This is a genomic window from Pseudoalteromonas sp. Of7M-16, assembly GCF_022347805.1.
GTDB lineage: Bacteria > Pseudomonadota > Gammaproteobacteria > Enterobacterales > Alteromonadaceae > Pseudoalteromonas > Pseudoalteromonas luteoviolacea_F.
The window spans coordinates 57,672-115,342 of record NZ_JAKRFY010000002.1; the positions used below are offsets into that span (position 1 = coordinate 57,672).

The 57,671-nt window shown below is 42.8% G+C and carries 46 protein-coding genes (2 of these 46 cut by a window edge); 20 read left to right on the forward strand and 26 right to left on the reverse strand.

The annotated features are described in order from the left end of the window. From rsmF to map, 3 genes are all read left to right on the forward strand, one after another. Positions 1–1,129 carry the 3' portion of a 16S rRNA (cytosine(1407)-C(5))-methyltransferase RsmF gene (gene rsmF / locus MHN81_RS02265; RefSeq protein ID WP_239424932.1) on the forward strand. It extends 323 nt beyond the left edge of the window, so 1,129 of the gene's 1,452 nt are visible here — the last part of the coding sequence; its start codon lies off the left edge, out of view; it ends in the stop codon at positions 1,127–1,129. Positions 1,130–1,505: 376 nt separating this feature from the next. After that, positions 1,506–1,712 (forward strand): ParD-like family protein, encoded by a 207-nt coding sequence (locus MHN81_RS02270; RefSeq protein ID WP_023400445.1) that lies wholly within the window; start codon positions 1,506–1,508, stop codon positions 1,710–1,712. Further along, the gene (map, locus tag MHN81_RS02275) at positions 1,693–2,475 is read left to right on the forward strand and encodes a type I methionyl aminopeptidase (RefSeq protein ID WP_023400444.1); all 783 of its coding nucleotides are present in this window, start codon (positions 1,693–1,695) and stop codon (positions 2,473–2,475) included. The genes MHN81_RS02270 and map overlap by 20 nt, the downstream gene beginning before the upstream one ends. Before the next feature lie 16 nt (positions 2,476–2,491). On the opposite strand, the gene MHN81_RS02280 is transcribed toward map, so the two are convergent. The 4 genes from MHN81_RS02280 to MHN81_RS02295 all read right to left on the reverse strand — a co-directional run bounded on the left by MHN81_RS02280 (position 2,492) and on the right by MHN81_RS02295 (position 5,437). Further along, positions 2,492–3,175, reverse strand: a complete 684-nt coding sequence (locus MHN81_RS02280; RefSeq protein WP_239424933.1) for a hypothetical protein — start codon at positions 3,173–3,175, stop codon at positions 2,492–2,494. 228 nt (positions 3,176–3,403) lie between these two features. Continuing rightward, entirely contained in the window at positions 3,404–3,781 is a 378-nt protein-coding gene (locus MHN81_RS02285) for a hypothetical protein (RefSeq protein WP_023400442.1), read from the reverse strand. Between the two features lie 99 nt (positions 3,782–3,880). Continuing rightward, positions 3,881–4,750 carry an AraC family transcriptional regulator gene (locus MHN81_RS02290; protein WP_239424934.1) on the reverse strand — a complete coding sequence of 290 codons (870 nt, stop codon included), beginning with the start codon at positions 4,748–4,750 and terminating at the stop codon, positions 3,881–3,883. Positions 4,751–4,990: 240 nt separating this feature from the next. Beyond that, positions 4,991–5,437 (reverse strand): hypothetical protein, encoded by a 447-nt coding sequence (locus tag MHN81_RS02295; protein ID WP_023400440.1) that lies wholly within the window; start codon positions 5,435–5,437, stop codon positions 4,991–4,993. A gap of 150 nt (positions 5,438–5,587) precedes the next feature. Between MHN81_RS02295 and tsaA the strand changes: the two genes are divergently transcribed. The 3 genes from tsaA to MHN81_RS02310 all read left to right on the forward strand — a co-directional run bounded on the left by tsaA (position 5,588) and on the right by MHN81_RS02310 (position 9,084). After that, entirely contained in the window at positions 5,588–6,304 is a 717-nt protein-coding gene (gene tsaA / locus MHN81_RS02300; RefSeq protein WP_239424935.1) for a tRNA (N6-threonylcarbamoyladenosine(37)-N6)-methyltransferase TrmO, read from the forward strand. A gap of 109 nt (positions 6,305–6,413) precedes the next feature. Beyond that, positions 6,414–8,135, forward strand: a complete 1,722-nt coding sequence (locus MHN81_RS02305; protein WP_239424936.1) for a proline--tRNA ligase — start codon at positions 6,414–6,416, stop codon at positions 8,133–8,135. A 148-nt stretch (positions 8,136–8,283) separates the two neighbouring features. Next, positions 8,284–9,084: a UDP-2,3-diacylglucosamine diphosphatase gene (locus MHN81_RS02310; RefSeq protein WP_023400437.1), complete on the forward strand. Its 801-nt coding sequence runs from the start codon at positions 8,284–8,286 to the stop codon at positions 9,082–9,084. A gap of 3 nt (positions 9,085–9,087) precedes the next feature. On the opposite strand, the gene MHN81_RS02315 is transcribed toward MHN81_RS02310, so the two are convergent. The 3 genes from MHN81_RS02315 to MHN81_RS02325 are packed head-to-tail and all read right to left on the reverse strand — an operon-like array spanning position 9,088 to position 11,888. Beyond that, complete coding sequence (locus tag MHN81_RS02315) at positions 9,088–10,299, reverse strand: ABC transporter permease (RefSeq protein WP_239424937.1); 1,212 nt, start codon at positions 10,297–10,299, stop codon at positions 9,088–9,090. Further along, entirely contained in the window at positions 10,292–11,080 is a 789-nt protein-coding gene (locus MHN81_RS02320; protein WP_239424938.1) for an ATP-binding cassette domain-containing protein, read from the reverse strand. Before MHN81_RS02320 ends, MHN81_RS02315 begins: the two co-directional genes overlap by 8 nt. Next, complete coding sequence (locus tag MHN81_RS02325; RefSeq protein ID WP_239424939.1) at positions 11,046–11,888, reverse strand: DUF3025 domain-containing protein; 843 nt, start codon at positions 11,886–11,888, stop codon at positions 11,046–11,048. Before MHN81_RS02325 ends, MHN81_RS02320 begins: the two co-directional genes overlap by 35 nt. Before the next feature lie 195 nt (positions 11,889–12,083). Between MHN81_RS02325 and MHN81_RS02330 the strand changes: the two genes are divergently transcribed. Together MHN81_RS02330 and MHN81_RS02335 are read left to right on the forward strand one after the other, a co-directional pair. Beyond that, entirely contained in the window at positions 12,084–13,712 is a 1,629-nt protein-coding gene (locus tag MHN81_RS02330; RefSeq protein WP_023400432.1) for a M28 family metallopeptidase, read from the forward strand. Positions 13,713–13,784: 72 nt separating this feature from the next. Further along, positions 13,785–14,951, forward strand: coding sequence for a putative manganese transporter (locus tag MHN81_RS02335; RefSeq protein WP_023400431.1), 1,167 nt, complete (start codon positions 13,785–13,787; stop codon positions 14,949–14,951). Between the two features lie 88 nt (positions 14,952–15,039). Here MHN81_RS02335 and MHN81_RS02340 read toward each other — a convergent pair whose 3' ends face one another. Both MHN81_RS02340 and MHN81_RS02345 read right to left on the reverse strand, forming a co-directional pair. Continuing rightward, positions 15,040–15,684, reverse strand: a complete 645-nt coding sequence (locus tag MHN81_RS02340; protein WP_023400430.1) for a DUF2987 domain-containing protein — start codon at positions 15,682–15,684, stop codon at positions 15,040–15,042. Further along, a complete protein-coding gene (locus MHN81_RS02345) occupies positions 15,674–16,498 on the reverse strand; it encodes a glucosaminidase domain-containing protein (protein WP_023400429.1) in 825 nt (274 codons plus the stop codon). Before MHN81_RS02345 ends, MHN81_RS02340 begins: the two co-directional genes overlap by 11 nt. A 258-nt stretch (positions 16,499–16,756) precedes the next feature. Here MHN81_RS02345 and MHN81_RS02350 point away from each other — a divergent pair, with 258 nt between their 5' ends. Both MHN81_RS02350 and MHN81_RS02355 read left to right on the forward strand, forming a co-directional pair. Next, a complete protein-coding gene (locus MHN81_RS02350) occupies positions 16,757–18,061 on the forward strand; it encodes an anti-phage deoxyguanosine triphosphatase (protein WP_239424940.1) in 1,305 nt (434 codons plus the stop codon). A gap of 341 nt (positions 18,062–18,402) precedes the next feature. Continuing rightward, positions 18,403–18,540, forward strand: a complete 138-nt coding sequence (locus MHN81_RS02355) for a hypothetical protein (protein WP_023400427.1) — start codon at positions 18,403–18,405, stop codon at positions 18,538–18,540. A gap of 342 nt (positions 18,541–18,882) precedes the next feature. Here the strand turns inward: MHN81_RS02355 and MHN81_RS02360 are convergent, their stop codons facing one another. The 5 genes from MHN81_RS02360 to MHN81_RS02380 all read right to left on the reverse strand — a co-directional run bounded on the left by MHN81_RS02360 (position 18,883) and on the right by MHN81_RS02380 (position 29,166). Next, complete coding sequence (locus MHN81_RS02360; RefSeq protein ID WP_239424941.1) at positions 18,883–21,273, reverse strand: glycoside hydrolase family 15 protein; 2,391 nt, start codon at positions 21,271–21,273, stop codon at positions 18,883–18,885. A 22-nt stretch (positions 21,274–21,295) separates the two neighbouring features. Next, positions 21,296–22,786: an MFS transporter gene (locus tag MHN81_RS02365; RefSeq protein ID WP_023400425.1), complete on the reverse strand. Its 1,491-nt coding sequence runs from the start codon at positions 22,784–22,786 to the stop codon at positions 21,296–21,298. Between the two features lie 2 nt (positions 22,787–22,788). After that, positions 22,789–24,627, reverse strand: coding sequence for an alpha-amylase family glycosyl hydrolase (locus tag MHN81_RS02370; protein WP_239424942.1), 1,839 nt, complete (start codon positions 24,625–24,627; stop codon positions 22,789–22,791). 166 nt (positions 24,628–24,793) lie between these two features. After that, complete coding sequence (locus tag MHN81_RS02375) at positions 24,794–26,290, reverse strand: tryptophan halogenase family protein (protein WP_023400423.1); 1,497 nt, start codon at positions 26,288–26,290, stop codon at positions 24,794–24,796. 74 nt (positions 26,291–26,364) lie between these two features. After that, positions 26,365–29,166 (reverse strand): TonB-dependent receptor, encoded by a 2,802-nt coding sequence (locus MHN81_RS02380; protein ID WP_023400422.1) that lies wholly within the window; start codon positions 29,164–29,166, stop codon positions 26,365–26,367. A gap of 655 nt (positions 29,167–29,821) precedes the next feature. On the opposite strand from MHN81_RS02380, the gene MHN81_RS02385 reads away from it, so the two are divergent. Further along, positions 29,822–31,444 carry an alpha-glucosidase family protein gene (locus MHN81_RS02385; protein WP_023400421.1) on the forward strand — a complete coding sequence of 541 codons (1,623 nt, stop codon included), beginning with the start codon at positions 29,822–29,824 and terminating at the stop codon, positions 31,442–31,444. Positions 31,445–31,484: 40 nt separating this feature from the next. Here MHN81_RS02385 and MHN81_RS02390 read toward each other — a convergent pair whose 3' ends face one another. From MHN81_RS02390 to MHN81_RS02420, 7 genes are all read right to left on the reverse strand, one after another. Beyond that, positions 31,485–33,083, reverse strand: coding sequence for an EAL domain-containing protein (locus MHN81_RS02390; protein ID WP_275446913.1), 1,599 nt, complete (start codon positions 33,081–33,083; stop codon positions 31,485–31,487). A gap of 140 nt (positions 33,084–33,223) precedes the next feature. Then, entirely contained in the window at positions 33,224–33,523 is a 300-nt protein-coding gene (gene ihfA, locus MHN81_RS02395; protein ID WP_023400419.1) for an integration host factor subunit alpha, read from the reverse strand. A 2-nt stretch (positions 33,524–33,525) separates the two neighbouring features. Then, positions 33,526–35,913: a phenylalanine--tRNA ligase subunit beta gene (pheT, locus tag MHN81_RS02400; RefSeq protein WP_239424944.1), complete on the reverse strand. Its 2,388-nt coding sequence runs from the start codon at positions 35,911–35,913 to the stop codon at positions 33,526–33,528. Positions 35,914–35,926: 13 nt separating this feature from the next. Continuing rightward, complete coding sequence (gene pheS, locus MHN81_RS02405) at positions 35,927–36,907, reverse strand: phenylalanine--tRNA ligase subunit alpha (RefSeq protein ID WP_023400417.1); 981 nt, start codon at positions 36,905–36,907, stop codon at positions 35,927–35,929. 84 nt (positions 36,908–36,991) lie between these two features. Then, a complete protein-coding gene (gene hda, locus MHN81_RS02410; RefSeq protein ID WP_023400416.1) occupies positions 36,992–37,696 on the reverse strand; it encodes a DnaA regulatory inactivator Hda in 705 nt (234 codons plus the stop codon). Continuing rightward, positions 37,696–38,754 (reverse strand): DUF2066 domain-containing protein, encoded by a 1,059-nt coding sequence (locus tag MHN81_RS02415; protein WP_023400415.1) that lies wholly within the window; start codon positions 38,752–38,754, stop codon positions 37,696–37,698. Before MHN81_RS02415 ends, hda begins: the two co-directional genes overlap by 1 nt. Before the next feature lie 74 nt (positions 38,755–38,828). Next, positions 38,829–40,016 carry a GGDEF domain-containing protein gene (locus MHN81_RS02420; RefSeq protein WP_239424945.1) on the reverse strand — a complete coding sequence of 396 codons (1,188 nt, stop codon included), beginning with the start codon at positions 40,014–40,016 and terminating at the stop codon, positions 38,829–38,831. A 160-nt stretch (positions 40,017–40,176) separates the two neighbouring features. Between MHN81_RS02420 and MHN81_RS02425 the strand changes: the two genes are divergently transcribed. The 4 genes from MHN81_RS02425 to gloA all read left to right on the forward strand — a co-directional run bounded on the left by MHN81_RS02425 (position 40,177) and on the right by gloA (position 44,820). Then, positions 40,177–41,676 (forward strand): ethylbenzene dehydrogenase-related protein, encoded by a 1,500-nt coding sequence (locus tag MHN81_RS02425; RefSeq protein ID WP_239424946.1) that lies wholly within the window; start codon positions 40,177–40,179, stop codon positions 41,674–41,676. Further along, entirely contained in the window at positions 41,673–42,350 is a 678-nt protein-coding gene (locus MHN81_RS02430; protein ID WP_023400412.1) for a DUF1566 domain-containing protein, read from the forward strand. The genes MHN81_RS02425 and MHN81_RS02430 overlap by 4 nt, the downstream gene beginning before the upstream one ends. A 5-nt stretch (positions 42,351–42,355) precedes the next feature. Continuing rightward, positions 42,356–44,305, forward strand: a complete 1,950-nt coding sequence (locus tag MHN81_RS02435; RefSeq protein ID WP_239424947.1) for a pre-peptidase C-terminal domain-containing protein — start codon at positions 42,356–42,358, stop codon at positions 44,303–44,305. Positions 44,306–44,379: 74 nt separating this feature from the next. Next, positions 44,380–44,820: a lactoylglutathione lyase gene (gene gloA, locus MHN81_RS02440; protein ID WP_239424948.1), complete on the forward strand. Its 441-nt coding sequence runs from the start codon at positions 44,380–44,382 to the stop codon at positions 44,818–44,820. A 31-nt stretch (positions 44,821–44,851) separates the two neighbouring features. Here the strand turns inward: gloA and MHN81_RS02445 are convergent, their stop codons facing one another. From MHN81_RS02445 to MHN81_RS02460, 4 genes are all read right to left on the reverse strand, one after another. Further along, positions 44,852–45,571, reverse strand: coding sequence for a transporter substrate-binding domain-containing protein (locus MHN81_RS02445; RefSeq protein WP_172642418.1), 720 nt, complete (start codon positions 45,569–45,571; stop codon positions 44,852–44,854). Between the two features lie 115 nt (positions 45,572–45,686). Then, positions 45,687–48,476 carry a collagenase gene (locus MHN81_RS02450; protein ID WP_239424949.1) on the reverse strand — a complete coding sequence of 930 codons (2,790 nt, stop codon included), beginning with the start codon at positions 48,474–48,476 and terminating at the stop codon, positions 45,687–45,689. Positions 48,477–48,738: 262 nt separating this feature from the next. Further along, entirely contained in the window at positions 48,739–49,053 is a 315-nt protein-coding gene (locus MHN81_RS02455) for a hypothetical protein (RefSeq protein ID WP_239424950.1), read from the reverse strand. 155 nt (positions 49,054–49,208) lie between these two features. Next, on the reverse strand, positions 49,209–50,684 hold the full coding sequence (locus MHN81_RS02460; protein WP_239424951.1) for a hypothetical protein: 1,476 nt from the start codon (positions 50,682–50,684) through the stop codon (positions 49,209–49,211). Positions 50,685–51,002: 318 nt separating this feature from the next. On the opposite strand from MHN81_RS02460, the gene MHN81_RS02465 reads away from it, so the two are divergent. From MHN81_RS02465 to MHN81_RS02485, 5 genes are all read left to right on the forward strand, one after another. Continuing rightward, entirely contained in the window at positions 51,003–51,725 is a 723-nt protein-coding gene (locus MHN81_RS02465) for a metal-dependent hydrolase (RefSeq protein ID WP_239424952.1), read from the forward strand. Between the two features lie 148 nt (positions 51,726–51,873). After that, entirely contained in the window at positions 51,874–53,289 is a 1,416-nt protein-coding gene (locus tag MHN81_RS02470) for a sodium:alanine symporter family protein (protein WP_239424953.1), read from the forward strand. A 215-nt stretch (positions 53,290–53,504) separates the two neighbouring features. Continuing rightward, a complete protein-coding gene (locus MHN81_RS02475) occupies positions 53,505–54,515 on the forward strand; it encodes a GTP-binding protein (RefSeq protein WP_239424954.1) in 1,011 nt (336 codons plus the stop codon). Positions 54,516–54,651: 136 nt separating this feature from the next. Then, positions 54,652–57,108 carry a M1 family metallopeptidase gene (locus tag MHN81_RS02480; RefSeq protein ID WP_239424955.1) on the forward strand — a complete coding sequence of 819 codons (2,457 nt, stop codon included), beginning with the start codon at positions 54,652–54,654 and terminating at the stop codon, positions 57,106–57,108. Next, positions 57,108–57,605 carry a DUF6702 family protein gene (locus MHN81_RS02485; protein ID WP_023400401.1) on the forward strand — a complete coding sequence of 166 codons (498 nt, stop codon included), beginning with the start codon at positions 57,108–57,110 and terminating at the stop codon, positions 57,603–57,605. Before MHN81_RS02480 ends, MHN81_RS02485 begins: the two co-directional genes overlap by 1 nt. 60 nt (positions 57,606–57,665) lie before the next feature. Here the strand turns inward: MHN81_RS02485 and MHN81_RS02490 are convergent, their stop codons facing one another. Continuing rightward, positions 57,666–57,671, reverse strand: the 3' end of a protein-coding gene (locus tag MHN81_RS02490; RefSeq protein WP_239424956.1) for a fibrinogen-like YCDxxxxGGGW domain-containing protein. 1,380 nt of this gene lie beyond the right edge of the window; 6 of the gene's 1,386 nt are visible here — the last part of the coding sequence; its start codon lies beyond the right edge, outside the window; the stop codon is at positions 57,666–57,668.

A 57,671-nucleotide genomic window follows, 5' to 3' on the forward strand; every position in this document is an offset into this window, starting at 1 on the left:
GCCGTTAGCACTGCGAGAAGAATTAATAAACATGGACACTGATCACTATGCGGTGTTGGATATGGCTGCTGCTCCGGGCTCCAAGACGTCTCAGCTGAGTGCGCTCATGAACAATCAAGGCTTGCTTGTCGCCAATGAGTTTTCATCGTCACGGTTGAAGGTATTAGCTGCAAATATGAAGCGAATGGGTATAGCTAACTGCGCCTTATCTCATTTTGATGGCCAAATATTTGGCGACTACATGTATGAGTGTTTTGATCATATTCAGTTAGATGCCCCCTGCTCTGGTGAAGGTACCGTCAGAAAGGACGCCAACGCACTTAAAAACTGGTCTATAGAATCAAACATTGACATAGCCGATGTGCAAAAAAGTCTTATTAGAAGTGCATTCCTCGCATTAAAACCTGGAGGCACACTGATTTACTCTACTTGTACATTGACACCGCTCGAAAACCAACAAGTCTGTAAATATCTGCTGGAAGAATTTAACGATGCGGTGGAAATCATACCTTTAGATGACCTATTCGAAAATGCAGACAAGGCCACAACCAGTGAGGGTTATTTGCATGTCTGGCCACAGATATTCGACAGCGAAGGGTTTTTCATTGCCAAGTTTAAAAAACGAAATTCGGTCGAACATCACAAGCAAAAAGAGAAAAAAGGTTCTTTTCCATTCGAACCCTTTTCAACAAAAGCACAGCAAGCTTTCACTAGCTATTTAAAAAAACAGTTTAAAGTTGAACAACTGCCTGGCGTGCTTATGCAAAGAGACAAAGAACTTTGGTTGTTCCCAAGTAAACTTTTAGATGTTCAAAATAAAATTAAATATGCACGTTTAGGTGTAAAAATCGGCACAATCCATAAAAATGGAGTGCGTTTGGAACATGAATTGGCGACGGCATTTGGCCACTTGGCTGTCACCAATGTCTATGCACTCAGCGATCAGCAAGCAGCTGATTATTTTCAAGGGAAAGACGTCCGATTAGAAAAACCGACTAACGAAACTGGTGAAGTCATTTTAACGCTTTGTAATGCGCCTGTAGGGTTGGGTAAATGGCAAAAGGCAAAGATTAAAAACAACCTACCGAGAGACTTAATTGCTCAAGGCCAGTTGATAACTTGGGTATAACCTGATTAGAACTTTTTGACAACTTTAAGATTATTAATTCATATAGATGTAACGCACTGTTTTATCTATGTTTTAAAAATGTCACTCTGTTTGTAACTTTTGTGGAGCGTTAACTACACTTAAAGAACTTTCTACTTCTCCCTTATGTAATAGAAGGTGTTTAAGTTAGCGCACGGCTCCATATGAGCCTTCCCCTACGCCCAGATTCACACATTACTGGGCGTTTTTTTATGCCTAAATTCTCAATAGCAGCCAAGAACCCATCACTTTGTTCGTCATTAAGCACTTCATATACACCACCTGTGTATTTTGCACTTGAATATTCAATGTTTTAACAATATTATTTATATACAAAATATAACGATACATATATGCAATGGGTATAGTAAAAATATCAGAAGAACTTCATGAAGAAATCCGCTTGGCCAGTCAAGTTATGTCTCGGTCCATCAATTCACAAGCCGAGTTTTGGATGAAAATGGGCCGACTAGCGGAGCAAAATCCCGATAAGCCATTTGCAGAACTTATACAAATTGAACTGGAACAAGTGAAAAAGAAGCAGCATGAAATCAGTCACGATTAAGGATCAAAATCAAATTGAAAAAATGAGGCGATCTGGACAGATGCTCGCTTCAGTATTTAAAGCGCTTGATGACTTTATTCGTCCAGGTATCACCACTATGGAAGTCAATGACTTTGTCGAGGCCTATATCACTCAAGAGCTTGGCGCCATTGCCTCAACTAAAGGTCAATACGGCTATCCGTATGCCATCAATACTTCCGTAAATGAGGTTGTGTGTCATGGTATGCCAAAAGCCAGTCAAAAAATAAAGTCTACTGATATCATTAATATAGATATCACACTCAAGCATGATGGCTACCTCGCTGATTCGAGTAAAATGTATCTGATGAGCGATGCACAAGGTGTTGCAAAAAAATTAGCTAAAGTCACTTATGAAGCAATGTGGCAAGGGATCAAACAAGTTAAACCTGGCGTACGGCTGGGAGATATTGGCCATGCAATTCAAATTTACGCTGAACGACACGGATATAGCATTGTTAGAGAGTTTTGCGGTCACGGTATCGGCAGCGAAATGCACGAAGGTCCAGACGTGCTCCATTTTGGTAAACAAGGTAGCGGGCTGACTTTGCAAGCAGGGATGACATTTACGATAGAGCCGATGGTCAATCAAGGGCAGCACAAAGTCAAAACACTTAAAGATGGGTGGACTGTTGTTACACGAGACCGCAAACTTTCAGCGCAGTGGGAACACACTATATTAGTTACTGAAACAGGCTACGAAGTACTTACATTGAGAGAAGAAGAGCAATTACCACAGCACTAGTAATTGCCCGTCTAAATTATTGGCTATAGCGCTTATCTGCCGCTTTAAGAACCCTGTAAAAATATGCTGATACCAGTATTGCGACAGGGTTAATACCGATAGCCCATGGTTGCTGAAATTGAAAGATACTAAACTGAAAAATGCTGCCCAACATCGGCACCACATTTAGTCCAGTTTGACTTGATACAAAGATATTTAGAAATGCGCCATTGGTCAGTTGATAGCCAATAAATGGAGACATAAACAAAGGTATTTGAATTGCCCAAAATATCAAATTGTCTTTGATCACGCCAACCGTCGACTTTTCAAATAACCTCACCGCAGCCACGATCCCCAATACATAAATCACGAAAAAAAAGGCATAAATTCCATATGTGAATAATCCAGAAATATTTGGTAGGGTGGATAACATATGGGTGATCCCTAAAAAAGCGCCCCCGATAGTCAATACCGATGTCACCCTTTTAAACCATTGGTTAAGCTCAATAACCTGATCGTTTGGTATAGAAACAAAAGATTTCTTTTGAATCGGTTTTTCATAGGTGCTATCGAGCTCTTGTTCTATCGGTTGTGGAGACTGTGCCTGTCTACGCTCCAGTTCATCACAAATTTCTTGATACTTTTCAGGGAACGCTTCCCTATCGATATCGGCACACACTTGCTGTAACTCTTGCAGTGAATACTCAGAGTAACCTCTCATCCTAAAACCTCATATACCTTAGTTTAATGCCACTGCGAAAAAACATCGTGGTGTTCAAACTTGTGAGTCTAAGGCCGGTAAATTACTAAATCAATGGAAGTGTTATAACTTCCCTCTCTAATTAAAATTGAGGTCACAGTGGGAGCTACCACTATAGTTTATTAAATTATAAAAATTCGCAATCACACGGGCTGATTTACTTTAAATCAGCCCTAAATAAAAGGTTTGTTAGGCTAACTTCCTAAAACTATGTAATGCTATTTGAGACAACACAAATAATGTCAATGTGAACATTAAACCAAATAACATTATAGGCTCATAACCCTCTGAAATTGTTGATATAACTCTAGCGGAGAAGTTAAAGAAAAAGTACAAAGATGCAGGTAATATCAACAGCCACTCTTTTTTAAATAGTCCAATTGCGGTAATAACCGCCAAACTCAGTGTAGGTGCACCAAGTGTACGCAAATTGGTAAAACCATAATTAGTCACTGCATTAAAACCACTTGGTTCGTTAATTACAGAGGGAAATAAGATAGCAGTCAATGCCGCAGAGCCCAGCACGAGAACAAAAATTGCGGATAGAAATTGTGCTAATTTGATCATAAAATATATGCCTGTATTTCGTTTAATGATTAGCAGACATATTAGTGAATTCAATTTCAGCCAACTTGCACTATTGAGTTAAAGATTTGCACTTTTCAATCAACCTGTCGATTTTCTCAATTGTGACGGTGTCAATTGAAAGTGTTGCTTAAATACCCTAGAGAAGTAGCTCAGTTCTTCAAAGCCACACTCGAGTGCAACATCAGTCACGCTTCTATCAGTTGTTTTTATTAATAACGACGCCCTTTCTAATCGCTTGGCAACGAGGTATTTGTTGGCACTCATGCCATAGACTTGTTTAAATTTTCGATTAAATGTCGATGCACTCATATGGCATAAAAAAGCCAATTCCTCTACTTTCAGTGGCGAGAATAGATGTGTCTGTACAACTTCTTGCAACATAGGCTGGTTAGGCACAAATAACTCCGCCAACAGTGCAGGAATTTCACCGCTAGTCTCTATGCAAGCAAACAGTTCTAGCAACTCCTGAATTTTCAAACCGATCAAAGAGTCGGTCATCATGCTTGAGCATTCAATGTAGTGTTTTAGTGTGGTGAAGTAACTCTTGAGCAGCGTTGATTGCGAAACCAATACCCTTGGCACAACATCAAAAGCCTCTGGCTTTGCGCCGACGAATGCGAATGTTTCAAGGGGGTTATTTTGATACAGCTTCTGAATGTGCAGCTGGGTTAACCTGACACCAACAAACTCAACGTCACCACAGTGTCCATTATCTAACCATCGATTGATAAAGTTGTCAGCCTTCATGAGTAAGGTATCACCAGCTTTAAGTGACAGTGTCTTTCCTGCACAAATTAAAGATGACTGCCCTTTAAATATATGGATTAACCTCGCTTCATTTACTAACCCATCTTGATAGGTATAAGGGGCACTAAACTGTTTGATCCCCATGACCGTTTCACCTTGGTATTGGGCACCTTGAAATACTTGCTTACCAGTCGACGTCATATATCTAATTTCAATTTTAAAGGGTACTAGTTATTTTAAATCAGTTGCTTGTGTCTGTCCTGCTTTATTAAAATAGCCAATATTAAGTAGCTTTCGCAACTCAAGCCTAAGCTTTAGGCACTAAACATCGCTGTTTTCGATTTCATAACAAGTAATTTAGCGCACAACGCTTTTCAGGAAATGAGCAATTACAATCGGGATCTCGCAGTCAGAATTACATCACTGATTTGGCGTCGTGGGCTAAATACTTTCTCTTGCTACGTCAAATAAAATAGTACTCACAGCCGCTTTTAGGTCACTAGCAGGCAATAGAGTCTCAGGTAATAGTTTTGCTGAAATGGATTGAGTATATGAGTGCAATAGTGGGTCTAACTTACAAGGGCTGATCAAACCTTCTTTAATACCGCTAAACGTATCCATAAGCGGCTGTCTGTTTCTTTGTAACTCAAGGATCACATTCGTGCGGATTGGACTATTTTGGCAAAGGTGTTTTTTGCACGCGCGCAGTACAATGCTCATGAAAGCTGATATTTCTGCATTGCTATACGCTGGTTTATTTAATTGGGTACGCTTACCTTGTTGTTTAGCTGAGTCAGTCACACTTTTTTTAAAGCCCAAAGCTCTATCTCCGATCAGCTCCATTTCGTCACTTGTCAACATTTCATTCCCAAATCGCGCAAAGTACATCGCTCTTTCCGTTCTGTTTTTTGGGATAATTATGCGAATAATTCTTATTGTGTACATTACACTTTATTACACGAACTATTGAGAATTTAAATTTGTTGCTCCATATACAACAGGATACAATGACGCTTTTAATCGTTAGAGCCCGCTACCGTGCAATTTGAAGTTGAAGCCATAGGCCATATTGAATCTCCATATAAGCAAAAGTTTGCGATCCCAAGGCAACCTAGGTTAGTCCCTGAAGCAACCGCTAAGCTCATCTTTAGTGAATCATTTAACCGAGAAGAGTTTGTCCGTGGGATTGAAGAGTTTACTCATCTTTGGCTCTTGTTTAGATTCCATGAAACCGCAGATAAAGGTTACTCCGCCTTAGTTCGCCCGCCTAGATTAGGTGGTAATGAGCGTAAAGGCGTATTTGCCACACGTGCGACTTTTAGGCCTAACGGCATTGGTATGAGCGCAGTCAAGCTGGAAGGTGTCGAGTATAAAAATGGCCAATTGGCGCTATTGCTCTCTGGCATCGATTTGCTCGATGGCACGCCAATAGTGGATATAAAGCCTTACCTCCCCTATTCAGATGCATTGCAAGATGCCTCTGCCGGATTTGCCGATACGCGTCCAGAAACCGAAATGACGGTCTCTTATAGCGAGCAAGCTCAAGATTTCATCGAAAAACAGCGCCAATATCCGGAGCTAATGAACTTTATCAGCAACGTCTTAAAGCAAGACCCAAGGCCTGCTTATAAAAAGAAAAAACAACAAACACAGAGCTATGGTATGAGTCTGTACGAATTCAACATTCGCTGGCAAGTTGAAGATGAACATAACCATGTCATTGAAGTGAGCGCTGAGAATCCACAATCAGTCTAAAAACCACAAGATTAAATATCTTCACAGCGAAAATAACTCTTTTTTAGCACCTTAGGCACTGTTAAACTACGTGCCTAATTAAAAACACATAACATTGAACGGAACAAGCATGCGTACCAGTCAATATATTTTAGCGACTCTTAAAGAGACGCCTTCTGATGCCGAGGTGGTAAGCCACCAGCTAATGCTACGTGCGGGTATGATCCGCAAACTCGCTTCAGGCTTATACACTTGGTTGCCGTCAGGTTTAAAAGTACTTCGTAACGTAGAAACTATTGTACGCGAGGAAATGGAAAAAGCTGGCGCAATCGAAATGTTGATGCCTGTCATTCAGCCTGCTGATCTGTGGGAAGAGTCTGGCCGTTGGGAACAGTTTGGCCCAGAACTATTAAGAATTACAGATCGCCACAACCGTCCGTTTGCACTTGGTCCGACGCACGAAGAAGTGATCACTGACTTTGTACGTAAAGAAGTAAGCAGTTACAAGCAATTACCTTTAACGCTTTATCAAGTACAAACCAAAGTACGTGATGAAGTACGCCCTCGTTTTGGTGTCATGCGTGCACGTGAGTTCACCATGAAAGATGCATATTCTTTCCACCTTGACGACGCATGTCTTGCAAAGACTTATCAAGTAATGCATCAAGCATACTGTAATATCTTCGAGCGTTTAGGTTTAGATTATCGTCCAGTAATCGCAGATACAGGTTCAATCGGTGGTAGTGTGTCACACGAATTCCACGTACTTGCAGAATCAGGGGAAGATGCTATCGCATTTAGCACCGAGAGCGACTACGCGGCAAATATCGAAAAAGCAGAAGCTCTAGCCCCTGCTATTGAACGTGCAGCACCAAGCAAAGAGCTCAACACATTCGACACGCCAAACGCAAAAACAATTGCTGATCTTGCTGAGCAGCATGGTGTTAAAGCGCACAAAGGGGTTAAAACTCTTATCGTATACGGTGATGCCAATGAAGAAGGCGAGCGTGGTCTTGTTGCTTTAATCGTTCGTGGCGATCACGAATTAAACGAGCTAAAAGCTGAAAAGCTGCCGCTTGTTGACTCACCTCTTGAAATGGCGAAAGAAGAAGACATCGTTGCTGCCATTGGCGCAAAACCGGGCTCATTAGGACCTGTCGGCCTTGATATGCCAATTATTGTTGATCACAGTGCTGCTGTAATGTCTGATTTTGTGGCTGGTGCAAACAAAGATGGTGTTCACTATAGTGGCATCAACTGGGACCGCGATGTTGCTGACTTTACAACAGCAGATATCCGCAACGTTGTTGAAGGCGACCCTAGCCCATGTGGTCAAGGCACGCTAAATATCAAACGTGGTATTGAAGTAGGCCATATCTTCCAACTTGGTAGCAAGTACTCTGAAGCAATGAATGCGGGTGTACTAGGCGAAAGTGGTAAAAACCAAGTAATGACTATGGGTTGTTACGGTATTGGCGTATCACGCATCGTGGCAGCAGCCATTGAGCAAAATCATGATAAGTTTGGGATCAAGTGGCCACAAGCTCTTGCACCGTTTGATATTGCCATCGTACCAATGAACATGCATAAATCTCATCGTATTCCTGACATCGCTGAAAAATTCTATGCAGACCTAAAAGCAGCTGGCCTTGACGTATTATTTGATGATCGCAAAGAGCGTCCAGGTGTGATGTTCAACGATATGGAATTAGTCGGTGTACCATTTACCTTGGTAATTGGTGAGCGTAACCTTGATAACAATCAAGTTGAGCTGAAAAACCGTCGCACTGGTGAAAAAGTCATGCTAGACATTGATTCAGCAGTCGCTGAAATCACTAAGCTAATGGCATAACCAGCTAGCCTCATTTGAAAACGCGCCTATATGGCGCGTTTTTTGTTTTTGGCTTTGATGAAAATGTCATCATAGCGTCTCAATACTGATAAAAGTTTGTCATCTCGTGCCTTTAACGTAGACATTATTACGCTTGAGAGTAAACAAGATGGATCAAACCTACTACCCCAGCATATGGATTTCAGACGTACACCTTGGATACAAAGACTGCAAAGCAGACTATCTACTGGATTTTTTAAACTGCACCCGCTGTGATACCTTGTACTTAGTTGGTGATATAGTTGACCTTTGGTCTTTAAAAAGACAGTTTTACTGGCATCCAAGTCACTATCAAGTTTTAGAGTGTATCCAAAAAAAAGCCGAGTCAGGCACTCGCGTCATCTACATCCCAGGAAACCATGACGAAACGTTCCGCAACTATGTTGATATGACTTTGTTTAACGTTGAAGTACACCATACCTATGTACACACCACCTCTGCTGGCAAGCGGTTCTTATTACTGCATGGCGATGATTTTGATTCTGCGACACGTTACAACAGACTCATTAGTATCATTGGCGATCAAGCCTATGACTTTCTGCTTTTTCTAAATCGCTGGACTAATCGAGTACGCAAACTCTATGGTGGTCACTATTGGTCTTTGGCTTCTTGGTTGAAGAACCGCGTTCATAAAGCACGGGCCGCCATTGCTGCATTTGAGCAAGCCGCGGTTCATGAAGCGAAGAAACAAGGAATGGATGGGATCATTTGCGGTCACATTCATCAACCGCGTATCAATGTCACTGACGGCATAGTGTATTGCAATGACGGAGACTGGATAGAAAACTGCACCGCATTGGTAGAAAATGAACAGGGGCGCATCGAGCTTTTACACTGGTCCGATATACAAAAAGTGTTGAACGTTGTTGAGCTAGAAGCACAAAGCATAGACGGCGTTAAAGCCGCCTAATGCTTATCTAAACAACACAGACTCTTTGCTAAACCAGCGTACACAAAACGTTAGCAATGCACCTGCAAGCAGGGCTGATGCTACAAATATCAGCCCTACAGCGTTGTGATCAACAGTGCCTTTTATGATCTCTTTGATAGCCAATGACACATTGGTAATGGGGATCCAAGCTGTTGTGGTATTAAGCGACATGTTTGGCATCACAGACACCACTATGGGCACAAATACCAACATACTCAGCGGCCCCATATAGTTTTGTGCTTCTTTAAAAGTTCGTGCATAAATTGAAATGGCTAGTACCAAAGAGGAAAGCATTACAGCCACGGGCAATAAGAGTGCAAAAATCAATAAAAAGTCTGTGATTGTCACACTTGAGAAGGCGTCAATAATGGTATCAAGTATCCCTATTCCCCCTGCGATAGCAACCCAAATAGCCATACTCGAAACGGTAACCAAAGCACAGGATATCGAACTTGCTAAAATTGTTAAAAACTTACCAAGTACTAGCTGTGTACGGGTAACTGGTGTCAAAAGCAATGTCTCAAGGGTTCCCCGCTCTTTTTCACCAGCGCCAAGATCAATAGCTGGGTAACTTGCTCCCATTAGCACTAATGGAATAAGCATATAGGGGATCAGCGCACCTAACTTTTCACCATAGTTTTCACGCTTATCCGCCGTATCGACCTTAGTAATGGTGATCGGTTTTAATATTGCTAGGTGCTCTTTTTGGGGAGCACCTAAAGCTTCCAACCTTGTACTTCGGATCTGCGATGCAAACTTATTAATGAGCTTTTCGAGACGCTTGTATACAAAATTGATGGACTGCGCATCATTAAACACCACATGCCAACTGACTTGTTGATGCTTGCCTGCTACCTGTTCGTCATAATTTTCAGGGATCTCAATACCAACATCTATTTTCCCTGCTTTAACTGCACTTTTTAACGCATCAATCGTTTCAAACTTCTCATTACCTTTATACGGTTTAAAACTTTTGTGATAAAACAGCATTTGCTCGAAATCCGGGGATAAAGAGGCGTTGGCAAGATAATAGGTGTGTACCTTTTGCTCCGCTTCAATGGTTGTTTTAGACGCCAAAAAACCAAGTAACGCAAACAGGATGGGAAAGATCACTATCGGTAATGCAATGACAAAAAATAAGGTTTTACGGTCGCGCAACAGCTCTTTAACTTCTTTTAAGAATACTTCAAACATGCATAGTTCCCTGCTTGACTATATTCATGAATGCGTCGTTTAGCTCACCACTTTGTCCCACTTCTTTAAACGCTTCGATACTACCACAAAAGCGACTTGTGCCGCGGTCAATTAAACAAACACTGTCACACAGCAAAGCCACTTCATCCAAATGATGGGTTGAAAAAACCACCGGGGTGTTGTCAGCTTTTAAGTCGCGGATGAATTCGATGATGTTTTGCTTGGTCATTATATCCAACCCCGTTGTTGGCTCATCCAACACGACGACATCTGGTTGATGTACCACCGCTCGGGCAATATTGGTTTTTTGTTTCATACCTGTCGACAAATGCTCGGCGCGCTTGTCCAGAAAATCGCCCATTGATAGCCGCGTAAACAGCTCATCACATCGTGATTTCAGAGCGCTGCCTTTTAACCCATGTAATTTGGCAAAATATTCAACATTTTCTCGTGCGGTAAGGCGGCCATAAAGTCCTGTAGTACCAGATAAAAAGCCTATTGCTTTGCGGCCTTTAAGCGGATTTTTGACAATATTGTGGCCAGATATTTCAATGCTGCCCGCATCTGGTTTAAGCGCAGTGGATAGCATCCGCAGTGTCGTGGTTTTACCTGCGCCATTGGGACCTAACAGCCCCAAAACTTCTCCACGACCACAACTAAAGGACACATTTTCAACTGAGTGAAAAAAACCTTCGCGCTGTCTTGAGTCGCCGCTACTTGTTGTATTTAACTGTTCTTTGGCAAGTTTAAAGCGCTTTTTCAGTCCGTTTACTACTATCACTTACCTTCCTTCTCTTTGGTCTAAAATAGCTTTCATCGGCATAAAATGCCTCATCCTGCACACCATAATGCCAATTTGGGATACCAAGTAAAGGAATTGGTGACATCTGTTTATTATCATCCAACACTTTATGTACAGTGATCAACTCGACTAAGCGTTCATCCAAATGCGTGTATTGTTCCACCAAAGGTAATTCATAAAAGCCATCTTCAACTTGAACACACAATAGTTTACCCGTCAGTCCTATAAACGGGTTTGTTAACATTTCATAGTTCGCATGTCCAAATACAAATGGACACACATTTTTGTGCCAATGAGCTTTTCGCTCGAAGAATGATTCGTGCCACAAGTGCGCGCGCAAATCGTCTTGCCACTGTGTTTCTCGCACTGCCAACACTAAACCGCACTCGTCAAATAAGGTTAACGCATTGCGCTTACGACTGCGCTCTTTTAACCCATGTAATTGGATCTCTTCCATATGTAAGCGATTTAATAGACTTTTCGTTTTTGGAAACAAGCACCAAATCATAGCCCCAAAGAAATCATGCCAATTGTTCTCTCGAGTAGGAACTTGACCAGTTTGCGCAATGATCTCCTCGTAGTAACGAGTCTCTCCTTCAAGCTTACTGTTTTCTGTAAAAACAATGTGTTTACCCTGCGCATTGAGTTGATTGGTTTGTTGGTTTAACCATTCAAAGCTTGGCCAGGTGTCAAATGCCTTTAAATTGAAGATTGCTTGTAAATGCGCAAATGGGGGTTGTGCCAGCAAATGACTTTGCCAGTTTTCAGGAGGAGTGAACTTTTTCATGCTAGCCGTGTGTACAAACTTCGCCAAAACTAAATCATGGCGCTTATTTTACCCTATCCCTGCTGAGGCGCAAAAATATAAATACCCTATGTGCACTTTTCCATCGCTCCGATGTGATACATCGGCTAAAGTCGAATTTACTTCGCAGTTATGGTATTAATGTGCCCGGAAGTAATCTCATAAAAAAGAAAGGTCATGAAACTAAAATTAACACTGAGTGCTTTGTCGCTTGCCATTTTAGCAGGCTGTGCAACGACTAAAAGCAACACACCTGAAGACATTGCGACTGCATACAACAGTATTAATGCAGAGCAATTAGGTGAACACATAAAAACGCTTGCCTCTGATGAATTTGAAGGCCGTGCGCCATCAAGTAAAGGAGAGGAGCTAACGCTTGCTTATTTAACCCAACACTTTAAAGCGCTTGGCTATGAACCTGGCAATGGCAATAGCTTCTTACAAGAAGTGCCGCTGGTATCAATTGAAGCCGATCCAAACATGACGCTGAAAATTGGCGAGCGCAGCTATCCATACAAAAAAGGTATGGTCATGGGCACAAGCCGTATTAGCCCTGAGCAGTCTCTAAACAATTCAGAGCTAGTATTTGTTGGTTATGGTGTCAACGCACCTGAGTATGGCTGGAATGACTACGAAGGTTTAGATGTCAAAGGTAAAACAGTTGTGATGCTGGTAAACGATCCTGGTTACGCAACTAAAGACCCTAAAGTGTTTAACGGCAACACCATGACATATTATGGTCGCTGGACGTATAAATACGAAGAAGCGAGCCGTCAAGGTGCTGCTGGTGCAATCATCATCCATGAGACTGCCCCTGCTTCTTACCCTTGGGAAGTTGTTGAAAACTCTTGGAGTGGCGAACAGTTTGGCTTTCAAAAAGAGAACAACAACATGGACCGTGTTGCAGTTGAAGGCTGGATCAGCGTAGATGTTGCAAAAGAGCTATTTGCAGATGCTGGTCTGAACTTTGACGAAGCGAAAAAGAAAGCTGCACAAGGTGCTTATCATGTAGACATGGGAGACTTAACCGCTTCTGTCGATGTAAAAAGTACCATTAAAAAGTCTGTGTCATATAACTTCATCGCAACGCTACCTGGTGCAAAAAAATCAGATGAGCACATCATCTACTCGGCACACTGGGATCACTTAGGTGTCGATCCTAATCGTAAAGGCGACAAAATCTATAACGGTGCACATGACAACGCAACAGGTACTGGCGGCATCATTGAAGTGGCTGAAGCATTTGCTAAGCTACCGCAGCGCCCTGACCGCTCAATTACTTTCTTAGCGGTTACTGCCGAAGAACAGGGTCTACTTGGCTCTAAATTCTACGCGGAAACGCCGGTGATCCCAGCAAACCAAACCGTTGCGAACATCAACTTAGATGCGCTGAACCTTCTGGGTAAAGTAAAAGACATCAGCGTTGTAGGTCTTGGCAAGTCGTCATTAGATGGCGTTTTAAAGGAAGTTGCTGACGAGCAAAGCCGTTCGATCTCAAATGAGTCAAATCCATCTGCGGGGATTTACTACCGCTCAGATCACTTTGCATTTGCAAATATGGGTATCCCAGCAATGTATGCAGGTGGTGGTCACGAGCCGTTTGATGATGCAACTGCAAAATATAGAAAACGTATGAGCCTTGTATTACGTGGCTGTTACCACCAACCGTGTGATAGATACAGAAAAGAGTGGGATCTAAGTGGCGCAGTTCAAGATCTTCAACTATTTTTCAAAGCTGGTTATCTGATTTCACAAGAAGAAGCGTGGCCGACTTGGAGCGAAACATCCGAGTTCCAAAGAAAATAAATATAAATGATATTGATTTTCATTTAATTTAACACTAAAGTGCAACTGTTATTATGTTACCGGTTGCACTATATGCTCTCATATTCTCGTTCTTATCCGTTTAAAACGGCGTCTCAATTTGCCTATCTGGCAGCTAACAAGCGGTTGATACTCCCGCTATTATTGATTGCAACTTTGTTTTATTCCCCCGTTCGCGATATTGCTTTGGGTACACTTGCAGATGCCTTTTTTCAAGTCAGTGTGTTTGTTGCAGGTACTTTGGCTATTTACTACTACTTAGTTGAGAAACTCCCACAGCTGGAACTCAGTTATTTGAATCGCAAGTCCCCAGTACTAGAAGTCACAATGGCAGCTGTGCTTGGTGCTTTACCCGGGTGTGGCGGTGCCATTATCGTAGTTACGCAATTTACTAAAGGACAAGCCAGTTTTGCCTCTGTAGTTGCAGTCCTTACCGCAACCATGGGTGACGCCGCATTTTTATTACTGGCTAAAAAGCCCCTTGAAGGCATGGCGATTATTTTGCTTGGTGTAGCGGTAGGTACACTCAGTGGCCTAGCTGTCAATCTCTTCCACAAAGCCGATTACTGCCGCCCTGAGCCAAATAACAAACAGATAGAAGATTGTGAACCCCCTACTTTTGCAGTCCGAATGAGTGAGCCAGTTTGGAAGGTACTGCTATTCCCTTGCCTTGCCATCTCTTTGTTTATGGCTTTTAACCTAGACTTAGGGCAATTTGAGCAACCCGTTGAGCTACTCGGCGCTGGCATGGCTATTTTTGCCGTCTTAATTTGGGCGCTGTCATCTAAGGGCAAGACCTATAAACAAATTACCGCCGAAGAAGAAGAAGTGAAACCTCCTTCTCGGCTCGCAAAAATTCTACAAGATACGCATTTTGTAACCGCTTGGGTGGTGGCTAGTTTTATGATTTACGAACTGTCAGTAGCCTTATTTGGACTCGATCTGGCTGCGTGGTTTACAGAGTATGCCATCTATGCACCACTGATCGCCATTATGATTGGTCTGCTGCCCGGCTGTGGACCACAGATTGTAGTCACCAGTTTGTACATTCAAGGTGTATTACCCTTTAGCGCCTTAGCTGCTAATGCAGTGGCAAACGATGGCGACGCGCTCTTTCCAGCCATCGCATTGGCACCCAAAGCCGCGCTTTTAGCCACCGCATATTCAGCCATTCCGGCATTAATTGTCGGCTATGGTATCTACTATTGGAATTTGCCCTAACCTTTTTTCAATTAAGCATATAAACAACCAGAACCAAAAAGCGACCTCATGGTCGCTTTTTTATTTTTTAAACTTTAAGTCGTCAGGCTTACTTTTCTATCCAAGGTTTTACACTAACCAACTCTGTCATGACATTGAATCGGCTACTATCGTTTTCCCAGTCGTCTTGTACTTCAAAGCGACAAAAGTTCTGTTTACAACTGATGTGCTCACCAGACAAAACAACATCGTCTGAAAACTCCAATGTCACCCCTTTTTGATCCGGCAACATAAATGAAAGTAACTTGCCAACAAATACACCAGACAGGTCACTCAATAACGTTTCAAACTCACGATGTAATTGAAACACTTGTCTTTTAGTGAGCTGTTGACTGGTAAAGTGTGCTGATTCTATCTGAATTTTTATTTCGCAATATTCAGCCGTTTTGGGTTTCACGACTACCACGGCTTTATCTTTATCAAGTTTGTCATCTATTGGCAATAACAGCTGAGCACCTTTGGTATACTGTAACGGCAATGATGTTTGCTCTGTCACAATTTTACCTTCAGCTATATCACACGGTCGCTTATTTTGACCTTCTACCAGATAAAAATTAACTCGAGCAAATTCAAACTCGCCTTTTTCAACCACCTTTAAGCGATCGTAAAATCCTTCGTAAGAAGCCACAAACTCTTCAGCTAAACAACCAAAACTGCTTGATAACAGCAGCATTGGTAGAATCTTATTCTTCATCAAAATAAGCCTTGTTATGTCTGATCATATCATTGAGTTCTTCAATGTAATCAATGCCTCGCTCTGAGTATGACATTAAACCCGGCGTTAAAGCGGTGGCTGTAATTTCTTGTTTATCGGCTCTTAGCTGCGCGCGTACGGCTCTTAGCTCACGATAAGCATCATGGGTGTTTATATTTCTAAAATACGAGGTCACCGACGCCCGAACTGATTTAAATGCAGCAACCTCATGGGCAGCTTCATCCGCTCGACGTTTTGGGACCATGCCGCAACCAGCGCGATAACACCACTGGCCAAAAAAGTTTAAGCCAATGCGTGCAAATCGCGAGGTACCCCACGCAGATTCATTTGCCGCCTGCATTAACGCCAACTCTTTAGGAATAATGTCAACTCGTTCAAGGGCTAATTTTAAACTCTCGACGGTGATCTCTTGTTGATCTACCTTATAAAGTTTGAAGATATTCTCAACTCTTTGTATTTGCACATCGCTCAGAGACTCTTCAAATTGCAGCATCATAAGTGCAATTTCAATGCTAGCTCTTTGCTGTAAAATAACTTTATTTTCCGCCTCTACATGGGGCTTAATGAAGTCGAAAAAGCGCTTTTTCTTCGTAGCGATATCTTTTATTGAGCCAAAGTCTGGCAATTGAACATCGTGTAAAGGTTGCTCTGGTAAAATGACTTCCGGGGTCTCAATAATAATTTCTGGAACTTCTACAGGCTCAGGTTGCTCTGGCGGCTCAGTTATAAATGGATACATAATTGCGAATAAACAAACAGCAATTAGTACAATCTTAATCAAATTAGAACGCATGATTCTCCTCTCACTAGTACCTACCAAACGAGCTGTCTGAATTTCCTTTGTCAGATATTGACTCGTCGTACTTAGTTCATCTCATAAAACGGCGGCTGATTATAGCAACAATCACCGTTAAACGCGAATTTATGCCAATCCATCGCTAAAACACGCTTTTTTCCCATCTAGACCAAGTAATTACATTTTTAACTTTGCATCGCTATACTAAAACGAAGATGATGAATTTAGACGATAAACAGTCCCATAGAGTACTTTATGACCCAATCCGCATGGCAACAACGTTTGCTTAATCAAGTTAAGAATCGCCCCAATGATAACCGCTCAGCTTGGCAGGTTGATCGTTCAAGGATCATCCATGCTGCAGCTTTTAGACGCCTACAATCCAAAACGCAAATAATGAGTATAGGTGTCAACGACTTCTATCGGACTCGACTGACCCATTCATTAGAAGTATCGCAGATAGGCACAGGGTTATTACGCCATCTAAAGCTGCAAAACCCTGAGTTTGAACACTTTCCATCAGCTAGCCTAATCGAAACCATCTGCCTAGCTCATGACATAGGGCACCCTCCATTTGGCCACGGTGGTGAAATCGCCCTAAATTACCTGATGCGTGATCACGGCGGGTTTGAAGGAAATGCACAAACATTGCGGATCGTCACCAAGTTGGAACCCTATTCAAATGGCTATGGCATGAACCTGACCAGACGGACTTTGCTCGGGTTTATCAAATACCCGGCTTACATCTCAAAGCTGTTAATTAAGCCTCAAGTTACCAACCCCAGTGAACGTTTCATTTACACACAAAAGTGGTTCCCCGCAAAAGGGGTTTATGATTGCGATAAAGACGTTTTTGACTGGATACTCTCGCCTTTATCGAACAAGGATATAGATCTTTTCACAACGCACAGTCCCATCGATGAGTTTAAATCTAAAACAATTTATAAATCGCTGGATGCAGCCATTATGGAATACGCAGACGATATTGCCTATGCAGTTCATGATTTAGAAGACGCGATAGCGACAGGCACTTTGTCAGAGCGAGACTGGTATAACTATGCCATTCCTGCGTTTAAAGAAATCAGTTCACCTTGGTTGGAACAAAATCTTGCGAGCCTGACCCACAGGCTATTTTCTGATGACGAGCCACTTCGAAAAGACGCAATTGGAGAGTTGGTTAATATATTTATTGTCCACTGCACCTTGGTAAAACACGACGCAGACTTTGATGATCCATTGTTAGAAAACACCGTCAAGCTTAACGTCGAGTTTGAAGCCATTCTCAAAGTTCTTAAACAATTTGTATACCAGCGTCTTATTCGCGAACCGACCATGCAACAAATAGAATTCAGTGGACAGAATATGTTAATTGACCTGTTTGACGCATTTTCCAGTGACCCAATTCGCTTGCTGCCTTATACCGCACAATCACAGTACCAGAATGCCAATGGCGATATCGCAAAAATGCGGGTACTCGCAGACTATCTGTCAGGTATGACCGATGAATATGCGAGGCGATGTCACGCTAGATTGTTTGGCAATAGCATCACGCGGCTTTAGCAATTTACTCAGCATTTCGCCGATGCCCATTATCGGGATATAAATACATTGCACTTCTTGTTATAGCTGCTTTCAAATTGCGCAGCTAAACGGGAAGTGCAAAATCGCTGGTCACTAACAGTGCGTTGATTGTTTTATCTTTTAGAAGAAGTCGTATCTTTTGTAAACTCAGTATATCTAAGACAACTGAGTTTGAAACACACAGGTTAATAAGCACAAATCATCTTGTCGATTCAAGAACAATGTAAGATTATTCAAAAATATTTGAATTTTTTATTTGTTTTAAGTTAATAACTGATGCTATGGTGATTCTGAACTAATCAAAAAAACAAAGGATTAACATGAAACTAAAATTACAGAAAGGCAATCTAAAAAACTTATCTGGTGAGAAGCAATTACTCAATCATAAAGCAACCAAGCAAATCGCTGGCGGTTGGTCTTGGGAATGCAGAACTGATTGGGCGCGCTGTGAGCCATAAGCACTGTTAGTTCTAGGGTCATAGAAGATAACTGTGGCCCTAAATGTCCTGTACTCATACTGCCAACACCCTCCGCAACAAGCTAAACCACCTCAATAAAGTATGCCCGTTTTGCAAAAGCTATAAACAATCGCGTGAGTAATAATCGAATTATACAGAACTTTGAATACTGCTTTGAAGACCAACTAAAAAATGATGGACAGATAGAAAAGCTCAGGTCGACTCTACTAAACGTCATCCAATACAAATGAACAAAGTACAGCAGGTAAGGCATTAACTCATCAAAAACTAACGTATATTGAGTGGGTGATGTCTTGTCAGTACATCACCCTAGGACGAATATTACTTCAATTTTTCACCGACAATAGGATAGTGATCCCAGACATTCTTGTCAGCCAGAGAACGTACCAGTTTGACGTATTCTGCATGAGTCCAAGCGAGTGGAGTTGCCGAGTTTGTACCTTCACCTAACTGATAGCCAAATGGGTTGACGCCTACTCCATCCCAAACTTGTTCAGGCAACATCAGGCCTTCATTAGCAAAATGCTCCATACCGCGCACATAAGTGTGTTTAATACGCTGAACTTCTGCCTTGTCTAGTCCTTTGGCAGCGACTGCCGCCGCAATTTCATAGTGCCCTTTTTCGCCAGTAAAGAAAGGCCATACTCTGCCACGCTGACCAGATGTATTTTGGCCGCCTTCAGCATAGTTGGTCCCTTTGACTTCGTCTTCGCCGTAGCCATCATTACCATAACGTCGGTAGCCTGGGTACGTGTTTGGATCGCCTGGGAATGTGAAGCTGTATTTCACACGCAAGTTTTCAGGTAAAGTCTCATCTTCATACTCGGGCAGCGTGTTTATCACACTCGGCGCATCGGCATCTCTGACGCCATAGCGCACAAGCTCCAAGAAGCCCCCATCAATGATTTGACGTTTATCTAAACCAATGCGACCGTTGTTGTCACCTAGCTTAGTTGATGAATTTGGAAATTCGTCACGTGCGATACGGAAGAAATACTCACCATCCGCATCTTTACCCTGCAAGTTGCCCTCAGTAGTAAACATCAGCTTTTCGACTGTGTCATTATATTGTTTGGCTGTATCTAGGTATCTTTGCTGACCCGCTTTATCGCCTGCTAACTTCGCGATATCACTAGCCGTAACGAGACCCGCAATAATCGCAGCAGTAGTTGAAGGTGAATAACCATCTTGCTCTTCCCAGCGCTCTTGCTGCGTAGCAGGAGGTGTAATTTGTGTGTCATTCCACAAAATTTTGGCGAGACCACCATCTACTAAAAACTCTGCCGCCGGTTTAAGCATGCGCTCGTACCAGTAAACAAGTTTTTCATCGCTCAATACGCCCGCTTGCCATAGTTTCCAAGCAAGCATGATTGGCATCGCAGTTTGGTCAAGCTGGACACCGACCCACTCAAGTTCACCATCTACGTGTGTTTTTTGCAAAAACCACCCGGTGTCACCTTGGTTACCTGGCGTACCATCCATTACTTGCACTTTCTCAAGGTATTCAAAGGAAGTTAGCGCAGTATCAGGGTCGCCCATGGCCATAAATGCCATCGCAACTTGATAAAAGTCACGTACCCAGACGGCCTTATAACCAGTATGACCTTGCTCTGCCGCGACTGTATCCCCCCACGGATTAGACAGTGAAGCAATAAGTGCCCCTGCGTGGGTTTTATCTTCTTGGGCTTTTAAGACTAATGCACTGGCATTCAACAGCTTACCGCTATCAGTCGTATAGTTTGCAAGTCGTTGCATAGGCTCAAGGCTGGCTAAATAGTCTTCCCAACCGATGTGTTCACCTTGGCCATTATAGTGGGCAAGCACCTTATCATAACCTTTGTCTAGCGCAGCTGCGCCTTGTGCAAAGCTATCCGCTTGCGATTTACCAAAGCTTAAAGCAAGATCAAAGGTAGCCGTTCCCTTGACTTCACCAAGCTCGGCAAGCCAATTTACATTCCCCTTCGTTTTGCCAGTGCTTTGGTAAGTACGCGTCAATGCATGATTTTTCTTAAGATCATTCAAGTTGTCGCTGTGACCTGTGAAACCGACAGATGCCTGGCCAAAACCCGTACTGCTTTGCAGTGTTAAAAAGTTATCAGCTTCCCAAGCAACTAGCCCTTTATCGGTCACTGTAGCTGAATCATTCAGACCGTTGTTATTCACATAGGGATTTACATTTACATACGCTTTTACGCCGCTTAGATGTGTATCAACTTTTGCTCTTACAAATAAAGTCTGACCATCGGGGTCAGTGAAAATGTGTTTCTCTAACGTAAAACGACCTTGCTTGTCTTTGCTAACCACTTTATAGGCTAATGATAGCGGACGACCTTGTTCGTCTTTGTAAAGGTAATCAATAGACACATCTAATTCATCGCGCTCAGTAACGGTAAAGTCTCTACCTGTGACGATCAATTGCATATCGCGAATTTGCGCTTGGTGAATAAGGCCAAACATAGTTTCTGTGATCATACCTTTGGCAATTGAAAACCAAACTTTAGACACTTCACCCGTTTTTGCATCGTTTACATACTGGCCATTTTTATATGCTTCATAAGACGTACCGATGCCTGTTTTATCGGAATAAGTCCAATACGGCTTATCACCCGGGGCACCGGGTGCAGTCTCAATTTGCTGTGTATTGGTTGCGCTACCACAACCGATAAGGCCAGCGGCAATCAATGCCAACGACAAACATGACAATTTTTTCATTTTTACTCCCCTGTGGCCTGCTTTATTGCGCATTTGTTTTAACACGCGCAACTGACAGCGCCGCCAAAATAAACGACACACCACCAATAACTAATGCATAAATAGGTTGATTCTCGAAAACATTTCTTAAGATAAGGCCAAGTACACTGGCTGCCATCAATTGTGGGATTACGATAAAGAAGTTAAAAATCCCCATAAACACACCCATTTTGTGTGCTGGCAGCGCATCACTCAGCATCGCGTAAGGCAGAGATAAAATTGATGCCCACGCAAAGCCGATACCTATCATTGGTATCCATAAAAGGCTTGGTTCAGAAATAAACTTAAAGCTGATTAACGCGCCTGCGCCCAGCAACAAATTAATACTGTGTGCCCACTTCAGTCCTACTCGCTTCACGACAAATGGAATGCACAGCGCAGCTAAAGCGGCAAAGCCATTGTAAGCGGCAAATAAAATTCCGACCCAGTCTGCACCATCGTTATAAGCTTTCGATGTCACATCTGTTGCACCATAGTGGAAGCTGGTTACCGCAGAAGTGGTATAAATCCACATCGCGAACAATGAAAACCAGCTAAAAAACTGAACTACTGCAAGTTGCTTCATTGTATCGGGCATAGTGAAAACGTCGTAGATCACTTCGTAAAATCCACCGTCAGTACGCTGTTTATTTTGGAAATACCCGGCAATGAGGATAATCGCCGAAAACGATAGCAGCAGTGCGCTCAGTAGGTACAGCTCTTTTTCCAACTCTAAAATTGCCACACCGGCTAAAATCAAACCACCAACTGCACCACTAATTAATGCAAACTTTGCAAAGTTGATGGTTTTCTTAGGTTCTGCAGCTGCTTGTTTTAAGTCAGGTGATTCAAACTCTGTCAGTTGCTCTGGGGTATATTCTTTGGTTTTTAGAATCGTCCACCCTACCGCTAAAAATAAGATCACGCCGCCAAAATAAAAGGCATATTTAACCGACTCAGGTATTTCGCCAGGTGCTGCGGTGTTGCTGATCCCAAACCAGTTGGTCATCATCCACGGTAAAGCTGAAGCGATAATAGCGCCAATACCGATGAAAAAGCTCTGCATTGCGTATCCAGTCGCTCGTTGCTTTTTGTTGAGATTATCTCCCACCAATGCACGAAACGGTTCCATGGTTACATTGATTGATGCATCCATTATCCAAAGCATACCAGCAGCTATCCAAAGCGTTGGTGAATTGGGCATGATAAACAATGACAAGGTCGTGAGGATAGCGCCATACAAAAAGAATGGTCGACGACGCCCAAGCCCAGTCCAAGTTCTGTCACTCCAGTAGCCGATAATAGGCTGAACGATTAGTCCTGTGAGTGGTGCAGCCACCCACAAAATAGGGATATCATCAACTGACGCACCTAATGTTTGAAATATCCGACTGACATTTCCGTTTTGCAATGCAAAGCCAAATTGAATGCCCATAAAACCAAAGCACATATTCCAAATTTGCCAGAAGCTCAGTTGTGGTTTTTGTTTTTGCATAGTTAATTCTCTAGCTCATATACAACACTGGCAAGAGGCGCCAATGTCACTGTGAGTTGATTATTTTCAATGACAAGCGCTGGATGAGACTCCAACTTGTCGACGACTTTACCTTGCCATCCCTTAGGTAGTTCAATAGTAACCTGCTGCACATTGTCAGCATCAAAGTTACTTGCCACAATCACTTTTTGAGCTGAATTATCACGAGCAAATGCCATGACTTTATTGGCTGTTTTTTTAGTCCTATCTAGTGTGTTTATTTGTACCAGCTCACCATGCTGTATCGCAGGTAATGAGCTCAAGCTCATCAACTTTTTATAGTATTGACGTAGTGCCTTTTGCTCATTGCTCAGCTGACCGCCATCAAATTTTCCATTGTTCATCCAAGCCTGATGTGCGGGAACGCCAATGTAGTCAAATATACTGGTACGACTCGGCTTGCCAAACCCGGCCATTTCCGACCCGTCTTCCCCCACTGACTGACCAAAATACAACATGGTTGGCGCTTTGCTGATCAAGTGGCTCACAACCATTGCGGGCTTGCCTTTTTCGGCGCTACCAGCAAACTCTGGGCTAGCGATGCGTTGCTCATCATGATTTTCTAAAAAGTGCAGCATATGCGGTGCAATATCTGACACACTTAAATGTGCATCCATCACACTTTGCGAGGTACCTGTGCCTTGCATAAGCAGCTTCAAGCTGTCATAAAAGCCGACCTTATCGTATAAGAAGTCCATTTTTCCTTGATGAATATACGGGCGGTAAAGGGTTGGGTTATATACTTCTGCCAATAAAAAAGCATCTGGATTTTGCATTTTGATAGATGAGTTTAAAAAACTCCAAAACTCTACAGGCACCATTTCAGCCATATCATAACGAAAACCATCTACACCTTTATCAAGCCAATACAGCGTAATATCTCTGAATTTGTACCAGCTATCAGGCAAGTTTTTACTTTGCCAAAAGGCATAATGCGCCCGATAATCTTGCTGCGCCATATCAGCTGGCAGCGTTGGGAAATCATAACTGCCATCTGGGCGCACACCGTAGTTCACTTTTACAGTTTCATACCAATCATGGATGTGAGGCTGTGCTGCACGTGCACCATTGCCAGTCCACTTCGCCGGTGATTCTGAAAACTCTCCGTCTACCAATGGATGTGATTTGCCACCCAATACTTGATAGTCCGTTGACTCCGGCACTTTGAAATCTTGCCCTGTTACATAATAAAAGTTGTTGTCACGCGCATACACCAATGAAGTGTTATCCTGTGCGCCAAAGTCTTTTGCCCCTTGCGGTGCACTCAATGATTGATAATTACGCGCAACATGATTGGGCACAATGTCAATCACCACTTTCATATCGGCATCATGAGTGCGCTGGATCAGCGCTTCAAACTCAGCAAGACGCCTCGCTGGATCTAGTGCTAAGTCAGGATTTACATTGTAATAATCTTTGATTGCATAAGGGGAGCCTGCACGTCCTTTAACGACATCAGGGTCATCAATACCAATGCCATACGCGCTGTAATCTGCAACCAATGCGTGATGTAGCACCCCGGTGTACCACACGTGGGTTACACCCATGTTTCTAACTTCAGCTAACGCCTTTGGTGTAAAATCGTCAAATTTACCCACACCATTTTGCGCCGCAGTTCCCCAAGGCACGTTGTTTGTTTCGGTATTGCCAAATAGTCGAGTAAACACTTGGTAAACGACAGGCTTTTGCTCTTGTTGTTCGGCTTGTTTACTTTGCTCACTTACGTTAGCAGACTGACATGCAGTCAATATCATGCTTCCCGAAATCAAGCTCAGTGCAAGCACCAAAGGTTTTATTGTCATTATATTGTTGTCATATTGGTATTTTAATTGAGTCTACTGACTTGTAGCCCACTGTTGAACCACTTGCATACGTATTCAAAGTGGTGATTAATTTGTTATTCATATAAAAAAACGCGAAGTATGATACATACTTCGCGCCTTAACAATATTGCTAAAATACACCGCATTATTTTGTCATTTTGTCGATAAACACTTGGTGGCTTGGCAATTTAGCCACTGTACTTCGAAGTAAGGTTCTTAGGCTATCTAGCAAACTTGTCAATTGCTCATCGCTAAACTGCTCTGCCAATGGGTGATGGCTTTTTGGTAAAAGCCCTTGCCCTACCATCACTTGCTGCCACGCAACATTTTGAAATAAGTCATCGGTTTTAGCTGTGCAGTGGCCCGTATCATTAAATAAAGCAATTTTACTTTGCAAGCTTGCTGGGATCGGCATGTTTTTACACCATTGCCAGAACCGAGTATCACCTCGTTCAGTCAGTTTATAGTGCAATATGATGAAATCTCTCACTTGCTTCATTTCATTACCAAACTCGGTATTTACGTTTGAAACTGCGTTGTCCGAGATCTCGTTGAATGGGAAGTGTCTAATCAAACGCAGAATTGATGTCTGAATTAAATGAATACTAGTTGACTCAAGCGGCTCTAAAAAACCACTCGCCAAGCCCACAGCAAAGACATTGCCCTGCCACTGTTTACGACGCATGCCGGTTTTGAATTTAATCAACTTCGGCTCAGCTAAAGCGCTACTTGGTAGGCTTTGCAGTAACGATTCTTTTGCATCTTGCTCTGAAATAAACTTACTCGAAAATACATACCCGTTCCCAACTCTGTGTTGCAATGGAATTTGCCATTGCCAACCGGCTTCTTTAGCAATAGCACGCGTATAAGGCTTAATATCGCCATCGAGCTGCTCACTGGGTAACGCCCAAGCGCTATCACAAGGAAGCCAATGTGACCAATCCTCAAACCCAACATTCAATGTCTGCTCAATTAACAGTCCTTTAAGTCCACTACAATCTAGATACATATCTGCACTATGGCGCTCATCATTTTCCATCACGACTTCTGTGACATACCCTGTTTTTGGATCTGTTAAAACTTCAATGATTTTCCCTTCGACTCGCTTAACCCCTTGATTTTGAGAGTGTCGACTTAATAGCTTGGCATATAGTCCCGCATCGAAATGATAGGCATATGTCAGACCTGGTAACTGCGTATTTGGGATCTGCTGAAGATGTGCAAACCGGTTTGCCTGTGCCGCTTGAGTATTTAAAGAGTATTCAGCCAAAGACTCCGTTAGCCCTTGTTGCTTTGCTTTGAGCCAAACTTGAAAAAAATCACAAAAAGGAAAGCTTTTTCCTAACTCACCAAAGGCATGCATGTATCGGCTATCTTGATATCCCCACCCTTCAAACTCAATTCCTAACTTATAGGTCGCTTTAGTTTGTTCGATAAAAGTGCGCTCATCTAGACCCAGTGCAGCATTAAAGTTCACCATTGGCGGAATGCTGGCTTCACCAACTCCAACTGTGCCAATGTCATCAGACTCAATCAACGTGATGTTGATTTGATCTTTTAGAATACGCTTTAGTAGCGAAGCACTTAACCAGCCAGCTGTGCCGCCGCCAACAATTAACACATTTTGAATTCGCTTAGTCATTCTCACCTCTTTGGCAAAAAAAAGCCTTATCGCTACACGACAAGGCTTTTTCTATTCTCAAGTCAAATCTCTACTTAAAACTTGTAACTTGCGCCTAGCAAGAATACTCGTCCATAGTCTTGATAATCTCTAATTTGTAGATGATTGTCACCAGATAAAGAAGTGAATGGCTCTTCAGTGATATTCTGAGCCTGTAAAGTCACAGCTAATCCTTCTAGAGACTTAAAGCCCGCCTCTCCGAAATCATACCCAATCTGTGCATCCCAAATTGTCTCACCTAGGATATCAACCTGCTCCGTCTTAAAGCCTGTTCCATACACATCGCCTTTAAAATCTGAGCGTTTACGCATGCTAGTTCTAAATTGGAAACCATTGTTTTCGTAGAAGAAGGTCAGGCTCTGAACTTTTTCTGACAAACCTGGCAACTTAAACTCTTCACCATTGTGATCTTCCACGTCTTGGTGGATTCGAGTATGACTCGCGATTAAACCAAAACCCTCTAAACTGCTGTGGATTAAAGTAAATGGGAATGTCACAGCAGCTTCGTAGCCCCACAAGTTTCCGCCGCCGCCATTGACTTTAAGCTTACGTGTTGCAGTTGGATTCTCCGGAACTAATCCCGTTTTAGGATTAACAACACCCGTTAGATCTTCTTCAGTGTTCGCATCAAAGATCCAGTTATTAAGATCTTTGTAAAAAGCACCTACTGAGAAATAACCTTCTGAGTGGTAGTAGTTTTCATAGGTTAAATCAAAACCATCAGCCTCTTTTGGCTCAAGCTTCGGGTTACCACCTGTGATCTCCCAGAAATTACCATTGTCATCCGGAACATCTCTATACGATCTGATGATAGATGAGTTCATTTCTGACATTTTCGGACGCGAAATGGTTTTTGCGTAGCCAAATCGTAGCATTTGCTCATCATCAATGGAGAGAGACAAGTTTAAGCTTGGTAACACATGGCTGTAATCATGATTTTCACGGCTGTCTTCAAGTACAACTTGACCACTACTATCAACGCCTGCTTTTGCACCCTTGGTTTCAACTTCAGTTTTGACATAACGTAGGCCTGCATTACCCTTTAACGGCATGTCAGCTACTTCCATGTCAATATTCGCTTGTACAAATGCAGCTGTCACTTCTTCGCTCACAGACCAAGTTCTTGCGGCATGGCTTGTATCCGTTAGGCTTTCAGCAAGCAATGAGAAGTAACCATCCGCGACCATTGCACGCGAGTCATAGGCTATCATGTCGCCCATACCGATGAAGTCCAGATTTGCAGTACCCAAGCGATACTGATCTGGCACTGTCAATAGACCTGTATTATCTGGATACGAGAAATCCTTTAAAGTCATAAAGTAACCTTCAGATACTTTTGACTTTTCACGATCTTTGTAAGAAACACCTGCTTCTACTGAGCTAATGTAATCGTTATCTAATGCATGTTTTGCAGCAAGCTTAAGTGCATTAATTTCGTCCTCTAATACAGGGGCATTAATGAAACCATCTTGCAAGGTATTTTGGAACGGGTGATCCTGCACATTTGTACCGTACTTTTCGTTAAGCGCTGTGCTGCTTCCCCAAGACAACGGCCCACCCACTTTGATTAAGTCGTAATCACTGTAATCCAGCTCATGAGTAAATTGTGCTCCGGTGTTGCCATCATTAAAGGTATAACCGATATTGTCAGCAGCACCACGCAAATCACCACGACCAGTGCCAGAGTAACTCTCTAAGCTCCAAATTTTGTTTTCAACGCTAGAGTGACTTAAGTCAACTTCAATCGTAGTTGCCTCTGTCAACTCATAAGTTGCATTGAAGCCAAATGCCTGCATTTCAGCGTCTTTAGACTCGTAGTCATTACGTACAACTGCTCTTTGGCCTTCCGTTATTGCACTGGTAATAAAGCCAGAAGCTTCGTCTATCGACACACTTTGCGGGTTCAGCAGACCTTGGCCCCAAGCAAAAGGAATTTCAATACCGCGTAAAATTTTATCTTCTTTAAAATCGATGTAGAGCGCGTCAAACACCATAGACAGCTGTTCATTTGGTGCAGCTTCAAAAACAAACATCACAGAGTCACGTTCAAGCGTTGTCGAGCGAACAAATGGCTTTGCCCCACCTAATATTGAGTATTTTTTGCCATTCTCTTCAAACTCAGGGTAGCCCCACGAATTCCAACGTTTTTCTTGGTTAGGTGACGAGCTCGTCGTCAATGCTAGTGCAACACCATATTTGTCATCGGCAAACTGGTCTATGTATGAAAAAGTGCCACGTACACCCGAGTCATCCGCATCTGGGTTAAGCTTGCCCAAATCAGACTTTTCATAAAGTGCATTAACTTGTAATACTCGCTCGTCCATACTCAAAGGACGCACTGTCTGCATATCAATAACACCCGCGATCCCTTCTGCTTCAAGGTTCGCACTCGGCGTTTTATAAACGGTTACACCGCTCATAATCTCTGATGGGTATAAATCAAACTCCACACCACGGTTATCATTAATTGATACTTGCTCGCGACCATTGAGTGTGGTTGCACCTTCATTCTCACTAAATCCACGTACCGTCACTTTATTTGAACGACCGTCTAGTCGTTGTGATGTAAGACCTGGTAGGCGTGCGATTGATTCTGCTATTGAAGAGTCTGGTAGTTTGCCTATGTCTTCTGCAGAAATAGACTCTACTACCTCAGATGAAAAGCGTTTTGTATTGATTGACTTTACAACACTTGCACGGAAGCCGCGTACTTCTACAACTTCCACTTTCTTTTGGTCATTTTTTACCGATTCTTCATTTTGCGCAGCAATTGCATGATTGCTTAAACCCGCAGTAACGAGTGCCAAGGTCAACATACTTGGTTTGAACGTAGACATAATGTTTTATCCCAATTAGCTTTTTATACGTCGCTTTGATGTTATTTATTCAATACAGATATTGATTCTAAAGCTGCAAAAATAAATTCATTTGACGTTAATTTTGTTGTCACCCGCCATATTAGCGCTGTGACTGAGCTGGTCACAACTTTATGCATACGTATTCAAATAAAGATGAACAGCCATGCTCCTTAAAAAAGCGACCTTTTAAAATATATAACTCCATGCTTTTGCTAACTTTATTTGAAAAACATCCAAATTTAACAATTTAAGCAATGCATTCAATTATATTTTACAAGCTTGTAACTCATGTACTGAGCGCACAGGGAATGACACAAAAAATAGCACGTAGATGTGCGTTGAATAAATGAATATTAAATTGGTATTACCAATTTAAGCATATCTAAAGCCCATTATGCCTGATATCTAACATTCGTAACTATAAATTGGTAAAGAAGGTTAAGTAAATGACCTTTTGCCTGATATTTGTCAAAAAAGAATAGATTTTCACATGCATACGTATGCAGTTTTTTTACTCAAATGCATGCATGCCGTATGCTTTTCGACAATATTAACGACCAGAACCACTTTATATAGCCGGTTTAAAACCACGCAATTAAAAGTGGCTTCACTGCACATAGCTGGAGAATCGTGCATGGCTCAAAACGAATGGTGGAAAGGTGCGGTCATTTATCAAGTGTACCCACGCAGTTTTAATGACACCAAAGGTGACGGTATTGGCGACCTAAACGGCATCATCGAACGTCTTGACTACATTAAGTCATTAAATGTCGATGCTATTTGGATATCCCCTTTCTTTAAATCACCTATGAAGGACTTTGGATACGATATTAGTGATTATCGCGATATCGATCCCATGTTTGGCTGTATTGATGATTTCGACAACCTGATTGAGCAGGCACATCAACGTGATATAAAAATCATAATCGATCAAGTGCTTAGCCACACATCAAACGAACACCCTTGGTTTGTTGAAAGCCGTCAAAATAAAAAGAATGATAAATCTGACTGGTATGTATGGGCTGATGCAAACCCTGATGGCAGCCCTCCTAATAACTGGCTGTCTATTTTCGGTGGTGTTGCATGGCAATGGGAACCTAGAAGGTGCCAATACTATTTGCACAATTTCCTAACTGAGCAACCAGACTTGAACTTCCACAACCCTGACGTGCGCCAAGCCGTGTTAGACAATGTCAAATTCTGGTTGGACAAAGGTGTTGACGGGTTCCGTTTGGATGCCATCAATTTTTGTTTTCATGATCAAGAGCTCAAAGACAACCCAGCTAAACCTGAACACCTTAGACAGGGCCGTGGTTTTAGTGAAGACAATCCATATGCATTCCAATATCACTACTACAATAATACTCAGCCTGAAAATCTAGATTTTATGGCTGAGATCAGAGCACTATTAAATGAATACCCAGGTACAGTCAGCCTTGGCGAAATCTCTTCTGAAGATTCGCTTAAAACAATGGCAGAATATACCTCTGGTGGTGATAAGTTGCATATGGGGTATAGTTTCGAGCTACTTACCAATGATTACAGCGCCAAATACATTCGCGAAACGGTCTCGCGATTAGAGTCCGTAATGACCGAAGGTTGGCCGTGTTGGGCGTTTAGCAATCACGATGTTGAACGGGTTGCTAGCCGTTGGGCTAATAATGGTAAAACAGTTGATACTCAACAGGTAAAAATGCTAACAGCCCTACTTGGCTCACTGCGTGGCAGCGTGTGCATGTACCAAGGGGAAGAGCTTGGACTTGGCGAAGCCGAAGTGGCCTTTGAAGATCTACAAGACCCTTACGGCATCACTTTCTGGCCAAACTTTAAAGGTAGAGATGGTTGTCGAACGCCAATGCCATGGTCCCACGCGCAAACCCACGCGGGCTTTACCGATGGCAAGCCTTGGCTGCCTGTTGCACAACCACATTCTCTCGCGTCCGTAGATATTCAAGAGCAAGATCCAAACTCAACACTCTCTCAATATCGCGCATTTTTAGCGTGGAGGAAAACACGTCCGGAACTGCTAACAGGCACAATCGAGTTTATTGAAACAAGTGAGCCTGTGTTAGCCTTCTATCGCACATTAGGCGACACCAAACTGCTATGTTTATTTAATTTAGCGGAACAAACGACTGAATTTGTTGTCGAACAAAGCATTAAGGACAGCATGGATGACCTTGCCCACCATACCGGTGAGCTAAAAGCAGGTAAAGTAACCCTGCCCGGTTACGGTTGCTATTTTGCATCTATTTAACACAGATGACCCCTAAAGCCCCTTTTTGGGGCTTTCTCAATTATCTATCCTCCAGTGCTAACTGATTTTTAAAGGTTTCTATTCTGAGGGCTTTAAAGTAATACCATCCTTGATGTACAGACACGCCGCGCACTTTTAGATACTTAGCTTGTAGTTCAGTCTCAACTCCTTCAGCTATGAGCTTTTTGCCTAACTTTTCAGCCATTTCTATCACCGCATTCAATACTGGAGACTGTAGGTTATCAAGCCCAATAGACGCCACAAAACTCTGATCTATCTTTAATAAATCGATTGGAAAGCTTTGTAAATATTGCAGGCCACAATACCCAGTACCAAAGTCATCTATGGCGATTTCGACTCCGAGATCAACCAGTTGGTGTAATACTGATTTAATTTTTGCTTGAGACAACATGTCCCGCTCTGTCAGCTCTACGGTAAGACGAGGAAATATTTCTTTGGCTTCACACAATTTTTTTATATAACTTGGGCAGCCCAGCAAAAAACCATTGACGTTAAATGACACTTTAAAATTTGGATTAGCCACTAAAATAGGCCTCAGATCGGCAATGGCTCGGTCAATTTGATACAGAGACATCTCTAGTATGGTTCCATCACGCTCTGCTTCAGGAACGAAATAAGCGGGACCAAGTTCACCTTCTAATGGATGCATCCACCGGATCAGCACCTCAGCGCCAACTATGTGTTGATTATGTGCATCGACCAAAGGCTGATATACATTGAATAGCTCATCACGATTTATCGCACTTAGCAGCAATACCCGACTACTTAGAAGGCGCTGATCATAGTAATTGAGCAGCAATACCAACCCAACCCACGAAATCACATACATTAAGCACAATACAACCAGCCACATTGGGCTCGGAGTGAGGATACGTCGAGTACTCTTGCTCACAATAACAGATAGTTGAGGCACATTTTTAAATGGCTGTATGTACATAAATTTGCGTGACTGATCATCAAATCCCCCTTCAAACTCACTGCTTTGAGATGATGGAAAGAGGCTGTGGCCCAGTGGCAAGCTATATCGACCTTGCAAAAATATTGGCACACCAGAGTCGCTGTCAACGATGGCAATATAATCTAATTCACTATATTTACTTAGATGCAAAAGGTCATTGATCCAATCTGTCGGCAATAACGCATTGACTTCATACCCATCATGGCGAGTTCTAGCGAGCACAAAAGCGGAGACCTGTAAAAATTCAGAAATGATGGGGCCATGATACCGCAGCCCTCTTTTTTTAGGCGGCTCTTCAATGAACATAGGTGAAGTCAACACGCCAAATGAATTACACACCAACTCACCTTTAGGTGTCACAATACCAATTTCACTGATTGCTGGGTGCTTAAAGACAAACTGCCTCATTCGTCTGATAGTGGTATCCGAACATGTTACATCAATACTGTCTGACTGGCGCAAGAATGTATCAACGCTATCTAACTGTGAGCCGAAGTCAATGAGTACTCTCTGTGCCATGGACCTGACATCCGCTTTTTCTGACTCAGTGTGTTGGATATAAATAAAAGTAGTGAGAAGACCAAAAAGAAATGAGCAAATCAGCCAAGAAACAACAATATTTTTTGTGCGGCTTGTCCAACCAGATACTCTCTGACGCAATTCACATTTCCAAGCTGATAGGGGTGACGAAAGTGTAGATTCTTATTATTACCAATATATGACAAAGGGTTTACCCTTGCGAGTAAACCCTTTGAGGGAAGCCTCAATTACCCAGCATTAAATGCCAGTAACTTAGCTTATTACAGGTTTTTGCTTGTGCCTACTTCAACACGAGTTTTTAACTTCTGTCCTGGTCGAAAAGTTACAACACGCCTTGCAGAAATAGGTATATCTTCTCCAGTTTTTGGGTTCCGACCCGGACGTTGTTTCTTATCACGTAGGTCAAAATTGCCAAAGCCAGAAAGCTTTACCTGCTCTCCATTTTCAAGCGCTGAGCGGATTTCTTCAAAAAACGCTTCAACTAAGTCTTTGGCATCCTTTTTATTTATCCCCAGTTTTTCAAATAGGTGTTCAGCTATGTCGGCTTTAGTAAGCGCCATATCTAGTCCCTCAACGATGCATTAAATTGTTTGGCCAATTCGGCCACGACTCTGTCTACAACTTCATTGATATCTTTCTCTTCGAGCGTTTTATCAACGTTTTGTAGGGTTAGGGCGATGGCTAAACTCTTATAATCGGGTTCAATACCTTTGCCCTTATACACATCGAATAAGTTTAGGTCAACTAATTGATTTCCGCCAACTTTCTCAATGCTTTCTAAAATATCGCCTATTTTTACATCATCTGCAACTAAAATAGCAATATCTCTGCGATTTGATGGAAATTTTGAGATACTAACGGCTTCTGGCAGCTTTCTTTGTGCAATTGCATCAACTTCTACCTCAAAAACATACGCTGTATCATTTAGTTCTAACGATTTTTGTAGTTGAGGGTGTATCGCGCCAATAAAACCTACTTTTACGCCATCAGCATAAATTGCCGCTGACTGACCAGGATGTAGTCCATCACTCGCTTCTGCTTTAAAGCTAAATCTAGCAGGGTCATTACAAACTGCAAGTAATGCTTCAACATCGCCTTTAATATCAAAGAAATCAACCTTGCGGCTTTCAATGCCCCAGTGCTCATTATGCGTATTGCCGTAAACGATGCCGCCAAGTACCGCACTTTGACGTACGCCATTTTCTGCACTGTCATCTTTAATGAACTTTAAGCCATGCTCAAAGAAACGAATACGCGATTGCTGACGATTTTGGTTATAAACCAATGCATTGACTAAACCAGGCATTAAGCTCACACGCATTGCAGACATTTCTACTGAAATTGGGTGAGGTAGCACAAGTGCATCACTGCTAGGGTGAAGAAGTGCCTGTTTCTTAGGGTCTACAAAACTATAAGTAATGGCTTCTTGATAACCTCTGGCAACTAATTCATTGCGAAAACGCGCTACTGGTACTGATGCTTCTTGGTGATCAGTCATTTTAAGTGCCGCTGTCGGCGCAACATTTGGAATGTTGTTGTAACCGAATACACGTGCTACTTCTTCAATTAGGTCTTCTTCAATGCTGATATCAAAGCGATAGCTTGGTACCTGTGCTTGCCATTGACCAGACTCAAATGACACATCTAAACCAAGGCGAGTCAAAATGTCCGTTACCTTAGAATCTTCGATATGATAACCAATTACGCGGTCTAAACGTTCGCGACGTAGCGCTACCGACTTAGACGCAGGTAAGTCTGCCTCAGATACAGCTTCAACCACAGGGCCTGCTTCACCGCCTACAATCTCTAGTAACAGTGCTGTAGCACGCTCCATTGCATCACGTTGCAATTGATAGTCAACACCACGCTCATAACGGTGCGACGCGTCAGTGTGTAATCCATAGCTACGCGCTTGACCAGCAATTGCTAATGGATTGAAAAATGCGCTTTCAAGCAGAATGTCTTGTGTACCTTCTTTCACACCCGATGCCTCACCACCGAAAATGCCCGCCATCGCTAGCGCTTTTTCGTGATCTGCAATCAATAATGTAGAAGTGTTTAATTTAGCCGTATTGCCATCAAGCAAGACTAGCTCTTCATTTTGCTGCGCTTTACGTACCTTGATTCCACCAGAAATCGCTGCAAGGTCAAATGCATGCATTGGATGTCCAAGCTCAAGTAGTACGTAGTTAGTCACATCAACAACTGGATCAATAGAACGAATGCCCGAACGACGTAGTTTTTCAACCATCCACAGAGGTGACTCAGCTTCAAGATTAATGCCCTTGATCACACGACCTAAGTAGCGAGGACATGCATCGCTATCTACCAGCTCAATCTCTACTTTGTCGTCAATTGTTGGTTCAACGGTGTTGATTTCAATTTCTTTAACGTCAATACCATTTAGCACACCAACTTCACGTGCTAGACCTTTTATGCCTAAACAGTCACTGCGGTTTGCCGTTAAATCAACGTCAATAGTAACGTCATCTAACTGAAAATACTCGCGAATACTTTGACCAATAGCCGCATCTGCCGGTAACTCTAGAATGCCGTCAGAGCTCTCAGCCATGCCCAGCTCTTCAAATGCACATAACATACCGTGTGATGGCTGGCCTCGTAGCTTTGCTTTTTTAATTTTGAAGCCACCAGGCAAAACAGCGCCAACTTTGGCAACCGCAACTTTTAAGCCTGCACGACAGTTTGCAGCACCACATACAATGTCTAATAACTCTTCTTCGCCGACATTCACTTTTGTTACGCGCAGTTTATCAGCGTCTGGGTGTTGACCACATTCGACAACCTCACCAATCACTACACCGTCAAAATCGCCTGCTACTGGGTCAACACCGTCTACTTCTAAACCCGCCATAGATAGCTGTTCAGATAGAGCATCCGTATCGATAGCTGGATTAACCCATTCTCTTAGCCACTTTTCACTAAATTTCATTTTTGGTTCGCTCTTATCTGAATTGGTTTAGGAATTTTAAATCGTTTTCGAAGAATGCACGTAAATCGTTCACGCCATAACGCAACATTGTTAAGCGCTCAACACCCATACCAAAGGCAAAACCAGTGTATTTTTCAGGGTCAATGCCAACCGAACGCAATACATTTGGGTGCACCATACCGCAGCCCAATACTTCTAACCATTTACCATTTTTACCTTTAACATCAACTTCTGCTGATGGCTCAGTAAACGGGAAATACGATGGACGGAAGCGAATTTCCATGTCTTCTTCAAAGAAGTTACGTAGGAAATCATGCAAGATACCTTTCAATTCAGTAAAGCTCACATTCTCATCAACCATTAGGCCTTCAACCTGATGGAACATTGGCGTGTGTGTTTGGTCGTAGTCATTACGGTAAACACGGCCAGGAGAAATAATGCGAAGTGGCGGCTGCTCTGCTTCCATAGTACGGATCTGAACACCACTTGTCTGCGTACGTAACACTAACTTTGGATTAAAGTAGAACGTATCGTGGTCAGCACGCGCTGGGTGATGCTCAGGAATATTCAAAGCATCAAAGTTATGGAAATCATCCTCAATTTCAGGACCAGATTTCACGGCAAACCCGAGCTCACCAAAAAATGATTCAATACGCTCAATCGTGCGAGTTACCGGGTGTAGTCCACCAGCTGGTGCTGCGCGGCCTGGTAAAGTCACATCGATGGTCTCTGCTGCAAGTTTTTGCTCTAGTGCGGCGTTTGCAAGTGCTTCACGCTTTTCGTTAATTGCAGTTTGTACCTGGTTTTTCGCTTGGTTAATTACTTGGCCTGCTTCTTTGCGTTCTTCAGGCGCTAGCTTGCCTAGGGTTTTTAGTAGCCCAGTAATCTCACCTTTTTTACCAAGGTAGTTAACTCTGACTTCCTCAAGTTGCGCAATCTCACTCGCACTTGAAACGGCTTCAAGCGCTTGCGCTAAAATATTCTCTAAGTTCATTCTATACCTGATCTGGTTGAGGTAATTTGCCTTTTCTGAATCAGTTATGATAACTGAAAGATAGGGCTAGATTCTAGCCCAAATTCACAGCTTTAGGGTGGCTTTTATAAAAGGAATGGTAAGTTTTCGCTGTGCAGCCATAGATGCATGGTCTAACTTGTCTAAAACATCCAACAATGCGCGCATATCTCGACTTAATCTGGTCAGTAAAAATCGAGCACATTCGTCACTTAATTCAAGCCCCCGCATGTTCGCACGCTTAACCAATGCTTCAGCTTTGTCATCATCACTCATCGAACGAATTTGGAACGTGGTCCCCCAAGTAAGGCGCGATTCTAAATCCGGCAGTGTAATATTGAGCATGTTAGGTAGTAAATCGGCGGTCATAACAAGACACTTTCCAGCCTCGTTAAAACGGTTAAAAAAATTAAATAGTGCTTTTTCCATCGCGTCATCACCAGCGACTAAATGAACATCATCTATGCAAACAACATCCAATGCATCTAACCCTTCTAGCACATCCGGGCCAAATTTAATTACTTCACGCAGCGATAACAAAATAGTTGAGAGCCCGAGCTCCTGCGCATGAATACATGTTGCGTACAACAAATGCGATTTGCCAGAGTCAGCTAAACCGCACAAATAAGTAAACTGAAAGTCTTTTTGAATATCACTGAGTGCTTTTTTTAAATGCGTTACTTCCAGTGATTTTTCACCTCCAAAATAGGAGGTAAAGGTTTCATCATCAGGCAAAGTAACAGGTAAAGCTAACTGCATAGGATCTAACATTATTGCTGCCCTACCCAGCTATACCTTAAATTCGAGGAGCTTACCACTTGGTGAAAGGCTCGTGGGTCAACATAAACCTCAAAAGATTGCTCCAATTTGAGTGACTTTTGCAAATCTGATACCGACGATAAATGTTCTACTTCAAACTGCACTTGTTGTTTGTTGCGATAAATCACATCGACGCTATTTACTGTACTAATGGTCAATAACTCTCTTTTAGCTCGTTCTATTTTGTCAAAGGTCCTTAGCCCATCCACAGTGATCACTGTGCTGTTCGTCGCATATGATTTAGTTGGGTCAATAATATATTCGCTCGCCAACGCAGCTGACATGTCGTTGACCATGGCGATAAGTAGTTGTTGTTTATCGCCAACCAGTTGCACCGATTCAAACATATCCGCGTCTGTATAACGCCAATCTAATTGCCAACTGCTTGAGTTCGGTTGTTTGAAAAGACGTCCTGTGATCACCCGCTCTGCGTTGTAACGCGCCGATGCCGCTTCAACTGGCTCTGAGAAATTTCCCCACACCTCTGCAATTCCAACTTGAGCGCGATCAGTTAGATCCATCAGTGGCACAACCACTGGGATCCCCCACTCCGCTGCTGTGTCGTATATTAGACGCTCTAACTGCGGATAACTTTCTTGCGTGACAAAGTCTCTTCGTAGGTTGTCTTCGATGACGAGCCAAATAGCAATTAGTGGGCGTCTATTTCCCCACAAGCCAAAGCCGCTTTCTCGAACTAAATTCTCAACTTTTTCAGCTTCAAATCGCACTCGGATCTTAAGTTCTTGGTTGCTGTGCTCTATGTACTCATACTTGAGCATATAGTCAGAGATCCGCCGCTTACTTTTTTTGATCAAAGGGTGATTGCTGTGTCCCGCCTTGCCCGTGAGCTTTTTAATTACTTGATCAAGGGCATCTTGACTCGCTTTCGCTCTGGTCGCACGGGTTTTATCATCCACCACAAGCGTTGCTTCATATAGATCTGTTACTTCTATCGCGATCGCGGATCCGCACATCCAAAATAGACAAATTAAGAAGAGTTTTTGTGCCATTAGCAACCATCTAAACAAAAATAAAGTTTGATCCTAATGCAATCATACACGCTGGTAAAGCTGTGGCGATACATTTACTTGGCAAAATAGATCTGATTTTTCCCTCTGCCTTTTGCTTCGTATAGGGCAAGATCCGCATCATGGATTAATGCCTGAGCATCAAATGATTGATTAATGACTGATGCAATACCAATACTGCACCCACACTGCACCTCAATACCCGAGTCTAATTTAATTGGTGCAGAGAGTGATTGTAACATGCGTTCAGCAAGTAAAGTCAGTGACTGGCGCTCTATTTGTTCTGTCAACATTACTACAAACTCATCACCACCTAATCGGCAAATAAAGTCGTAGCTTCTCAATGTTTGAATTAAACGATCACTTACCGTTTTGAGCACAAGATCGCCACTTTGATGACCATGGTTATCATTTACAGGCTTAAAATCATCAAGATCTAGATATAAAATATAAACTAACGTGTCATTACGCTGTGAACGTGCTGACAGTCGCTCCAACTCCTTAAATAAATACTTTCGATTGGCAAGTCCCGTAAGGCTATCATGCAAAGAGTCATGCTCTAATTGTTGTTGGAGTGATTCCCTGACTTCTATTTCGTGTTCCAATTTGTTTAAGCTTTCTTTTAACTCTGAGGTGCGCTCTTGCACTTTCACTTCCAACTCAGATTGGTAATTTTGCAACGCTCGGTTGGCCTCAATTAAGGCCTGTTGATTATTGAATGCATCAAGCGCTGAGGAGATCACATGACTAATGGTGTACAGCACGTCCACAATCATTCCCGAATATTCATTTTCTTTTCGATAAGACTGAATAATAAACGCGCCAAGATGTTGATTGCGGTTAACTAGCGGAAAACAAAGCCACTGCTTTGGCACCGAGCCCAGTATGCTGACCTCATTTGATTCAATTAACTGCTCTATGTCTTTTTGTTTAAAATTACATACCTTGTGAGACTTTAACGCAAATGCAGTCAACGAGTGCGAAATATCGTCTAAGGACAGATTATCCAGCTCTTCTGCTTGAATATCATCTTTTACATCGTGAAAGTATGGGAAAGATAAACGGCCATTCTCTTGATATAAAACAACATAAAAATTATCTGCGTAGGTTACTTTTTGTAAGATGCAATGAATATCCAATAAGAAGCGTTGAATTGAATCAGATGTATTCAAACACGCTACTATGTCCGTCATGCTATCGATCACATAGCCGCTATCTACTGCCTCTACAGCTATTTTTTCCATCGCGTATCCCTCTGTAACTTGTTGACGCTATTCACTAAGCCTAACTGCTCAAAGTTTAGTCAAAACTTTAACCTTTTGCAGTATTTGAAAAATGACACATTTATGTAAACATTATAATTTACACTAAATTTACAAAAACAATAATTATATGAACACCTTCATGGACCGACAAACATTCATTGTCTTGCATGTGGTTGCCATTCTTGTGGTTATCGGCAACATCATAACAGGCTTTAGAATTGCCATCATTAGTCAAGATTGGTTAACACCTATCTCTGTCTTGTTACCGCAAGGTGCGATGCATATATGGCATCTGGGCTTTGCAGTGGGTATTACACTCCTAATTATATACTACGTTTGCTATTCCATTCGTAGCCCCTTGCGAAGCTATCCTTCAACATATCACAAATTGATAAACTATCTAGGTTATATCGCACTGCTGTCTGCTACACTATCTGGTTGGTGTATTTGGGCAAATATTTACAGCCAAATTTTTCGGCCTATCCACCAAATTGCAATGTGGCTGATGATCGCCTATTTCGTTTTGCATGCGTGGATGTACATATTGCAAAAAGGTCGTACCGTACTGTCAGTATTACTTCCTAAACGCTTAAATTTGCGCCACTGCAGTGGGATAGTCTGCTTGGTCGCAGTTGGATATTTTATTCATACGTTGACCCTAAATGCCAGCCATCAGCTAAATGTATTAACCATTGAAGATTCGGTACTCATCGACATTGATGGAAAAGCCAATGAACCTCAGTGGCAACAAGCTCCCACCTTTACTGTGACTACCATAGGTGGCGCAAACTTTACCGATGGTGCAACGCAAGTGTCCATAAAAGCGCTGGCAAATCAATATGAGAGCTACTTTCTGATATCTTGGCTAGATGAGTCTAAAAGTACCAATCACTTACCCTTGCTAAAAACAGACAATGGTTGGCAGGTACAGGAAAATGGCTTTTATCGATTTGACGAGCGCACCTTTTACGAAGATAAATTTGCAGTGATGCTTTCAAGTGGATGCGAAATCGCTGGAGACAAAACCTTTCATTCTGGCGATAAGCCAATCAAAAACAAGCCTAAAAACTGGCACGGCAAAGGTTATCACGCCAGCTTAGACGGCCATGTTCGTGACTTATGGCACTGGAAGGCGGTTAGGACCAATGACATGTACCTAGCCGATGATAATTTTATAGGTCCACCTAGTGAGCACCTCAAGGGCAAGCGCAGATACTCAGCAGGATATCAAGCAGACGGAAAAGAAAGCGGTGCTTATGTAATGAATTGGCAATGGTACAGCGCCAAAGGCATATCGCCAAAACGCTTGCCTAATACGCCGCAATCACACCTAGAAGTACTGCCTTGGTTTGGCTCTAAACCCTATCAGGAAACACAAGATACCTATCCAGTTGGTACTTTTTTACCTTCCGTTTTGTATCGTTCTAATCGATTTGAAGGCGATCGAGCTGACGTTCGAGCCCGAGGGGAATGGTCTAACGGGCGTTGGACGCTGGAACTAGTTAGAAAACACAATACTCACTCTCAGTATGACATTCCACTGCAAACAGGCACATGTATGTGGGTATCGGCGTTTGATCACGCACAAATTGCGCATACACGCCACATAAAAGCAATCAAGCTGAGGTATTCACTGTGATCCGAAGACTCATACTATCCGCCATAATCGTTACCCTATTCATCGGTATTTGCTTATTGCCGCAAGCTCAACCCAAATTGAGCCAACATAAACGCTTTACCAAAGTGACCTATGACGGTGTACACCTCTCGCCTTGGCAGGGCCCTTGGGCCTGCGTATTAGATAAACAAAATCAATTATTGTGGGAAGTAAAAACTGACAACGAAAGCATCCATGATGGTTATTGGACTTACTCTTGGTTTGATGGCGTGCAAGGGAAGCGCAACTTCGGTGACTGTTACTATGAACCCGATCGCTGCGATACCAGCGATCTGATCCGTCGCACCAATGAACAAACACTCTGTGATCAAAGTAATTGGCGATTGCCCACGGCCACCGAGCTTAGCAGCTTAATTCAAAACCCAACATCGCCGGCTCAACCTCATATCGCCAATGACTTTTTTATTCACATCAAACAGGGAGACTATTGGACATCCGAACATAATCAGCCTTTGCCAAAGCAATATCGACAGAAAGGGGTTGGCGCTACCGCAATTAACTTTCATTTTGGTAAGCGCTATACACTCCCATATCGAAACGCCGCATTTGTGATGCTGGTCGCAGATCTACCAGCAGCAAATACTTCACCGCAGATAAGTCGTCGCACAACTATTACACAACATAAACAGGAATAAGCACTATGAGAGCGCTTTATTTAGGCCTCACGTCAACGATACTCATGGCAGGTACCAGCTATGCTGGTAGTGATTATCATCGTATTATTTGGGATGGAAACCCGAGTAGCCAAGCTACTATTGGATTTACGCCTGCCGGCGGGTCAAACCATGTCGTCAAATATGGCACAAGTACAAACGAGTCCAGCTGGACAACCAAATCGGTAACCGCTAGCCATACCTTTGACGGCAGTTTAAGTAGCCAATTTGTCAAACTAACTGGGCTGCCTGCTGACTCAGCCATCTATTATCGTGTCTGTGATAGCACAGGATGTGGCCAGCACTTGTGGTTTAAAACTGCGCCAAATACAACATCAACTGGCTTTGTTGCCATTGCTGGCGGTGACACACGGACTGGTTGGACAACACGTCGTGCCGGAAATCAAATGGTTGCGAAAATTCGTCCCCTGTTCATTATGCACGGTGGCGACTATACCAATGCCAACTCAGCTTCAGAGATGAAAGAGTACCTCAAAGACTGGCAACTGACTTTCTCTAACGACCAAATAGGCGGACAAAGTTATAAACGAGTTTACCCATTTATTGCCACCCATGGTAATCATGAAGACGATAACTACAAAACGTTATGCCAAGTATTTGGTGTCGATTATGATAGCGATGGCCAATGTACCAATAAGGACACCTATGGCGCATTTAATGTGACCAATCTCTTACGTGTTTATACGTTAAATAGCCAATATAAAAACAGCGGCTGGTCAAGCTATGCGACAGCCATGAACAATTGGCTAAAACAAGACTTACAAAGCCAAGGTGGCAATGCTAAATGGCGCGTCGCGCAATACCACAAACCTATGTACCCGCACTATTCAGGCAAGTCGGACAACACCATTTTACATACTTGGTGGGCAAACAGCTTTTTCGACAATGCAATGAACTTAGTGGTTGAATCAGATACCCATATCAACAAAATTACCGAAGCGTTAAAACCTTCGGGCAGCAACTTTGTCAAAACCACAACCGGCGGTACAGTTTATGTTGGAGAAGGTAGTTGGGGAGCACCAGCACGCTCAGCCAATGACCCAAAATCATGGACCATTGACCTTGCAAGCATACAGCAATTCAAAGTTTTGTCCGTTACCCCGTCAAAAATGGAAGTGAGAACTGCTCAGTTTGCTTCTTCCACGAATACTTTGACTCGCGAACAACGTGCTGCGGATCCTCTTGCACTGCCAAGTAACGTAAACTGGTGGTATGCAAGTGGGCTAGGTGACGTATTACCTCTGGTGCAAAGTGCAACAGGATTATCCATCATTGATACACCAGATAAACCGCTTCCCAATGTGCTTGAAAATGACGTACCTGCCACAGGTTTGAGCGGAGCAAAAGGCAGCAAAGTCATTTACACCATGGACGTACCAGCCAATGCTAATCAATTGTCTTTCACATCCAGCGGTGGAACTGGTGATGTCGACATGTATGTTAAGTTTGGCGCAGAGCCAACAACATCCAGTTATGACTGTCGTCCATATAAAGATGGCAATAATGAGTCTTGTACTATCTCAACAGTTCAAACTGGTACTTATTATGTCATGCTTAATGGATATGCCGCGTATAGTGGTGTTTCTTTGGTTGGCTCCTACAGCACAGTAACTAACCCGGGTAACAAGCAGCAATGGACAGGTCTTTCAGCGAACAAATCTAATTGGAACTTCAAAACTTTTGAAGTACCCGCAGGGGCCAGTAAGCTCACAGTTAAAATTAGTGGTGGTACGGGGGATGCCGATCTGTATATTCGCTTAAACAGTCAACCTACTACATCAAGTTATGAGTGCCGCCCTTACGAAAATGGTAATACTGAAACGTGTACCATTACCAACCCTGGTGCGGGCACATGGCACTTAGGTGTTAGAGCGTATGAGGCATATAGTGGCGTAACACTCAGCGCTGAATATTAATCAAAGCACAATTTGCCTCTTGTGAAGTTGAAGATTGCCCATATTATGTTGGGCATAATCACAAGGGGCAATTTATGAACTTTTTACATACCATGGTGCGCGTAAAAGATTTAGACGCATCACTTAAGTTTTACTGCGACCTATTGGGGCTCGTAGAAATCAAACGCAAAGAAAGCGAAAAAGGTAGATTCACTCTGGTTTTTTTAGCAGCACCAGGTCAACTTGAACAAGCAAAAGAAACTTTCTCACCTACCATTGAGCTTACATATAACTGGGATACCGAAGATTATACTGGTGGCAGAAACTTCGGCCATCTCGCATTTGCAGTCGATGACATTTATGCCCTTTGTGAAAAAATTCAACAAGCAGGGGTGACCATTAACCGCCCGCCTCGATGCGGCCATATGGCATTTATCCAATCACCTGATGGGATCTCTATCGAACTTTTACAAAAAGATGAGCCACTTCCCCCTCAAGAGCCTTGGCTTTCAATGCCAAACACGGGGTCTTGGTAACTAAATCAAAGCGGGTATCAAGCCCGCTACGTCAATCCGCAATATGGTAAGAGCTCACCAACTCTTTCATGTATTTTTTGAACCCTATCGAGCCCGTTGTATTGAGTAGCTGGGTAAATTTTTGCTTTTGCGATTTTGGCACAAGTAGTGCTCTGTAGTACTTTTGATGAGCTTGATGTGACAGTGACAGACTCGTCCACCAGCCGTTTTTCTTAGCAAAGTAAAAAAATGTCGGTCGGCTTACAACCGCAAAGTCCAGTTGTTGCTGTAAAATAAGCTCTAGCAGCTGCTTTTCACTTTTTGCATTAACACGTGTGAGCTTTTCGCGTCGTTCTGCTTCAGCTAATTTTGGATAAAAGTACCCTTCAACACCGCCATATTTTTTGCCATGTAAGGACGTTTGATCATGGTACTCAAACGGGGTTTTGATACTCGAGACAAATTCATCTGTATCGTAAAAAAGTGGATCGCTCCAAATAAACTTTTGCAGCTCAATATCGCCAAACCATGCCGGGTTTACACCTAATACAGCTCCTTCCAAGCGGTCTCTATCCAGAGCTTGGCGGATCTGCTCTTTTGTTAAAAGCACCAGCTCATATTTTATATTTGGCTGAAACTCATTCAGCAAATTGACGATATCAAAATACAGGCCTTTTTTAGCAGTTAAGCTCTCTATATAAGGCGGCTTATCATGATATGTATACAGATTGAGTCGTTCAGGTTGCGCCCCCATCACTTTTAATGACGTCAAGACAACCCCACACAGCAAAAGTATCTTTAGCAACATAAACTCTAATAATGACTAAACGGTTCTAAGATTAAATTTATCTTGTCGCCGTTCAGTCATCAAGTTTTAAACAATAAAGTTAGCTGCAATTCCCCTCATTATACTTAACAAGTAGCGTTGCGCCCTGATGGGTACCGGATACTTTGAGATACCCCCAGTACTGACTTTGCCCAGATAAGTTGATGCACTCCCCATTGCCCTCATTTGTCGAACGAGCTTCCACATTTGACTCATTTGGCCAACCTTGATTGCTATATTCTAAACTAAGGTCTCCACTGCCATGCGCAGTTTCAATACTAATTGAGCCTTGTCCTTGAACATTCTCCAAGCTAAACCACAGTGACTCTTGGCTTGCCATACAAATTGGTGTGCCCGCTGTCACTCTTCCACCAGATAAACCGCCTTGAGTTTTACATACATCTGGTAGAGTTGCACTAGGCCCTGTGAAATCGGCAACTAATGTGACGTTGTCAAATGCATTGTAACCACGCAACATAACGAAGTAGTCACCACTTAGTGGCAGTGCAATGTCGCAGCGCTCAGCATTGCCGCCGACATATGGACGACAGTCATAGTCATTCAGTGTGGGGAGTTGCCCATGTCTAACATAAAGATCTGCATCACCAGTTCCTCCAGACATTGCCACTGACAGATCCGTCGCACCAGCAGGTAGGTTAATCTTGAAGTATTTTAACGCATCTTGCTGTCCAGCTACCGAAACTGCCTGTGCCTTTTGTAATACAACGACTTCATCACCGCTTTGAGATACTGAAACGGTAGTCGATGCACTGGTTTGCGCACCTTGCGGATCACTCACTGTTAGTGAAACATTGAAAGTTCCTGCACTACGATAGCTATGTCGTGGGTTTGCATCCGTACTTTGATTACCATCACCAAACTGCCACAAGTAAGACAGAGCTTGACCTTCCGGATCGGAACTACCTTGGCTACTAAATACTACGTCACTGCCGACGCTTCCAGAATAAGGACCATTGATTGATACAATCGGCGCTTTGTTGTCACTACCCCCAGCGAGCTCCTGCGTCCACTGCGTAAACTCTTGATCATAACGCTGTGCCCACTCATCAACGGTGGCTTTGTAACCTGACCAATTTCCCTGCCGAGTTTGAGAGAGCATGACTTTGAGCTCTTCAAAGTGCCGTTCGAACATAAAGCGGACAGCCAGATAACCCCAGCGATAGATCCTATCCTGATCGAACCCAGCATACGTGGTCGAAAAAATTTCATTCAATCGATAAGTGCTGCCATCTTTAATGGTATCAATGGCCGCTTGATTGTCATTTAAGTTAGCAACATATTCAGCCACCCCTTCACTCCACCACACGATGGCTTCTGTTGGCGCATTGAAATCTCCATATAAATCAAATCGGCCATCAAGATAGTGAACATACTCGTGCTCTAGATTCCATACAAAGTGATCCGCTTTTGCATAGCTCGCTTCATAGGCTACAAAGTTTGCTTGGTTGCCGACTTTACTCGGATCACCTTCGAGATACATACCGCCATTATTGGTGTCTATTTTAAATATCGCTTTGGCGTATTTGCCATAATCACCACTGCTATCAAAAATATTAACTTGCAGCATGGTGTTATTGTCATCGGCTACAGGGATTTGATTGGTAGCTAACATGTTATGAAAGCGGGTCTCTTCTAACGCCATTGTTTGGCAAGCCGAAAGATGTTGCCCCGGTGTCATATTTTGTGATCTAATCCTTATCGTGGGGCTACATTGATGAGTTTGAGACAGCGCCTTTTCCGTCAGTGCTTGTTCAAAATTACATATGCCAAACGTTTCACAATCCGCATAGTAAGTGGCGACATCGGCAGCTGCCAACCATATACCATCACCGTAGCCAAAACTTTGGTAACGGCTAAAAAGCCCTTTTAGAGCAGTATCGATAAGCGGTTGTATAGGCGCATTCTTGTAAGTTTTTAGTCTCGCCAGCTCGCTGGCTGAGTTTACTATCAAGTATTCTGCGTCTGAACCAATCATCCAACTTTGCTTAGTAAATGCTTCTAACGTTGCGACTAGATCGGTATCCGATTGCACCAATGTCACAAATTCATTGTTCCATTGGCCTCGATAAAGAATGGTAAATACTCCATTTACCGCACTACGCATATGCCACTTGTCCGCATAACTCTGGTCCCATTTTTTTAACCAAGATTTTACAACAGGTAGGTAAATGTCTTGCATTTCTGACGAGTCCATTGTGGTGATGACTTCTTTGAGCACCTCACCGTGGGCATCAGAATTGTTATAAAAGTGCTGATTATTAACAAAACCGTCTATGGCACTGCGCACAACCGCCTTTAACTCAGCGCCAAAACTGACTGAATCATTGTAAAACTCAACATAGTACCCTGCTCGAATAAAGAGAAATAACGCTTCAAGTTCCGCACTGCCGTTGCCATCGTAGTTAGCAGCCAATGACTTTGCATATTGTGCAGCTGCGCTCATTTTAGCTGTGGTAAATACAGATGTTTGAATCGTACTGGAGGCACTAAATAATTCATTGACGCAACTTGCACCTTGTTGCACTACTGCTGCTGCAATATCACCAGCACCAGCCTGCGCGAGTTGATTAATATCGCATTGAAGTACAGCGACATTGCTCGCAGATACCATCATAGGTGTTGTTAAAATAGTTTGTGTGCTATGCCTATATTCAGTTTGCGCCGTTGGTGAGTCATCACGATGCTGTGACTTATGCTCGTCACCATGGCTTAATTGAATTGGCTGTGATGTTGTCAATGGTTTAAACGTACGCTGTGCAGCGTCATGAGCATGTATTTGTAAACTACATGCCAACAGCGGCATTGATAAAGCAATTGCTTTTAGTTTCATAATATTACCTTTTTATGTGTGTATCCAAACCCGCTAACCGGGAACACTTTTTTAACATAAACGCAATATTGCATACAATATATTTTATATATTATTATTTCATAAACAGCGTATTAAATTCTTTATTTTGGTATTTAGAAAACTGAATTATTCTTCAAAAGACACGTGTTTTAGCATCGATGTTACTCAGCTAAAACAGGTTAAACGAGGAGCTTATAAACACATATCAGCCCAATAGGTATGCGATGTTAAGTTGGACAAATTACTGCGTCATTGAGTTATCTAAATATTGAATATGAACAATACCTTGGTTTCGCATGGTGACAAGCAAAGTCTGCTTTTCTAGCCGCAATGGGTAGTCACCATCAGGTAAATTTCTTTTAGTCAGATTATTTAACCCAGTAATTAAACCATAGGTATCAAATGAAGTGCTCTCAGAGGTATTCGCTTGTCCGCGATTTTTTAAATAGTCGACTCCTTTATCGACACACCCATCCACCACGGATTTAGCTATTTTTCTACTAGCTTCATTCTTCAAAGCTTTAAAAAATAATGATTTAAATATAGTTACAATCATAATTGCGCCCTAGCACTGAAACTTAACTTCATTGTGACATATGAAATTATTACACTCCATTACAGCTTAAATTTAAGCACTTTTTTGATTGAAGATCCGTCACGAATTGGATACAAATCGTATCTAAATGTGTTTTTGAATACATTCGCTACAATCTAGAGCAATGTGACCTTGATATCTCGCCATTTTTTTTTATCACAAAGCGGATCACCGTCAAGTTTCATATAATGAGCAGCGCCGCCTTCAGTATTAAAACTAGCTATTTTTGCATGCCATGCGGCACCATGGGTAACGGCCCTAAGCGCTTCTGTTGGAGTAATACATTGTCCAGGGTCAAGTGTCCGCTCATCACAAGAGTAGTTGTGGGGCATAGCCTCAATGTCACGCTCTGTTGCTATCTCTGCTAGCCGGAGAGGGCTAACAGGCTCTCGAGGAAAGTCACTGTGTAAGCACAAATTACTGCCGTTGCGTAAAATACTGCTACAGGGCACAAATAGCTCGTCATAGTGATAGTCATGTACCCATTTATACCCACACGTGGCTAAGCGACCCACCGTCAGAGCGACGGAAGTGGTCTTATTCAAACGCGTTAACTGTGGAGTCTTCATCACCTCACAGTGATCCAAGCGAGCCAATTCATCTATGTAACTTTGATATGTATAGTAAGCTGAAAAAGCCCGCTGAGAGGGCTCATTCGATACCAGGTTTTTGAACAAGAGATCAACAAAGTGGCTTTGTAGTGCCACTTCAAAGTGACTCACACCTTGTTTACGCCCAAGTTCAACTATGGCACCGAATGTTTCTGGCAAAGCGTTCAAATGCCATAATAACTCTTTTTCACTGAATGCCCACGGCAACATAGACATTCCCTCAGCGTTGACGTAGCCATGCTTGTTTATTGAATCAATAAAGCTCTTGAACGAAGGTGAGTGACCAATCGCACTTTGCCTGATTTGGTTGATTAGCGCAGAATTGACAAAAGCCACTGAAAAGTTATTGCTAACAATACAAACTGGACGACCCAAATCAAGCGCATCAAGCGCCGCTACATTCAGCTCCCCCAAAGGCTTGCCCCAATTAAGCAAATATGGATCTAAACCAAAGCAGAATAAGCAGTCATGTTTGTCTAAACTGCAATTTAAGTAATCAAGCGCGTTGTGTACATAATCTAAGTTATAATCTTGGAGTACCCGCTTTGCACTGCCACACAAGCCAAATAAACCAAGATCTGCATAATGTCGACACAATGCAGACTCCACAAGATAACAGTGCACGTTAACGCAACTCGGCGCAATGGCTTCCCCGGGCGGCAACCGATGCAGTCTCACCATCGCCGAATGAGATTTAGCACTGCCATAAACATCAGCAAATGAGCCAAAACCCAGTAATTGACCATTATAGATAGAGATTGCCTCAACCGTGTTTAAAACCTCTGAAAACTCTCGATATATGACGCTGCCATGGCGAGCGTCGTAAATATCAATATAGGGACCAGATTCAACGTGGGCACAGACGTTATCATAAGATTGAATTAGAGACGGTGTGTATTTATCCGCAAGTCGATTAAGCCATGTCTGAATAAATGAGCTTTCCATCGGGTGATTTTGCAACATGGGGTTGAGAAAGTGCATTGTAGGCTCACTCCTAGTGTCATTTATTGACAGGCTCAACATGGAATTTCGGCTAATACGCTTGTCTATGCGTGCTTAATTGCTTTAGGCTAGCCAACTGTATGAATAAAGAACATTACACCTTATTACAGTCCCAAGTGTAAGCTATACACCTCAATGCAATATCTTTGACGATAAACTCAGCATACTTTCGCAATTACTCCTTCAAACTACTTCATGTCACACTTAGGCGTGTGCGCAAGGTCACTTTTGCTGTACACTAGACGAAAATCAAAAGTGTCCTTTATTCGTTAACTTAATCAATTACTTGGAAGTAAAATGGCAAATTTTTCTACTCACCTTAAAGCATCGACTGTAGTGAGTGCGACTTTGAGCTCTGTGTTGCTTAGTATGGGAGAGATCAATGGTTTTGGGGCACTTGGACTGTTCATCGTTGGTGCACTTGCAGGTCTATTACCCGATCTTGATTCAGACAAATCCAGATCCTTGAATAGTCTGTTTAGCGTATTTGCAATTTTGGTTGCTGGTATCCTTATACTCAATTACAAATTTAGTTCGGTGACTGAAACTTGGTTAGTAGGATTGCTGGTCTACGTCACCTTTATGTATCTCATAAAACCCATTTTTGAACACTTTACGGTCCATCGAGCAACACTGCATTCAATATCTGCCGTTGTGATGTTTAGTTTGCTTACATTTCACGGCTCTATTCTGTTCAGTACCTCATTACACACCGCATTGTTGACCAGCATTTTTGTATGCACGGGTGCGCTAACACACCTGATCTTAGATGAGTGCTATAGCGTCGACATTGACAATAAAGAGCTCAAGGCTTCTTTTGGCACGGCAATGAAACTGCTCGATTTAAGGTACCCTATTACCTCCTTGTCACAGGTCGCTGTGTCAGCTGGCTGTATTTACTTTGCTATGCCTTATTTTGCCGACATTACATCACTGCTCATTGACTGGTCAGATAAACTGCAAGCACTCAGCTTTTTTCCTGACTTAGAAAATCTATCTTGGCCTAAACTGTTTTCTTAGTCGCGACATTACCGCCAAAGGCCCTGTAAGTGAGGTCTATGCAAACTTTACTGTACATTTGAATTCGGCGTAGTAATTTCGTATACATGCCAATTTGTGGTAAGTTACGCCCTCAAAATTATTCGTTACCTTAAATAAAGGATATCCGATGGCTGAGTTTTTTAACCAAATCAGCGGCCTGTTGTGGGGACATATTCTTATATATCTACTCATCGCAGCTGGTGTTTTCTTTACAATACGACTTGGGTTTATTCAATTTGCCCAGTTTCCACACATGATCAAAGTCATGGCCAATAGCCGAAATAACGCAGGCGAAGGGATCTCCTCTTTCCAAGCCTTTTGTACATCACTCGCAGCACGTGTTGGCACTGGTAATATGGCGGGCGTTGCTGTTGCACTCTATTTAGGCGGCGCTGGCGCAATCTTTTGGATGTGGTTAATTGCACTCATTGGTATGGCGACCAGCTTTGCTGAAAGTGCACTAGCTCAGCTTTATAAAATCAAAGATGAAGAGGGTAACTACCGCGGTGGCCCTGCTTATTATATGCAATACGGCCTTAACAAGCGTTGGATGGGGATCTTGTTCTCACTCTGTCTTATCCTAGCTTTTGGCTTAGTATTTAACGCAGTACAATCAAATTCCATTGCAGCAGCTTTTGAAGTGGCATTCGATGTACCTAAGTATGTAATGGGTATTTTGCTGGTTATTGGCTCTGCTGTCATCATTTTTGGTGGCCTTAAAACCATCGCTCGTTTTGCTGAGCTTGTTGTGCCATTTATGGCATTGGCTTACTTGATGGTGGCACTTTATGTTTGCTTCAGCAATTTTGAGCTGCTCCCAGGAGTATTTATGCAGGTCATCAATAGCGCCTTTGGACTCGAGCAAGCCGCTGGTGGTGCAGTAGGCTACGCAGTCATGCAGGCTATGATCCAAGGTATTAAACGCGGCTTATTCTCTAATGAAGCAGGTATGGGTAGCGCCGCAAATGCTGCGGCCAGTGCAACGCCTAACCCAAACCACCCAGCATCACAAGGCTATGTACAAATGCTTGGTGTATTCGTAGATACCATTGTTATATGTAGTGCGACGGCGGCACTGGTTTTACTTTCAAACCAGCTTGTGCCCGACTCAGGCGTAACTGGTATTGCGCTTACACAGGCCGCGTTGGTTGAACACGTAGGTGAATGGGGTGCAATCTTCATCGCAGTGGCTATTTTCTTCTTCGCATTTACGTCTATCGTGGCAAATTACAGTTACGCTGAAACCAACTTGATGTTCTTACAAGAGAACAAAATGGCGATGATGGTGTTCCGTATTTGTGTGTTAGGCATGGTGATGTTTGGTGCCGTAGGTGAACTAGGCCTTATTTGGACACTTGCAGATATCTCTATGGGCCTAATGGCCATTGTTAACGTCGCTGCGCTATTTATGCTATCTGGCATTGTTATTTGGCTTGCCAAAGACTATAGGGCACAGCTAAAAGAAGGCAAAACGCCTAAGTTTGACCCTAGTAGTCGACCAGAGATAGCTAAAACCCTACCTAAAGGAATTTGGCGCAATTAATATTTGCTCTTTAAAAAAAGCGGCGGTCAATCTGCCGCTTTTTTGATTTCCCCGCATTCCCTCACTGTTTCAATCACAACGTCTCAGCTGCCATTTATGAAAGCCAACCACCAACTCCATTACTATTCGGTGAATAACAACAATTGTTATAGTATAACATTTCAAATATACTAGAGCGCAATCGTCACTCTAATGAGCATAATTTGGAGCAAGCAATGCAAAGTAACAAAGAGCCGATCACCGCGATCCCAACCAACATCATCACTGGCTTTTTGGGTGTAGGCAAAACATCTGCCATCACACATCTTCTTAGTCACAAACCCGAAAACGAGAGGTGGGCTATTCTTGTTAACGAGTTTGGAGAAATTGGTATTGATGGCAACTTACTTAGCAAACCAAAAGATCAACAAGTGTTTATCCGAGAAGTCCCCGGCGGTTGCATGTGCTGTGCATCGGGCTTACCGATGCAAATTGCCCTGAATCAATTGCTCAAAGAAGCCAACCCACACAGGTTACTTATTGAACCAACGGGGCTTGGGCATCCTTTAGAAGTATTGCAGTTGCTGTCTAATCACTATTACCAGCAACTACTCAGCCTCGAAAAAGTTATCACGCTAGTCGATGCTCGCAATCTAGAAGACAAACGATTCACAGATCATCCTACTTTTAATCAGCAAATCTCTATCTCAGACGTGATTGTTGGTAATAAACTAGATTTGTACAACGCACACCATAAAACAACCCTTGAGAACTATTTAGCAGACAAAAACTTTAACGACAAAACGGTGCAGTTTTGTTCGCATGGTCAGTTAGACCCTCGGTGGTTGAGTGGTCAAACGCAAAATACTACCAAGCCGCCCTGCCACCACCATCATCATCACCAAACAGATTCATCTCGTGATATTAATGCTGAACCGTTTCCAGAAGAGGGGTTTCTTAGCGCCCAAAATGAGGGAGAAGGCTTCGCAAGCGTTGGATGGCGATTCGCACCGGATCAAATTTTTGACCGAGCTAAGTTACGCACATTTATCACAGGTGTAGATGCTTTGCGATTAAAAGCCGTGTTTATCACAGCACAAGGCATTTTTGGTTATAACAAAACCGCTGATGGCACAACGGAAATCGAGTTGGATGAATGTAGCGAAAGCCGCATTGAAGTTATCGGCAATCGTATTTGTCCAGATATAGAGGCCACTCTACTTGATTGCTTGGCGTCCCATCGCTAATTGCTTAACAACAACACCGTATTAAATTATTTTTAACCAATTTTACAAGGCATGTTAAGGAGGGACAACACGACATAAATCACAAACACAGCTGTAAAACAGCTTTTTAGTAAGCGGATCAAAGAAAGAAAACAAAATGAAAACAAACACATCAATCCTGATTGCCACCTTTGCAACACTGATTTTTTCCAGTGTGGTAAGTGCATCAGCAATTAATCAAACGAAAGGGGACTTCGAAGACAAGTTCCGTCAATTAGATGAAGTATTGCCTACACCAAACGTGTATCGTAATGCAGCGGGAGAGCCTGGGCAGCAGTACTGGCAACAAAAGGTCGATTACAAAATCAAGGTGTCACTAGATGAACAAAAGCGTCGTCTAACTGGCCATGAGAAAATCACCTATCATAATAACTCCCCCTATCGATTAAAGTACCTGTGGGTGCAACTTGATCAAAACATCTTTAAAGATGATTCGATAGCAAATATGGCCAATAATTTCGGCGGTGTTGGTCGACGAGGACCTTACACTAAGCCGGGCAACGAAAACAAACCTGCAAAAATCAGCCTTGGCGAACTAAGACGCCAGCAGTTTATGGCTGACAATGAATTAGGTTATGAAATTAGCGCTGTGACTGATCACCGAGGCAAAAAGTTGAGCTTTACACTCGTTGGTACACAAATGCGTATCGACTTGCCCAAACCGCTCAAGTCAGGAGACTCGGTAAAATTTGCCATTGATTTCGCATTTAACATTGTCGAAGAAGATGCCGTATCTGCGCGTTCTGGCTATGAGCACTTTGCCGATGATCCGCGCCCCGGTGGCAACGATATTTACCTCTTAGCGCAGTGGTTTCCAAGACTACACGCCTATACCGACTACGAAGCCTGGACAAATAAAGAGTTTTTAGGTCGAGGTGAGTTCACCTTAGAATTTGGTGACTACGAAGTTGAGATTGATGTACCTGCCGATCACATCGTCAGTGCAACAGGTGTTTTAACCAATGCCAAACAGGTACTAACAAAAACTCAGCGCAAGCGCCTCAAAGAAGCAGAAACAGCTAAACGTCCAGTGTTTATTGTCACAGAAAAAGAAGCACTAGAAAACGAAAAAGAAGGTACCAACAAACGCAAGACGTGGAAGTTCAAAGCCGAAAACGTGCGTGACTTTGCATGGGCATCATCACGTAAGTTTATGTGGGATGCACGCGGCTACCAGCAAGGTGGTGAAGAGATGCCAATGGTGATGGCCATGTCTTTTTATCCAAAAGAAGGGGGCGACCTTTGGAAGAAGTATTCAACCGAGTCCGTGATCCATACCATGGAAGTATATTCACGCTTTTCTTTTGACTACCCCTACCCCACAGCGCAATCTGTAAACGGCCCGGTTGGTGGCATGGAATACCCAATGATCACCTTCAATGGTCCACGTACAGAGCTGCAAGACGATGGCACTCGTACCTACTCTCAAGCAGAGAAACGCTTCCTTATTGGCGTTGTGATCCACGAAATAGGTCACATCTACTTCCCAATGATTGTTAACTCCGACGAGCGCCAGTGGACGTGGATGGACGAAGGTCTCAATAGCTTCCTAGATGGTGTCGCGGGACGTGAGTGGGATCCAAACATTCCATGGGGTGTAGAGCCAAGAGATATTGTTGGATATATGAAGTCCGAGAACCAAGTTCCGATTATGACTCAATCTGACAGCGTATTAAATTTAGGCCCTAATGCCTACACTAAACCAGCTGCGGCTTTGAATATTTTACGCGAAGTCATACTTGGTCGTGAGCTATTTGATTTTGCTTTCAAAGAGTTCTCTGAGCGCTGGCGATTTAAGCGCCCTACCCCTTCTGACTTTTTCCGCACCATGGAAGAAGCCTCGGGCGTTGATCTAGATTGGTTCTGGCGCGGTTGGTTCTACTCGACTGATCATGTTGATATTTCAATCGACAAGGTATATCAAATGCGCTTAGATACCCACGACCCTGATATCGACTTTTCGCGTCAGCGACAGTTTGAGAACGATAAACCATCTTCGTTGTTCGTTGAGCGCAACAAAGCCGAGGGCAAAAAACTATGGGTTGAATTAAACCCTGATATCAGAGACTTTTATGACGACAATGACCGCTTTACCGTAACCAATAAAGAGCGCAATGAGTACAAAGAATTTCTCGATTCTTTAAAGCCTTGGGAGCGTAAAACACTCTCTCGTGCTTTAGAAGAAGACAAAAACTACTACGTACTTGAGTTTTCAAATATAGGTGGCTTGGTGATGCCAATCCTGCTTGAACTCACTTATGAAGACGGCAGTAAAGAGAGCCAGTATATCCCGGCAGAGATTTGGCGCAGAACCCCTAAACATGTTCGAAAGCTGATTGTCACAGACAAAAATAAGGTGCTGACACAAGTTGTTGTCGACCCTGGTTGGGAAACTGCCGACGTTGATGTAGAAAATAACCATTACCCGCGTCGCATTATTCCTTCTCGTGTAGAGGCCTACAAAAAAGAAAAAAGCACAGCCAAAGTGAAGCGCGATATTATGCAAGATATCAAAACTGAACTAAAAAGTGATGAAAAAGAAGAGGATAAATAATGATTAAGTATCTTCAACTGATCATCACAGCCGCTGCTCTGCTGCTCAGTACAGGTGTCTTCGCACATCAACAAAAGGCCGCGGAAACAACCGTTTTATTCAACAAAAACTCTGGGCAATTGGAGATCATGCATCGCTTTTATCTGCATGATACCGAGCATGCCGTGCAATCGTTGTTTGATAAAAAAGCTGATATCCTCAATGCCAAAAAAACACAGCAGCAGTTTGCTGATTACGTCGCTAAGCATTTTCAACTGAAAACACTGAGTGACAAAAATATCAGCTTAACTAATGTAGGTTTTGAAGTAGAGGGTAAGTTTTTTTGGGTCTATCAAGAAACCCAGATACCAAGCGCAGTGACTGGCATAAAAATGTATAACGGCTCGTTACGCGACTTGTGGCCTGCACAGGTCAACATGGTAAACGTTGAGGGGAAAGGCAAAGTCCGTACTTTGTACTTTAGCCGCGACGACGAGTGGCTTGTAGCGCGTTTTTAAGTTGCTGTTGACACGATAAAGATTAGGGAGCCTCCCGCTAGGTTGCTCCCTATTTTTATATTATCT

Bases quoted from the DNA above. Each gene is read 5' to 3' on its own strand.
- MHN81_RS02270 (WP_023400445.1), top strand. From the start codon at position 1,506: ATGGGTATAGTAAAAATATCAGAAGAACTTCATGAAGAAATCCGCTTG.
- map (WP_023400444.1), top strand. From the start codon at position 1,693: ATGAAATCAGTCACGATTAAGGATCAAAATCAAATTGAAAAAATGAGG.
- MHN81_RS02280 (WP_239424933.1), bottom strand. From the start codon at position 3,175: ATGAGAGGTTACTCTGAGTATTCACTGCAAGAGTTACAGCAAGTGTGT.
- MHN81_RS02285 (WP_023400442.1), bottom strand. From the start codon at position 3,781: ATGATCAAATTAGCACAATTTCTATCCGCAATTTTTGTTCTCGTGCTG.
- MHN81_RS02290 (WP_239424934.1), bottom strand. From the start codon at position 4,750: ATGACGTCGACTGGTAAGCAAGTATTTCAAGGTGCCCAATACCAAGGT.
- MHN81_RS02295 (WP_023400440.1), bottom strand. From the start codon at position 5,437: ATGTACTTTGCGCGATTTGGGAATGAAATGTTGACAAGTGACGAAATG.
- MHN81_RS02305 (WP_239424936.1), top strand. From the start codon at position 6,414: ATGCGTACCAGTCAATATATTTTAGCGACTCTTAAAGAGACGCCTTCT.
- MHN81_RS02310 (WP_023400437.1), top strand. From the start codon at position 8,284: ATGGATCAAACCTACTACCCCAGCATATGGATTTCAGACGTACACCTT.
- MHN81_RS02315 (WP_239424937.1), bottom strand. From the start codon at position 10,299: ATGTTTGAAGTATTCTTAAAAGAAGTTAAAGAGCTGTTGCGCGACCGT.
- MHN81_RS02325 (WP_239424939.1), bottom strand. From the start codon at position 11,888: ATGAAAAAGTTCACTCCTCCTGAAAACTGGCAAAGTCATTTGCTGGCA.
- MHN81_RS02330 (WP_023400432.1), top strand. From the start codon at position 12,084: ATGAAACTAAAATTAACACTGAGTGCTTTGTCGCTTGCCATTTTAGCA.
- MHN81_RS02335 (WP_023400431.1), top strand. From the start codon at position 13,785: ATGCTCTCATATTCTCGTTCTTATCCGTTTAAAACGGCGTCTCAATTT.
- MHN81_RS02340 (WP_023400430.1), bottom strand. From the start codon at position 15,684: ATGAAGAATAAGATTCTACCAATGCTGCTGTTATCAAGCAGTTTTGGT.
- MHN81_RS02345 (WP_023400429.1), bottom strand. From the start codon at position 16,498: ATGCGTTCTAATTTGATTAAGATTGTACTAATTGCTGTTTGTTTATTC.
- MHN81_RS02350 (WP_239424940.1), top strand. From the start codon at position 16,757: ATGACCCAATCCGCATGGCAACAACGTTTGCTTAATCAAGTTAAGAAT.
- MHN81_RS02355 (WP_023400427.1), top strand. From the start codon at position 18,403: ATGAAACTAAAATTACAGAAAGGCAATCTAAAAAACTTATCTGGTGAG.
- MHN81_RS02360 (WP_239424941.1), bottom strand. From the start codon at position 21,273: ATGAAAAAATTGTCATGTTTGTCGTTGGCATTGATTGCCGCTGGCCTT.
- MHN81_RS02365 (WP_023400425.1), bottom strand. From the start codon at position 22,786: ATGCAAAAACAAAAACCACAACTGAGCTTCTGGCAAATTTGGAATATG.
- MHN81_RS02370 (WP_239424942.1), bottom strand. From the start codon at position 24,627: ATGACAATAAAACCTTTGGTGCTTGCACTGAGCTTGATTTCGGGAAGC.
- MHN81_RS02375 (WP_023400423.1), bottom strand. From the start codon at position 26,290: ATGACTAAGCGAATTCAAAATGTGTTAATTGTTGGCGGCGGCACAGCT.
- MHN81_RS02380 (WP_023400422.1), bottom strand. From the start codon at position 29,166: ATGTCTACGTTCAAACCAAGTATGTTGACCTTGGCACTCGTTACTGCG.
- MHN81_RS02385 (WP_023400421.1), top strand. From the start codon at position 29,822: ATGGCTCAAAACGAATGGTGGAAAGGTGCGGTCATTTATCAAGTGTAC.
- ihfA (WP_023400419.1), bottom strand. From the start codon at position 33,523: ATGGCGCTTACTAAAGCCGACATAGCTGAACACCTATTTGAAAAACTG.
- pheT (WP_239424944.1), bottom strand. From the start codon at position 35,913: ATGAAATTTAGTGAAAAGTGGCTAAGAGAATGGGTTAATCCAGCTATC.
- pheS (WP_023400417.1), bottom strand. From the start codon at position 36,907: ATGAACTTAGAGAATATTTTAGCGCAAGCGCTTGAAGCCGTTTCAAGT.
- hda (WP_023400416.1), bottom strand. From the start codon at position 37,696: ATGTTAGATCCTATGCAGTTAGCTTTACCTGTTACTTTGCCTGATGAT.
- MHN81_RS02415 (WP_023400415.1), bottom strand. From the start codon at position 38,754: ATGGCACAAAAACTCTTCTTAATTTGTCTATTTTGGATGTGCGGATCC.
- MHN81_RS02420 (WP_239424945.1), bottom strand. From the start codon at position 40,016: ATGGAAAAAATAGCTGTAGAGGCAGTAGATAGCGGCTATGTGATCGAT.
- MHN81_RS02425 (WP_239424946.1), top strand. From the start codon at position 40,177: ATGGACCGACAAACATTCATTGTCTTGCATGTGGTTGCCATTCTTGTG.
- MHN81_RS02435 (WP_239424947.1), top strand. From the start codon at position 42,356: ATGAGAGCGCTTTATTTAGGCCTCACGTCAACGATACTCATGGCAGGT.
- gloA (WP_239424948.1), top strand. From the start codon at position 44,380: ATGAACTTTTTACATACCATGGTGCGCGTAAAAGATTTAGACGCATCA.
- MHN81_RS02450 (WP_239424949.1), bottom strand. From the start codon at position 48,476: ATGAAACTAAAAGCAATTGCTTTATCAATGCCGCTGTTGGCATGTAGT.
- MHN81_RS02455 (WP_239424950.1), bottom strand. From the start codon at position 49,053: ATGATTGTAACTATATTTAAATCATTATTTTTTAAAGCTTTGAAGAAT.
- MHN81_RS02460 (WP_239424951.1), bottom strand. From the start codon at position 50,684: ATGCACTTTCTCAACCCCATGTTGCAAAATCACCCGATGGAAAGCTCA.
- MHN81_RS02465 (WP_239424952.1), top strand. From the start codon at position 51,003: ATGGCAAATTTTTCTACTCACCTTAAAGCATCGACTGTAGTGAGTGCG.
- MHN81_RS02470 (WP_239424953.1), top strand. From the start codon at position 51,874: ATGGCTGAGTTTTTTAACCAAATCAGCGGCCTGTTGTGGGGACATATT.
- MHN81_RS02475 (WP_239424954.1), top strand. From the start codon at position 53,505: ATGCAAAGTAACAAAGAGCCGATCACCGCGATCCCAACCAACATCATC.
- MHN81_RS02480 (WP_239424955.1), top strand. From the start codon at position 54,652: ATGAAAACAAACACATCAATCCTGATTGCCACCTTTGCAACACTGATT.
- MHN81_RS02485 (WP_023400401.1), top strand. From the start codon at position 57,108: ATGATTAAGTATCTTCAACTGATCATCACAGCCGCTGCTCTGCTGCTC.